Annotated in this window: 55 protein-coding genes and 2 pseudogenes (2 of these 57 only partly in view); 25 read left to right on the top strand and 32 right to left on the bottom strand. The window is 46.2% G+C overall.

What is annotated here, in order from left to right; all coding sequences use genetic code 11:
* Both J07HQW2_RS15530 and J07HQW2_RS15525 read left to right on the top strand, forming a co-directional pair.
* On the top strand, positions 1 to 895 hold the 3' portion of the coding sequence (locus tag J07HQW2_RS15530) for a DUF58 domain-containing protein (RefSeq protein ID WP_021056597.1). 422 nt of this gene lie to the left of the window's left edge; the window shows 895 of its 1317 coding nt (coding positions 423-1317); the start codon falls outside the window, past its left edge; its stop codon occupies positions 893 to 895.
* Positions 895 to 2445 (top strand): hypothetical protein, encoded by a 1551-nt coding sequence (locus tag J07HQW2_RS15525; RefSeq protein WP_021056596.1) that lies wholly within the window; start codon positions 895 to 897, stop codon positions 2443 to 2445. The genes J07HQW2_RS15530 and J07HQW2_RS15525 overlap by 1 nt, the downstream gene beginning before the upstream one ends.
* A gap of 70 nt (positions 2446 to 2515) precedes the next feature.
* On the opposite strand, the gene J07HQW2_RS15520 is transcribed toward J07HQW2_RS15525, so the two are convergent.
* The 5 genes from J07HQW2_RS15520 to J07HQW2_RS15500 all read right to left on the bottom strand — a co-directional run bounded on the left by J07HQW2_RS15520 (position 2516) and on the right by J07HQW2_RS15500 (position 6138).
* Entirely contained in the window at positions 2516 to 3490 is a 975-nt protein-coding gene (locus J07HQW2_RS15520) for an AAA family ATPase (RefSeq protein WP_021056595.1), read from the bottom strand.
* A 209-nt stretch (positions 3491 to 3699) separates the two neighbouring features.
* Positions 3700 to 4068: a DUF7475 family protein gene (locus J07HQW2_RS15515; RefSeq protein WP_021056594.1), complete on the bottom strand. Its 369-nt coding sequence runs from the start codon at positions 4066 to 4068 to the stop codon at positions 3700 to 3702.
* 129 nt (positions 4069 to 4197) lie between these two features.
* Entirely contained in the window at positions 4198 to 4596 is a 399-nt protein-coding gene (locus J07HQW2_RS15510; protein ID WP_021056593.1) for a hypothetical protein, read from the bottom strand.
* Positions 4597 to 4951: 355 nt separating this feature from the next.
* Entirely contained in the window at positions 4952 to 5482 is a 531-nt protein-coding gene (locus J07HQW2_RS15505) for a PH domain-containing protein (RefSeq protein WP_021056591.1), read from the bottom strand.
* Positions 5479 to 6138, bottom strand: a complete 660-nt coding sequence (locus tag J07HQW2_RS15500; protein ID WP_021056590.1) for a PH domain-containing protein — start codon at positions 6136 to 6138, stop codon at positions 5479 to 5481. Before J07HQW2_RS15500 ends, J07HQW2_RS15505 begins: the two co-directional genes overlap by 4 nt.
* 249 nt (positions 6139 to 6387) lie before the next feature.
* On the opposite strand from J07HQW2_RS15500, the gene J07HQW2_RS15495 reads away from it, so the two are divergent.
* Positions 6388 to 6816, top strand: coding sequence for a hypothetical protein (locus J07HQW2_RS15495; protein ID WP_021056589.1), 429 nt, complete (start codon positions 6388 to 6390; stop codon positions 6814 to 6816).
* A gap of 164 nt (positions 6817 to 6980) precedes the next feature.
* Here J07HQW2_RS15495 and J07HQW2_RS15490 read toward each other — a convergent pair whose 3' ends face one another.
* Positions 6981 to 7463 carry a pyridoxamine 5'-phosphate oxidase family protein gene (locus J07HQW2_RS15490; RefSeq protein ID WP_021056588.1) on the bottom strand — a complete coding sequence of 161 codons (483 nt, stop codon included), beginning with the start codon at positions 7461 to 7463 and terminating at the stop codon, positions 6981 to 6983.
* 926 nt (positions 7464 to 8389) lie between these two features.
* Between J07HQW2_RS15490 and J07HQW2_RS15480 the strand changes: the two genes are divergently transcribed.
* Positions 8390 to 8941, top strand: coding sequence for a GNAT family N-acetyltransferase (locus tag J07HQW2_RS15480; RefSeq protein ID WP_021056586.1), 552 nt, complete (start codon positions 8390 to 8392; stop codon positions 8939 to 8941).
* A gap of 71 nt (positions 8942 to 9012) precedes the next feature.
* Here the strand turns inward: J07HQW2_RS15480 and J07HQW2_RS15475 are convergent, their stop codons facing one another.
* From J07HQW2_RS15475 to J07HQW2_RS19215, 3 genes are all read right to left on the bottom strand, one after another.
* A complete protein-coding gene (locus J07HQW2_RS15475; RefSeq protein WP_021056585.1) occupies positions 9013 to 9282 on the bottom strand; it encodes a hypothetical protein in 270 nt (89 codons plus the stop codon).
* A 568-nt stretch (positions 9283 to 9850) separates the two neighbouring features.
* Complete coding sequence (locus J07HQW2_RS19220; RefSeq protein WP_303704343.1) at positions 9851 to 10129, bottom strand: transposase; 279 nt, start codon at positions 10127 to 10129, stop codon at positions 9851 to 9853.
* Positions 10130 to 10759: 630 nt separating this feature from the next.
* Positions 10760 to 10885, bottom strand: a complete 126-nt coding sequence (locus J07HQW2_RS19215; protein ID WP_303704246.1) for a hypothetical protein — start codon at positions 10883 to 10885, stop codon at positions 10760 to 10762.
* Between the two features lie 364 nt (positions 10886 to 11249).
* On the opposite strand from J07HQW2_RS19215, the gene J07HQW2_RS15470 reads away from it, so the two are divergent.
* Positions 11250 to 11840 carry a beta-class carbonic anhydrase gene (locus J07HQW2_RS15470; RefSeq protein WP_021056584.1) on the top strand — a complete coding sequence of 197 codons (591 nt, stop codon included), beginning with the start codon at positions 11250 to 11252 and terminating at the stop codon, positions 11838 to 11840.
* A 375-nt stretch (positions 11841 to 12215) separates the two neighbouring features.
* Positions 12216 to 12941, top strand: a complete 726-nt coding sequence (locus J07HQW2_RS15465) for a metallophosphoesterase family protein (RefSeq protein ID WP_021056583.1) — start codon at positions 12216 to 12218, stop codon at positions 12939 to 12941.
* A 239-nt stretch (positions 12942 to 13180) separates the two neighbouring features.
* Here the strand turns inward: J07HQW2_RS15465 and J07HQW2_RS15460 are convergent, their stop codons facing one another.
* A complete protein-coding gene (locus J07HQW2_RS15460) occupies positions 13181 to 14116 on the bottom strand; it encodes an HAD family hydrolase (RefSeq protein WP_021056582.1) in 936 nt (311 codons plus the stop codon).
* A 109-nt stretch (positions 14117 to 14225) separates the two neighbouring features.
* On the bottom strand, positions 14226 to 14990 hold the full coding sequence (locus tag J07HQW2_RS15455; RefSeq protein ID WP_021056581.1) for a competence/damage-inducible protein A: 765 nt from the start codon (positions 14988 to 14990) through the stop codon (positions 14226 to 14228).
* An 842-nt stretch (positions 14991 to 15832) separates the two neighbouring features.
* Here J07HQW2_RS15455 and sppA point away from each other — a divergent pair.
* The 4 genes from sppA to J07HQW2_RS15435 all read left to right on the top strand — a co-directional run bounded on the left by sppA (position 15833) and on the right by J07HQW2_RS15435 (position 20231).
* Complete coding sequence (gene sppA / locus J07HQW2_RS15450; protein ID WP_021056579.1) at positions 15833 to 16768, top strand: signal peptide peptidase SppA; 936 nt, start codon at positions 15833 to 15835, stop codon at positions 16766 to 16768.
* Between the two features lie 155 nt (positions 16769 to 16923).
* Positions 16924 to 17244, top strand: a complete 321-nt coding sequence (locus tag J07HQW2_RS15445; RefSeq protein WP_021056578.1) for a hypothetical protein — start codon at positions 16924 to 16926, stop codon at positions 17242 to 17244.
* 229 nt (positions 17245 to 17473) lie between these two features.
* Positions 17474 to 18325 carry a sulfurtransferase gene (locus tag J07HQW2_RS15440; protein ID WP_021056577.1) on the top strand — a complete coding sequence of 284 codons (852 nt, stop codon included), beginning with the start codon at positions 17474 to 17476 and terminating at the stop codon, positions 18323 to 18325.
* A gap of 133 nt (positions 18326 to 18458) precedes the next feature.
* Positions 18459 to 20231 (top strand): hypothetical protein, encoded by a 1773-nt coding sequence (locus J07HQW2_RS15435; protein ID WP_021056576.1) that lies wholly within the window; start codon positions 18459 to 18461, stop codon positions 20229 to 20231.
* A 211-nt stretch (positions 20232 to 20442) separates the two neighbouring features.
* Here the strand turns inward: J07HQW2_RS15435 and J07HQW2_RS15430 are convergent, their stop codons facing one another.
* Positions 20443 to 21348, bottom strand: a complete 906-nt coding sequence (locus J07HQW2_RS15430) for a ribonuclease Z (RefSeq protein ID WP_021056575.1) — start codon at positions 21346 to 21348, stop codon at positions 20443 to 20445.
* A gap of 732 nt (positions 21349 to 22080) precedes the next feature.
* Here J07HQW2_RS15430 and J07HQW2_RS15425 point away from each other — a divergent pair.
* From J07HQW2_RS15425 to J07HQW2_RS15410, 4 genes are all read left to right on the top strand, one after another.
* Positions 22081 to 23079, top strand: a complete 999-nt coding sequence (locus J07HQW2_RS15425) for a YeiH family protein (protein WP_303704245.1) — start codon at positions 22081 to 22083, stop codon at positions 23077 to 23079.
* Between the two features lie 417 nt (positions 23080 to 23496).
* Positions 23497 to 24669: an exodeoxyribonuclease VII large subunit gene (gene xseA / locus J07HQW2_RS15420; protein ID WP_021056572.1), complete on the top strand. Its 1173-nt coding sequence runs from the start codon at positions 23497 to 23499 to the stop codon at positions 24667 to 24669.
* 3 nt (positions 24670 to 24672) lie between these two features.
* A complete protein-coding gene (xseB, locus tag J07HQW2_RS15415) occupies positions 24673 to 24873 on the top strand; it encodes an exodeoxyribonuclease VII small subunit (RefSeq protein WP_021056571.1) in 201 nt (66 codons plus the stop codon).
* Between the two features lie 152 nt (positions 24874 to 25025).
* Positions 25026 to 27266, top strand: a complete 2241-nt coding sequence (locus J07HQW2_RS15410; protein WP_021056570.1) for an alpha-amylase family glycosyl hydrolase — start codon at positions 25026 to 25028, stop codon at positions 27264 to 27266.
* A gap of 290 nt (positions 27267 to 27556) precedes the next feature.
* On the opposite strand, the gene J07HQW2_RS15405 is transcribed toward J07HQW2_RS15410, so the two are convergent.
* A complete protein-coding gene (locus tag J07HQW2_RS15405) occupies positions 27557 to 29449 on the bottom strand; it encodes a DUF2075 domain-containing protein (protein WP_021056569.1) in 1893 nt (630 codons plus the stop codon).
* Positions 29450 to 29784: 335 nt separating this feature from the next.
* Positions 29785 to 30660: a PHP domain-containing protein gene (locus J07HQW2_RS15400; protein ID WP_021056568.1), complete on the bottom strand. Its 876-nt coding sequence runs from the start codon at positions 30658 to 30660 to the stop codon at positions 29785 to 29787.
* Between the two features lie 184 nt (positions 30661 to 30844).
* On the opposite strand from J07HQW2_RS15400, the gene J07HQW2_RS15395 reads away from it, so the two are divergent.
* Positions 30845 to 32284, top strand: a complete 1440-nt coding sequence (locus J07HQW2_RS15395) for a carotenoid oxygenase family protein (protein WP_021056567.1) — start codon at positions 30845 to 30847, stop codon at positions 32282 to 32284.
* A 217-nt stretch (positions 32285 to 32501) separates the two neighbouring features.
* Here J07HQW2_RS15395 and J07HQW2_RS15390 read toward each other — a convergent pair whose 3' ends face one another.
* The 4 genes from J07HQW2_RS15390 to J07HQW2_RS15375 all read right to left on the bottom strand — a co-directional run bounded on the left by J07HQW2_RS15390 (position 32502) and on the right by J07HQW2_RS15375 (position 37379).
* Positions 32502 to 33644, bottom strand: coding sequence for an ABC transporter permease (locus J07HQW2_RS15390; RefSeq protein WP_021056566.1), 1143 nt, complete (start codon positions 33642 to 33644; stop codon positions 32502 to 32504).
* Positions 33634 to 34353, bottom strand: coding sequence for an ABC transporter ATP-binding protein (locus tag J07HQW2_RS15385; protein WP_021056565.1), 720 nt, complete (start codon positions 34351 to 34353; stop codon positions 33634 to 33636). Before J07HQW2_RS15385 ends, J07HQW2_RS15390 begins: the two co-directional genes overlap by 11 nt.
* On the bottom strand, positions 34350 to 35894 hold the full coding sequence (locus tag J07HQW2_RS15380) for a CARDB domain-containing protein (protein ID WP_021056564.1): 1545 nt from the start codon (positions 35892 to 35894) through the stop codon (positions 34350 to 34352). Before J07HQW2_RS15380 ends, J07HQW2_RS15385 begins: the two co-directional genes overlap by 4 nt.
* A gap of 969 nt (positions 35895 to 36863) precedes the next feature.
* Positions 36864 to 37379 (bottom strand): Lrp/AsnC family transcriptional regulator, encoded by a 516-nt coding sequence (locus J07HQW2_RS15375; RefSeq protein WP_021056562.1) that lies wholly within the window; start codon positions 37377 to 37379, stop codon positions 36864 to 36866.
* Between the two features lie 265 nt (positions 37380 to 37644).
* Between J07HQW2_RS15375 and J07HQW2_RS19210 the strand changes: the two genes are divergently transcribed.
* From J07HQW2_RS19210 to J07HQW2_RS19195, 4 genes and pseudogenes are all read left to right on the top strand, one after another.
* On the top strand, positions 37645 to 37806 hold the full coding sequence (locus J07HQW2_RS19210) for a hypothetical protein (RefSeq protein WP_303704244.1): 162 nt from the start codon (positions 37645 to 37647) through the stop codon (positions 37804 to 37806).
* The gene (locus J07HQW2_RS19205) at positions 37796 to 38029 is read left to right on the top strand and encodes a hypothetical protein (RefSeq protein WP_303704243.1); all 234 of its coding nucleotides are present in this window, start codon (positions 37796 to 37798) and stop codon (positions 38027 to 38029) included. The genes J07HQW2_RS19210 and J07HQW2_RS19205 overlap by 11 nt, the downstream gene beginning before the upstream one ends.
* 142 nt (positions 38030 to 38171) lie before the next feature.
* Entirely contained in the window at positions 38172 to 38468 is a 297-nt protein-coding gene (locus J07HQW2_RS19200) for an aldehyde dehydrogenase family protein (RefSeq protein WP_021056560.1), read from the top strand.
* Positions 38437 to 38826, top strand: a pseudogene (locus J07HQW2_RS19195) (aldehyde dehydrogenase family protein). Before J07HQW2_RS19200 ends, J07HQW2_RS19195 begins: the two are co-directional and overlap by 32 nt.
* Positions 38827 to 39202: 376 nt before the next feature.
* Here the strand turns inward: J07HQW2_RS19195 and J07HQW2_RS15365 are convergent.
* Entirely contained in the window at positions 39203 to 39730 is a 528-nt protein-coding gene (locus J07HQW2_RS15365) for a 2'-5' RNA ligase family protein (RefSeq protein WP_021056558.1), read from the bottom strand.
* A gap of 306 nt (positions 39731 to 40036) precedes the next feature.
* Between J07HQW2_RS15365 and J07HQW2_RS15360 the strand changes: the two genes are divergently transcribed.
* Together J07HQW2_RS15360 and J07HQW2_RS15355 are read left to right on the top strand one after the other, a co-directional pair.
* Positions 40037 to 41356, top strand: coding sequence for a M28 family peptidase (locus tag J07HQW2_RS15360; protein WP_021056557.1), 1320 nt, complete (start codon positions 40037 to 40039; stop codon positions 41354 to 41356).
* A gap of 201 nt (positions 41357 to 41557) precedes the next feature.
* Positions 41558 to 42148, top strand: a complete 591-nt coding sequence (locus tag J07HQW2_RS15355; protein WP_303704242.1) for a DUF4397 domain-containing protein — start codon at positions 41558 to 41560, stop codon at positions 42146 to 42148.
* 989 nt (positions 42149 to 43137) lie between these two features.
* Here J07HQW2_RS15355 and uvsE read toward each other — a convergent pair.
* From uvsE to J07HQW2_RS15340, 3 genes are all read right to left on the bottom strand, one after another.
* Complete coding sequence (uvsE, locus tag J07HQW2_RS15350; RefSeq protein WP_021056554.1) at positions 43138 to 44037, bottom strand: UV DNA damage repair endonuclease UvsE; 900 nt, start codon at positions 44035 to 44037, stop codon at positions 43138 to 43140.
* A 621-nt stretch (positions 44038 to 44658) separates the two neighbouring features.
* Complete coding sequence (locus J07HQW2_RS15345) at positions 44659 to 45162, bottom strand: peroxiredoxin family protein (RefSeq protein WP_021056553.1); 504 nt, start codon at positions 45160 to 45162, stop codon at positions 44659 to 44661.
* A 30-nt stretch (positions 45163 to 45192) separates the two neighbouring features.
* Positions 45193 to 45603 (bottom strand): hypothetical protein, encoded by a 411-nt coding sequence (locus J07HQW2_RS15340; protein WP_021056552.1) that lies wholly within the window; start codon positions 45601 to 45603, stop codon positions 45193 to 45195.
* A gap of 233 nt (positions 45604 to 45836) precedes the next feature.
* Here J07HQW2_RS15340 and J07HQW2_RS15335 point away from each other — a divergent pair, with 233 nt between their 5' ends.
* Both J07HQW2_RS15335 and J07HQW2_RS15330 read left to right on the top strand, forming a co-directional pair.
* Positions 45837 to 47300, top strand: a complete 1464-nt coding sequence (locus J07HQW2_RS15335) for a radical SAM protein (RefSeq protein ID WP_303704241.1) — start codon at positions 45837 to 45839, stop codon at positions 47298 to 47300.
* The gene (locus tag J07HQW2_RS15330; protein WP_021056550.1) at positions 47293 to 48009 is read left to right on the top strand and encodes a class I SAM-dependent methyltransferase; all 717 of its coding nucleotides are present in this window, start codon (positions 47293 to 47295) and stop codon (positions 48007 to 48009) included. The genes J07HQW2_RS15335 and J07HQW2_RS15330 overlap by 8 nt, the downstream gene beginning before the upstream one ends.
* Positions 48010 to 48578: 569 nt before the next feature.
* On the opposite strand, the gene J07HQW2_RS19190 is transcribed toward J07HQW2_RS15330, so the two are convergent.
* A complete protein-coding gene (locus J07HQW2_RS19190; RefSeq protein WP_303704240.1) occupies positions 48579 to 48971 on the bottom strand; it encodes a hypothetical protein in 393 nt (130 codons plus the stop codon).
* On the opposite strand from J07HQW2_RS19190, the gene J07HQW2_RS19185 reads away from it, so the two are divergent.
* Positions 48956 to 49354: a hypothetical protein gene (locus tag J07HQW2_RS19185; RefSeq protein ID WP_021056548.1), complete on the top strand. Its 399-nt coding sequence runs from the start codon at positions 48956 to 48958 to the stop codon at positions 49352 to 49354. The genes J07HQW2_RS19190 and J07HQW2_RS19185 overlap by 16 nt on opposite strands.
* Here J07HQW2_RS19185 and tnpA read toward each other — a convergent pair.
* The 8 genes and pseudogenes from tnpA to J07HQW2_RS15290 all read right to left on the bottom strand — a co-directional run.
* Positions 49317 to 49583, bottom strand: a pseudogene (tnpA, locus tag J07HQW2_RS19180) (IS200/IS605 family transposase); the annotation flags it as partial. The gene J07HQW2_RS19185 and the pseudogene tnpA sit on opposite strands and share 38 nt — an antisense overlap.
* Positions 49584 to 49594: 11 nt before the next feature.
* Positions 49595 to 50335, bottom strand: a complete 741-nt coding sequence (locus J07HQW2_RS15320; RefSeq protein ID WP_021056547.1) for a DUF7530 family protein — start codon at positions 50333 to 50335, stop codon at positions 49595 to 49597.
* Positions 50332 to 51264, bottom strand: coding sequence for an NAD(P)H-binding protein (locus J07HQW2_RS15315; RefSeq protein WP_021056546.1), 933 nt, complete (start codon positions 51262 to 51264; stop codon positions 50332 to 50334). The genes J07HQW2_RS15320 and J07HQW2_RS15315 overlap by 4 nt, the downstream gene beginning before the upstream one ends.
* Before the next feature lie 285 nt (positions 51265 to 51549).
* Positions 51550 to 52410: a hypothetical protein gene (locus J07HQW2_RS15310; RefSeq protein ID WP_021056545.1), complete on the bottom strand. Its 861-nt coding sequence runs from the start codon at positions 52408 to 52410 to the stop codon at positions 51550 to 51552.
* A gap of 842 nt (positions 52411 to 53252) precedes the next feature.
* Positions 53253 to 53708 carry a TIGR00725 family protein gene (locus J07HQW2_RS15305; protein ID WP_021056544.1) on the bottom strand — a complete coding sequence of 152 codons (456 nt, stop codon included), beginning with the start codon at positions 53706 to 53708 and terminating at the stop codon, positions 53253 to 53255.
* 102 nt (positions 53709 to 53810) lie between these two features.
* Complete coding sequence (locus J07HQW2_RS15300; RefSeq protein ID WP_021056543.1) at positions 53811 to 54554, bottom strand: SDR family oxidoreductase; 744 nt, start codon at positions 54552 to 54554, stop codon at positions 53811 to 53813.
* 235 nt (positions 54555 to 54789) lie between these two features.
* Positions 54790 to 55206, bottom strand: a complete 417-nt coding sequence (locus J07HQW2_RS15295) for a dCTP deaminase/dUTPase family protein (RefSeq protein WP_021056542.1) — start codon at positions 55204 to 55206, stop codon at positions 54790 to 54792.
* Positions 55207 to 55259: 53 nt separating this feature from the next.
* A complete protein-coding gene (locus J07HQW2_RS15290) occupies positions 55260 to 55622 on the bottom strand; it encodes an Ig-like domain-containing protein (RefSeq protein WP_021056541.1) in 363 nt (120 codons plus the stop codon).
* A gap of 423 nt (positions 55623 to 56045) precedes the next feature.
* Here J07HQW2_RS15290 and J07HQW2_RS15285 point away from each other — a divergent pair, with 423 nt between their 5' ends.
* Positions 56046 to 56258 (top strand): hypothetical protein, encoded by a 213-nt coding sequence (locus tag J07HQW2_RS15285; protein WP_021056540.1) that lies wholly within the window; start codon positions 56046 to 56048, stop codon positions 56256 to 56258.
* Positions 56259 to 56686: 428 nt separating this feature from the next.
* Here the strand turns inward: J07HQW2_RS15285 and J07HQW2_RS15280 are convergent, their stop codons facing one another.
* On the bottom strand, positions 56687 to 57671 hold the 3' portion of the coding sequence (locus J07HQW2_RS15280) for an AMP-binding protein (protein ID WP_021056539.1). Its footprint extends 983 nt past the window's final position; 985 of the gene's 1968 nt are visible here — the last part of the coding sequence; the start codon falls outside the window, past its right edge; its stop codon occupies positions 56687 to 56689.

Below are 57671 nucleotides of genomic sequence, written 5' to 3'. Positions count from 1 at the left end.
ACAGATTCGTGCCCGAAATGCGAGCGGAACGATTGTGGCTGAGTCAACAATCACCCCACACGGACAGACCAGTTTTGAGTCTCGTGTGAGTGTTGATGATATCCCAATCGCCGATCAAACGATGAGCACTACCGGTCCGGTGGCGACGGAAACTGGAGGCTCTGGAATTGAATTCTATGCAACGCGGGAATACCAAGCAGGCGACCCAATTGGACGGATTAACTGGAATCAGTATGCAAAGACAGGGCAGCTTTCTACAATTGAGTATCATGAACAACGAGCGGCTCAAATCGCAATCATAATCGATGCCCGTGCAGCCGCTCATGTGAGTTCACAACCTTCTCTTCCAACAGGAGCAACGCTCTGTGCATACGCTGCAACACTTAGTTTAGGTGTTCTTCTCGACGATGGACATAACCTCACAGTCATGGCCCTCGGGACACCTGACCCAGTTCGGTCAGATCCACCACCAGCATATGCATCGACTGATGAGCAAAGAGCGTTTGCAGCGCGTGCGGCTATGATCTGCAATGCGGCCACAACAGGGAATGACGATGTAACGACTGATGCGGCAGCACTTGCTGTGGACGGAGGAACGGTTGACCAACATCGACTCCTCTCACGTCTTAGCGATCATGAACAGGTGTTATTCTGCACTCCTGCATTAGATGATGCAGCCGTTTCAATTACTGAATCGATCCGAGCTGACGGGCATGAGTTGACAGTTCTCTCTCCACAGATATCGAATACCGACATTGGCGGACGTATTGCTCATCTTAACCGCACTAATCGACTATTTGAGATACGCACACTCGGTGGAACAGTCGTCGATTGGAAGCGCGATGAGAAGCTCCCGATAGCGCTTTCACGAGCATTGAGGGGGATCAACGCGTAATGACAGGCGGTGAGTCAGGAGCAACCCGAGTGGCGAGTACTATCACTGCGATGTCAGTCTTTATTGCCGTGGTTCTTTTCATATATCAAATAAATGCACCAATCAGTGTGATGCTCAGCATAACTGCAGGTAGCACACTTGCAATTATAACTATTATACAAGAGCGCAATTCTACACTCTCGACAGGAGTAACCACAGTATTACTCCCACTGAGTGCAGCCCTCGGCATTACAAGCATCGGTGTGGCAGCCATCGAGAGTGGAACGCTTGAGGCACTTTTGTTTGGAGGCACCGAGCAGTCCGTAGAACAACTTACTGGCAGTCTGATCATGTATATTGGTGTTACACTTGGTGTCGGTATCGCAACATATGGGGTGATTATGACCCGTCGCGGGGGACCGAGTCAAGATGTGTTAATCGATATTTGGAAACAAACAGCAGTTATTGAGCTATTTTTGGGTGCCATAGCGACTGCAGTTCTTATATTCCAATTGAATATACTTACTGAGACATCACTCCCGGCATTGCCGCTTGGGATAATCGTTGAGTTGCTCATCAATCCGTCTTCGCTGTCTGTTGGTCTATTTATTACCGGTATTGAGGCGACAATATCAGCTGTCATCATAACTGAGACTACTCAAGCAATGCCGATAACCGAAGTCGCTTCTCGAAGGCGGCGCAAACGGCTTCAGACAATCATTGATCGGGTTCAGACAATCCTGTGGCAGCTTGCATTTGTCATCATCGGACTAACGCTTCTCAGTATTCTAGCAGTACAGATCGGCTGGTTGGCAATACTCATCAGACGGATTCCATACTTAGCACTGTTCGTTGAGTTCTTCATGTCAGCTGGACTCCGTATTTTCTTTGTTAGTACTATATGCGTCTGCAGTGGTATTATTACATTAAATTATCTTATCCAGCGATTGAGCGGGAATGTTATAGATACGGCACAGTGGATTGCGCCGGTCTCAATTGGAATTAGTGTGATTATTTTTCTCGCATTTATGACGAGCACAGGAATCCAGTCTGCCATATCGACACTACCGCTCGTTATTCAGCCACAGATAGCAGAACTTGTGCAACTAATCTCACCGGTTGGGGTAGTGGTTATCTATATTGAGATTGCACTTTCTGCACTTGCAGTCGTCCTTGTTATGAGTATTATCTCAGCAGTGATTGGATATCTCCCGTCGAATGCGACCGGCGGTGCAATTGCAGGAACAGGACTCATTGGTAGCACTCTCAGTATTGGTATTTTCGATCAAGCCCCAGCGATTGTCTTCAGTGGCGTTGCACTTGCAATTATTGCGTGGGATTCAAATCGTCATGGAGTCACAGCTCAGTCTGAACTCGGAACTGATAGTGGCACCCGCGTGACGATACTACACAGTATTAATACGACTACTATTGCAGTACTTGGAATCGGTATCGCATGGGGTCTCCAGTCAACTGTTATGCGGTTGTCTGCCTCTCGGGACGGTGCACTCACTGGGCTGGTGGTTCTCGTGCCAGCGGTACTGATACTCCTGACAATATTGCGAGGATGACTATGACTATGACTATGACTAAAAACGCTGAGAACTCCTTGTTGATCCATACTGCTATATCACCCAAAAGTTAATTTGTGCCTTGAGCAGCGGGCACCTCAACAGCATCAAGCACGGAACGAGTCACTGCTTCAGGTTTGACATCTCGAATTGTAGCTTCTGAGGTCAAAACAAGGCGATGTGTAATCACTGCTGAAGCTATTGTTTTGACATCATCTGGTGTCACATACGACCGTCCAGAAATAACAGCACGGGCACGCGCAGCTTCATAGAATCGCTGGATCCCACGTGGTGAGACGCCAACCTCAACACGATCATCGTTGCGAGTCTGACGAGCGATATCAATGAGATATTCACGAACGTTGAGACGCATTGAGATGTATTCGGGTGTCTGTCGAAGTGTTGGAACCTGTTCAGGATCGATGACAGAATCAACCTCAGGTGTTGTTATTTGTCGATTACTGCGGCGATTAATCAGTTCAAGTTCACCGTCACGACTTGGATAGCCGATTGACGCTTTGAGTATAAATCTATCTTGTTGAGCCTCAGGTAGACTAAATGTACCCTCCTGCTCAACTGGATTCTGTGTTGCAATAACGAAAAACGGCTCTGGAAGTGAGTATGTGTCACCACCGACAGTTACCTGCTGTTCATCCATCGCTTCAAGTAATGCTGATTGTGTCTTTGGTGGGGCACGGTTGATTTCATCAGCCAGAATAACGTTAGCGAAGATCGGTCCCTGTTGAAAACTGAACTCACCTGTCTGATCATTAAATACATCTGTCCCGGTAATGTCGCTTGGTAGAAGATCTGGTGTGAACTGAATTCGATTGTACTCAAGTCCTAATGCGTCTGCCAACGCGATTGCAGTGAGTGTTTTTCCAGTTCCAGGCACGTCCTCAACTAAGACGTGACCACGAGCGAGTAACCCAGCGGTAACTGTCTCTAAAAATGAGCGATCGGTAATAACTGCATTACTGACCTCATCGATGATACGTTCTATATATCTGGTTGCCTCGTCTATTGAAAATTTATTGATCGTCATGCTCGGTGGTGATTTATAATCGGACCTATTCTCGGTTTTATTTATCGCAGTATTTCCTTTCAGTCGGACACATACTCAGTGAGTGATCAAAATGCGGTGTTCTCAACAGAACGGTCAGAGTTGATCCACTAGCGCGTTACTGTGCTAAGAGCAGTGTCGATATGATCGCTCATCGACTACGTGGAATATCTAACTCGTATATGAGATGACTACTTGCGTTGTCGAAAGACCAAGACGACCAATGCGATGATCAAGAGGACTTGTACAGCTTTATCAAGATAGCCTAATGGAGTAAAGTTTCCAGATTTGATGACAAACCAAAGTGGAATCTGCACTGCTGTGTATGGAATAGCAGCTATCGTCAGTAAATGTCGTCTGGTCCCTCGAATGTAGAGTCCGATGCCACCGAGAAAGCCGAGTCCTGCAAGAAGAAGCGGTGGGATTATCGCCTGATTAACACCAGCGTATAAGTGTGTGATTGCTGTGATCGTCAACAACCCAATTACCGTCATTTCAAGTTTTGAACCTACTATCCCTGTCGATGGCTCAGACTCCGCCTGCTCAAGTGCTGATCCCATGTATATGATCAAGTGCTACCGCCGGTAAAATATTGGGATTAATGCACATTACTATTCACACTAAATGAGTTCATATTGTAATCTATTACTATCGAATCAGTTGATAACTGCGTCTTAGCTCAGGGATATCTATCGAAAGAACCGAGGGGTACTCACATGCATGCCAATAAAAATCAGATCATCTTCACTCGCCTCAGTATCAGAATTCTTCAGTTCAAGCGTTCCACTCCAGCGTGTATCGAACTCATATCGCTCATCTTCAACTGTATCAGTCCACTCAAGTCGAACCTCGTCACTGAAACATGCATGAGTACTTGCATCATATACAATGAGATTCTTGCTGTCAACAACCCAATCCGTGGTCCGGTCTGTCTGTGTGCTGAGCCCTTCAGTAATTGCGCTTCCACCGGCAAGCCGATCTGAAATGCCGAATTTGACAATTGAGTCCTCATCTGCAAAGAATTCACCAAGAGGATCACCGGCACGAAGTGCAGCATAATATGAACGGATTCTCTGTTTGAATTGCATAGTTATATTGTATGTCTACTCAATCAAAATCCTACTGTGCGATGGTCCAGAACTGTCACTCAGAGAACTCTATTATAGAACACAAGGAGAATACCCGTGTCTTCAGGCGTTGGAAGATGTCAATCAATAGCGATACACGCATACATGTACCGAAACCGAATCATAATTTCATGTTAGTACGAGAGAGCCGAAGTCACAGCGGTAGCAGCGCGGAAGCCTACGGCGCGGCTTCACCCGTGGTAGCTGACGAGGGGATTTCAGGATTGGACGGATTGATAAATCGATATTGGAGGGGCAGTCACTCCAGGCTACTCGGAATGTCACCTCTTAATTAATCTCTACCATACTGAGATAGCTATTCGACTGCAACTCGGATCTCACGGACGAGCTGTAGCACCGAACGCCACTGATCGTTTGACCCTGGGATTCTCTCACTCGTATTCCCGATCCGATTAGTGATTGTTTCACGTGCCACTTCTGGGTTATCAATTCGTCGAAATTGTAAATCGCCTCCACCAGCAACCTCAATGGTTACTGTCCCATATCCAAACAACGACCCAGTGACGGGTTGGCTGTAAGCCGTGTTCTGCACCTTCGATAACTCAATCCGTCGCACAGTTTTGTTAATTACACCACGCTTCAGCCAGATTGCTCGAGTTGTAACAATATATTCTGTCTGTTGTACCCGGCGTATCGCCCATATGATAACGCCAATGCCAAGCATACCACTTAGAACGAGTCGTATATCTACGATGACTGCCATTACAAGGGCGAAAATAACAATGCTGACACCAATTCCGATGCTATCGGCAGCTGCTGAGAATCGGGGACTTCCCTGCCAAACGATGCGCTCATCATCGAATAGAAATCGCCACTTGTCGCTCATCGATCCTCACTATCCTCATTATCCGACACCTGTTTTGCCGATGTGTGATTGCCGGCGAGGCGGATACCCTCAGTATCGCTATTAGTCTCATCATCAGTCACTGCCGAACGAATTGTCTGGAGTTCCTGAAGAATTGCATCTAGCACGTCGTCGGTATTTGATGTCGAGTCTGAATCACCCTGTCGTCGAGTATCGATCTCCCTCGCGACCAGTTCTTGTACTGACGCTGGGTTCGGGATGCTACGAAATTGGAGTTCGACGCCTGACCCACCGGCTGTACTAATATCAACAGATCCATATCCTAATGATGAGCCGAGAGCTGATTGTGAGTACGATGTATTCTGAACCTTTTCAAACCCAATCTGCTGGACGTTCATAGATATGATTCCACGTTTACTATACAGTCCACGATTCGTGATAACATAATTTGTATTCGTATACCGAAGATATGAACCAACAATGATTGGGATTCCAATGAGAATAATTGACAGCGGGATACCAATCACAAATGCAGGGATCATACTGTATTGATGTGGCGTGCTGACCCACTGGATTGATTCACCCTCTTCAAGTGTAAGCCAATCAAGATCAAGATCAGCGTCAGCGGTATCAGCCACGTTGCGCCCTGATACATCTTGAGAGACCTCTTCAGACATAGATACACATATGTGGTCAACTCAAAAAACCACCGTGCCCGATGTACATATTAGAGACAGTCATACAAATATCTCTTCATCGCTCTATTTGTATTAGACTACATTCAGATACAGAATGTAATAATCGAATTACTGCATGTACCTCTCACAATCTCAACAGAATTGGAAGAATCCAGATGATAGAAGAGGGCTGATATGGAACAGAAAATGGTAATACCGACATGTCTGAAAACAAAACAGCGTATATTGATGACGCAGGATGATGCTGAAACAAGTATCTTACAGGTGCTCGCTCATGGACGGTCTAATACTCATCACATTCATCAACAAAGTGATCTTGATGATGAGACCGTCTTAGAGACATTAGCGCAATTGTGTGCGGCTGGGCTTGTCACAGAAGTCGATCGTGGACTATACTCAATCACGCCTGTCGGATTAGATCGTCTTGATCATGATTACCCTTCTGAGGCTGGATTCACTGAAAAAACTGAGGTCATTCACGACACACCGACGATCAAAACAATACGACTTCATGGGGATCGCCAGATTGTTGAAGCACAATTCGATGATAACTCAGTCACGATGCTCGCCGATGCATTACATGAGATTCTCAGTGATACGCACGCCGACGCTGAAGTTACTGAATCGCTTAGAGAATTTCTCATTGAGAATAGTTGATTAGCTTCTGGTATGACCGTCATGGCTCACACTGGTTCAAGTAATCACAAATAGTAATGTAACCTGTACGGTTGCATATCTAAATGATATTCATATCGCTACTTACGAATATGAGGCTCAGCACCTGAGTGACCCCACTTTGCATTATGCTCCAACTAAGTTGATTATCTCTCGTCGTGACCTGCTGTGACCCTATGTGGATCCGAATCAGTACTCCCAATTACCATCTCAAACTCTGGTGGAAATTGACCATCGACAAGAAGTCTAGCCCAATCGATGATGATCTCGAAAAACACACTATCATCATTATTAAGATACTTACTCGATCCGTATTTCTCTGTATATTTTTGTTTGATAAACTCAGCAGTCTCACCATGCGCCTCTGTTGCCACTCCCTCTAATTGTAAATTATACTGTGACCCATCGACGACAAGCGCAACCCGTGGATTAACTGTCATGTTTTCATATTTTCGATACATCGACTCAGTGGTAATATACATATCAAGATTCTGATCGGAAACAAATCGAATTGTTGCCGCTTCAGGGACGCCGTCCTGTGATGCTGTTGCCAGTGTACATGTTTGAGCTTCGCTAAGGGTCTGTCGTGCTTTTGTCTTCGATGAAAGCGATGAAGATTCCTCAGTCACTACTAATTATTTAGATTAGCCCTCTGTTGAGTGTTCTGAAAACCATGATTTGCTTATCTAGTTATCTAATAGAACTGGTACTCAATGTCCAGTAGTTATTGCCGAACATTTTGACTCACAGACTAATATAGGAGATACATCCCAGCTAAGCTAACCATAGCCATGCCGACGCCTACTCTCAGTGTTTTTTGCCAACTGATCTGTGTGAAACTATAGTATAACAGTATTATCGGAATTACCGAAGTAACCGCAGTTATCGGCGGTGATACCTGATCAGAATTGAAGATAGAAGGTATCACAATATAAAAGCTGACGCCAATTAGAAATGCACCGATGCGACCCCACTGAATTTCTGACCAATTCAAACCACTACTTCGAGAGGGATTACCGACAAGTTCGCGTTTGGAGGGCATACACACTCGTTAGTATCATTAAGAAGAGATATATATGACATTTATGTTTCATATTCATCAGGCTACTGAGCGATATATCAGTATATCACTCTCGACAACTCAGAACGTGCAGATTTGAGTATCAATAATGACTGACAAGTGCCCCGATCACGTGACCAAATTCTCCACAAATATGATTCGGTCGAGCGGAACATGGCACAGCAGTCGCTTGTATGCGTGTACGTAAATGGGTGCAGACTTGCTGTGGATATCATGCAGAGCTCACTGTGATACGAAAACATACGATGTGATGACCTGGCTAATTAGTGTGTCTGATATCTGCGATTGATGACAAGGGTACAGACATAACCGGTGCAAGTACTGTTCGTCAAGATTCAATTGCTAACCCGCGGCTCAGAGCTGGTATATCGACGAGTCTAGCCGCAAATAGAGAATCGGCTCTCAGTGGTGTGCACTATGTCTTTATAAAGCCAAAACAAATATCAATATATACGCACACGCGATAGATAGTAGATGCCGAGCATACGCCCGTTCACCGACGATGATAGTAAGACGAATGAAGTTGCCTCGCTCATTACATCACACTTTGCTGATGGTTGGTCGTATGATGTCCCAGTAAATAATGAGAGTGCTGGGACATATGTTCGAGTCGCAGAGCAGAACGATACTCCGGTAGGAGTCATGGCACTCACGATATATGAATCACGAAAACAACTACAAGACGCCATGCACCTTATCGATACAGTCGAACAGATTCCGCCGGAATCCCGGTATGGGTTTATTCATGCAGGGTACGTCGATCCTGACCGGACTGGTGAAGGAATTGGCAGCTCTCTAATCGAGCGGTTACACGACATTGGTGAATCACGGGATGTAGACCACTTTATCGCTGATGCGTGGTTCCATGGCGGTCCTGACTCCCCGGCACAGTTGCTTACCACGCACGAGTATGATATCGTGCATACACACTCTATTGCCGGACATACTGATGGACCCTGTCCGAAATGTGGAACATCTTGTGTATGTGAAGCAGCACTTGCAGTGCGTCCAGTCCCTATGAGCTAAGTTATCAAATTGTCTCTATCAGGTTTCCACCGTGAGAAAGTTCGTAAATTTTCAATTTGACCCAGAGCAGTTCATTTAGACGTTATTTTTCGATCAAATGAATTTGGTGCAACTCGCCACATTACCCGCTCAATATCACCCAAACAAACAGTTTGTATGAATTCACTCTGCGTGCGATATGTTATTTTGAATCCCCAGGTGTCTTGATCGATATACTGTGTTTGATTAATCTGGAAAATCGCTTGATCGTCATGTATTGTGGATATCTTTTCGAACGCCTCTCGTGCTGGTTTATGATCACCCGCCTCAGAGATATTGAGTTTGACTCTGAGTGGTCTCATACAATACCTGACCAACACTATCGGATATATGTGCTGAGACAGAGTGACATCTAGCAGGGTATCTATGTGAACTACCCCAGCCTACTCGCTCACGGCTTGCACCGGTCGCTCCTTGAGAGTAGGAGTAGGGCTTCCTGTTTCTATGACGCGCTTTCCATCCCATCCACAACCTCGGAACTACCCGACGAGGTGAACAGAGCGAGAGCGAGCGAGCGCGAGCGCAAGCGCAGTCTCCACAGGCGTTGATTTGGACTGTCCCAGTCCTAGTCCGAGATTTTTAAAACCACGCGACAAACTGTCCAGAGAATCATTAGCATTTGCACTTCTATCCATCTCGAACCCCCAGGCAGGGCAAGAATGTTCGCGCACCTACAACGGTTTGTCTGATTCAACGCCACGCCACACCACACGACGCGCACTCTGTGGTCGTCCCCGCAGCCGCAGCTCTACTTCGACAGAGTGTGTACCTTCGCGTTTGTACTTGTATTCGAGCAGTGTGGTGAACGTATCCCACGCTGCCGAAGCCGTATGATGTTCTGGCTGTTGCCAGCCGACTCCAACATCGAGCTCACATCACATCCAAATCCTCAATAGCTACCAAATTGTACTCGGTAGAATAATACTTCGAGAGTTTGTGCAAGAACTCGTGGCGGTGGCGTTTTTGCCTGAGTTGCTGGTGGCACTCAGCGAGTCTCAGTCGTTGCTTCTCCCAGTCCCAGTTGGTCGACCCGTGCTGTTTCCGTGAGAGCGAGCGTTGTTCGCGCTTGAGGCGTTCCCGCTCTCGTTGAAGATCAACTGCAACTGAGCCGACAGCCCGTCCATCCGTGTCGTGAGTGTATGTGAGGATACCAACGTCAATTCAATTCAATTCATTCAATTCATTCCAATCCAACACAACGCAACGTCAGGATTCGCTGGTTTCTCGGGCTCTTCTTTGCCTTCGACAGCAAAGGAAGCGTACCACTCACCAGTTCGCTCTTTCTTGATAGGTACTTCTTTGACCGTGACATCCTCGGGGATCTCACGGTGAACGGTAATAGGAATATCAGCGAGTTTCGAAACTGAGAGTGACAGGACGGTCTAAGTTTTTGTTGCCGAACTCAAACTCGAAGCCAGACTGTACATACGTGAAAGTCTGAAACTCGCGTGGTGATTGCCAATTGAAACTACCAACGTTGTACCCGTTCTGTGTGAGTCCTGAGAGAGCTGTGATACTCTTTTTATGCGCATCACAGCAGCTTGCGCGACTGTTGAGTACAGGTCGGTAAGCTCGTCCCACCAGTCTGTGAGGTCAGTGAGATGGTCGTGGACCTGACGCACTCGCTGGTTAAGCGTTCCCGCTGAGTCAGGGATTTGCTCGAACTCGTTGAGTGCGTGGTTGTACAGTTGCCTGCAGGTATCGCGGCGAGAGTCCAGCGTCTCTCGCTGGGCTTCGGTTGGGTGCAGTGGAGTCGATACCTGTAGGCATAATGCATTATTATTGATTTCTCTCCTCAATTAGTTCGTCGAGTTTCTCCTGGACGAACGAAGAGAGGTTCAGGTGGTTCTCCTGAATCCACTCTTCTTGATCTTCGCGGATAGAGATTGTTTTACGCTTTGCCACGTCATACTTTACGTAAATTATGAATTTAACCGCTGTGATTCGCGTTGGTCTGTGGGGTGGGGTGGGGTGGGGCTGCAACAGAACGGTGTCTGGTAGATGATGACGGCGCTGTATCCCCTCCCCCTTCCACGCCCTACTGCGCTCCTCGCTTTGCTTCGCTGTGTTGCCCCCTGAGGACGGGGTAGGGGCTTACCGCATATGAACTGGTAAAAAATAATACCCATTCAGCATATTCATCAAATCTATCTTCGGATTCACATCGATACTATCAGTGTAATGGCTAGTTTCAAACCGGCGTAATAGACTCCGGTCAAAAAGCGTGGAAAGCGCAGTTATAAGCACTGTTCGAGTCAATATGAAATTGATGTCTGATAGTCAGCAGGTACATGAACAAGTTGATGAATCAGTTGAAAACCGCGAAATGTGGGCTCGGCGTCGTCGAGAGGGGATTCCGACAAATGAGAATCTTCTCGTTATCACCTGTATCGATGAACGCATTCCGGTTGAAGAAACTCTTGGGATCGAACTTGGTGATGCACAGATCTTCCGTAACGCTGGAGGCAAAGTTACTGACGATGTGATTCGTTCAGCTGCGCTAACGACGAACTTCTTTGATACTGACGAAATTATTCTTATCAATCATACCGACTGTGGAATGATGAGCGCGCCAGATGAGGCAGTTCGTGAAGGATTTGAAGCCGAAGCTGGTGATCTTGATCAAATTGATCTCAATCCATCACTACCAGCGCTGAATATTGGCGACGCTGACATAATGGACTGGGTAAATATGACCGATGATATTGATGAGGCTTGTGCAACGCAGGTTGAGCATCTACGTGAGTCTGATCTCATTCCTGATTCGGTTACTATCACAGGATATGTGTATGAAGTTGAGTCTGAGGAGTTGCGTCGTCCCGGTAATCGCGTAGGTGAAGTGATCAGCGAACGACAATAGTATCGACAGATAGATCGGTATTTCATCTTTTGATTAAGCGAATACAATCACACTAACAGTTCCGCGAGTTAGCTAATTTGTCGCCATTATCACGTGAATATATATTATTTCCAATGGATACTCTCAGTTTTGCCTTGTACTGGAGTGGAGTTTCAGTCATTTATATCAAAACGACATATCCTCGATTGCTGTTTGACACCCAATATAGCAGGCAATTGTACTCGGGTATTGCCACCTGAGAAAGACGAGAGCGCTCGCGGACATTGTATATGTATTGCTCTATAGATATATTAGCAAATAACATCTGAGTCCGGACGAAATGATCTATATACGGAATTTGCATATTCAAATGAATCACATATCAATGGGGACTCAATGAGCACTATTGGGATTATCGCGGATATTCATTTGCGGGAAGCATATCATGATGAGATCATTGAACGGCTCTATAAAATCAAGGATGAGCATATGAATGACAGCCAGATATCTCATACATTTATTCTTGGAGATTTATTACAGGAGTCGACAGAGCAAGTTGATCGAGAACACCTGCTTGAACTCAAATCAATATTTGATGACTGGGTGTCACCGGTAACGTATTTGCTCGGGAATCATGATGTTGCCACACACTCAAAGGGTGAACTCGGTGAGGTTCTCGATCAGGATAGATTCCATGGCATAATTTGGGTTGATAATCAAGCATTCGTCTATCTTGACTCCATTAAAGAGAATATCGGGGCTCGAGGAATAATTGGCTCTGACCAGCGTAGTTGGCTTAAGAACGCTTTGCCGCCGGATGCCATTGTATTATCGCATCATCCACTTGGGCAGTTTTCGATTGATGATAACGTTTGGTTTGGAAACTATCCAGAGCGGGCATATCCATGGGATCGCAAAGAGACACTTGACATTCTCCAAGGGACAGCCAAGCTTAGTGTGAGCGGTCATATTCATCAACCAGGACGCACGAAGCTCCATGGATTATCACACGTATCGATTAATGCTATGAGCAAAGAGACACCGAAAAAGCCTGTCAGTGGTAATTATGCGATTATCGACACTGAAAATCCATTGGAACTGATGGCTGGTCGCGCAGAATGAGCTGGTTGTACGCGTTCTGAACTACGTCAACAGCTGGATATTCTTCTGAGAGTTTGGAGAGACGAGAATATGCTAAGATGGGATCTCACTACCAGCTAAGGCGCTGTGTTTGAATTAGAAAATAAAGTAATGCTGATACTAACCTACTCAACTAATATATGAGATTGACTGTGTACTCCTAAACGACCACGGGTCGGGTGACCCGTGGAACTCTCGCTGCAATCTTTAGATATCAGTGATTACGGTGGAATTGCTCTCCGTAAGACCATGCCGAGTGAAACGTCTCTCGGAACATAGACGTTATCTGAACCATCTATCGGGTTAGCATTTGACTTAGAAGCAGTTACATACGGTTCCTGAAGATGCTCATCGATTCGACCCTGTCCAGAGACAGCGATGAATTGATCAGCAGTTGATTGCATCTCGAGATCTCGAACAGTATCTCCTGCTGCGATAACGCGATCCCAATTATAGCGCTTGTTGAGTACTTTAATCATTTTAGACTTATTTATTGACTGAAACTCCCCAGTGAATCGATTCCTCTGATCGGTTTCGAACTTTGTCGCCACGACTGTCTCAACAGGGGCTGCAATCGCTTCGCTGGCGAACATTTCGGCTATCAGAGTTGGCATATCCGTAATCAGTACAAGTTCACTTGATGATAGTGATGTCGTAATATCCTCTAACGCGGTGGCTGTTGTGTCATCGATGAGTGTACACCGGCTGATCGCGTTTTCGACTGCTGTTCGGACGTCGGCTCGGTGATGTGTGGTGATTGCTTTTGCGTATTTATCGAGTAATGAAATTCGCATTTCATTATAATTACCTGTCGACGGTGAGTTGAGTGAATATTCCGAAGTAATCACACTATTGAGTCGTGCCTGGAGCTCCCGGAGGGTGTCGAGTAATGAGAGGGCTAACTTATTATTTCCAGTACGCTGGAGGATATCTACCACTCGAAGTGTCATTTGCCATCGTTTCTCTGTCCAGATGTTTCCGTAGTAGCCCCCCACGAGTCCAACGGCTCGTCGAAGCATACGGCGGTCAGTTGGTGACCAGTGACTGGACTGAACGAATGGCAGGTAGCTGATTGACTCAATAAATACAGATCCATCACGATAAAGTGTGCCATCAATATCAAGACAAAGTGCCGTCTTCTGAGGCGATTCAGACATTCTTAGATCTCAATAGACGGTGAGCAACACTCATTATCAGACAAAACATGAGCATATGTTATTTCTTTGAGTGTCAGATAATATACGCGAGTTAACAGTTATCGCTGAATCAATTTTGCTGATCATATTCGATATCTTCAGCCCAGTCTCGTTCGACTGGTGTATCACTGGCATCAATCTGATCTTGAAGCCATGTTGTTGCACCTGTGAGTGTCTCCTCATCAGTGGCGGTCACTTTGATTCGATTATGACCAGCATCTCTGTCCGGATAACAGCCTATCGACACATCAAACTCTGAACCAGCTGTTTTCAGCGCAGATACAATATTCGCTTCTGGCTTGATCGTATAGAGGAAGCTTGAAACTGCCTCACCATTAAATTCTTCCGCGACTTTATTAAACATCGCCTCCAGTTCACTTGGAATTCCTGGCAAGACATAGGCGTTCTCAACAACACAACCAGGAGCCAATCCTTCGGTATTTAACAGTGGACGTGCATCTTCAGGAATAGTTGCCTCGGCATCAATGTCTACATCTAAATTCGGCACTGTATCGCTGAGAGTTTCGAGTGTTTCTATGATATCAATTCGAGCCTGCTCACTGACTACAAGATCTCGATTGAATGCATCGGCAACGGCACTGATAGTTACATCATCAGGGGTATTGCCAATACCACCAGTGATAATCACTGCATCGAAACTGTCACAATACTCACATACTCGTGATTTGATAAGTGAGTGCTCATCAGGCACAGTAAGTATCCGTCTGACCGCAACACCACGTTCTGTGAGACGCTCTGCAAGCCATGTTGCGTTCGTATTGGTCGTATCACCTGCAAGCAACTCATCACCAATGGTCAGGAGGGCGACTCTCATTTATATATTTTATATACTAATAGCGTAATACCAGTTTCGTCTACAGAGACAACAGGTCAAATGTCTCAGATGGTGAACTCCAAGATTAATATCTCACCAGCGAGTAATGTGGTCGTTCGTTAAGAGATAGACACAACAAGAAACCGTAGTATACCCATTTACAGATTGAGGGGACGACACGTGAATAATACTACTTATGATTAATTAATCGTTAGAATCAGTGAGTTGCTATTTAATTAACGTGAACTCAAATAAATTTAAAAAACTGTATTTACGAGCGTTTTATCAGCAATAAGTGCTTTAATGTATAGTTTTTGTATTGATATCTATTTCATTTGCCGTTAGATTTATTCTCATCTAATGTATATCTTGATTATACTCATGGGACTTCGTGAGTTATGGTATTTCTTGCCAATCGGCGAGACTGACCAAACGTCTATCACAGAAACCCACATTGAGTGTCGTAATTGTGGTACAAATCTTGAGCCAGATCTCAGTACATGTCCTGACTGTGGGGGCAACCCTGCAGTATACGAGATATCATAGCGTGTCTCTTAACGAGCATGTGTAATTATTTTCGATCTGATTAGTAACTTCTGTATGTTGCGAATTTGAATTTTTGTATTTGTGAGCTGTGATGCCCGGAGTTTGTTGTAACTGAAGAGATTCTGACGTAGTATATCTATTGTACGATTATGAGGATTTTCAGCAGGGGGGAGATGAGCAGCCTCTCACTAGTCGACAGTTAATCCACATTTAATCAGCAGACATGGAGCAGTATCAAATAGATTGAATAGTAAATTCGCGGATTTATACCCATGGATAGGCTATCTAAATAGGACATGAAATTCGATGTAGACGGCAGTAGACCGGCTCTGTTAGCCGCCGGGGTAACGGGAGCCGTAGCGACCCTTGCTGGAAAAGAAATTATCGGACAACTCACAGGTGGTCGTTTCGGTGACGCTGAGGAATATAATGTGGCAAAGGTCATAGTCTCGGGACCAATTCAGCGTGACCGCGGTGGACCATCACCACTGTCAGCATCAGGAGCATCGGCTGCTGATGATATTGTCGAACGTATTGAAGATGCAGATGATGATGATGCAATTGAGGCACTACTTCTTGAACTCAACACACCTGGTGGAGAGGTGCTTCCAAGTGACGATATTCGTCGGGCGGCGATTGATTTTGATGGTCCGACAATTGCGTATGCAACTGATACATGTGCCTCAGGCGGATACTGGATCGCAAGTGGATGCGATGAGTTGTGGGCGAGAGATGTCAGCCTTATTGGCTCAATTGGTGTTGTTGGGTCACGACCTAACGCGGCTGGATTAGCCGATAAACTTGGCATTTCATATGAACAATTTACTGCTGGAGAATACAAGGACGCCGGCGTTCCGCTCCGCGAGATTGAGCAGGGCGAGCGAGAGTACCTCCAGAGTATTGTTGATGGGTATTATGACCAGTTCATTGAGACCGTAAGTGAGGGTCGAGATATGGACTCAGATCAAATTCGTGATACAGAGGCTCGCATCTATCTCGGAAGTGATGCGCTTGAAATCGGACTTATCGATGAACTCGGGACTGAGGATGATGTCAAAGATCGGATTGAGGATCTAATTGATATTGAACCTGAGATTCAAGAATTTAAACCAAATCGGAGTCTCGCTCAGCGATTGAGCATTGGTACGGAGCGTATTGCGTTCGCTGCTGGAAGCGGGGTTGCAAGTGTGTTCACGAATGATGGCGGCGATATTGACGTCGAATTAAAATAGTGTAATACAGAAATAGAGTATAGTTCGGTCAATTCGATCAGCAGTCTGCTTCCCTAAGACTCGAGAATGTTCACATGGGGTAAATTTCATCTATCACTGTTACACCAACTGTCCGCTAGTCTCATTTTTGTTCTGACCACATTATCAGTATCAGCATGAGCATGAATTCGAAGACGTTCTACTGTATCGTTGACTTCGATAGCTCACAAACGGACCAACCCGAGGGAATTATACGAAGTGCTATTCAGCGAGTAATCGATCGTAGTGATGCAACGGTCAATTCAATTGACGTTGAGAAATCTGACATGGTTAATGAATACACTGAACAGATCACAACGCAGGCAACAGTCCGATTGAGTATGAGTGGATTACAGGTAGGTGCCGACACCGACAGCAACACTAAACGGTGGATTGAAACTCGATTGAACGCCGCAGTACCGACAGGTGTTCATGGGATTCGAATCATTGAGCGGTGAATCCAGATACGTGGGTACTCTGGTATCGGTTTTGAGTCTTGATGTGATATTTACCGATTTGGTATTGGACTTGATCTGAGACGATGTCTATTGATTATCTGTGTGATGGTCTCGGTAGGGTGAACCACCTCGGAGTCAAGCCCCGTGGCATTCGCCGTGTCTGCTCGTAAATGCGCTAGTGAGAATCTACGATATGAACATTAATTTGTCCACGAATTGCATTCAGAATATGTTTACTGATTCTGTACCAACGCTTGTTGACCCGGACTGGCTCGAAGATCGACTTGATGTCCCTGATGTGCAGATTCTTGATTGTACGGTCTATCTACAGCCTGGAGGTGTTAAATCCGGGTATGATGACTGGAGTGACGCACACATTCCAGGGAGTCAATTTGCCGATCTTATTGAGGACCTCTCAGAGACAGATAATCCAGAGTACCCATTTCAGTTACCAACATCAGATGCGTTTGCCTCTGCAGTAAGTGAGTTAGGTGTTAGCAATGATTCCCGGATTGTTCTTTACGACACCGTCAATGAAGGGAATAATAATGAATGGGCGGCCCGCCTATGGTGGATGTTCCGTGTGTTTGGACATGATCAGGTTGGTGTTCTCAATGGCGGTTGGCCTCGATGGACGGCTGAAAATCGACCGGTATCCTCATCGGTAAAAACGCCACAATCAACGGACTTCACCGCTGAATATCGCCCAGAGCTCGTCGCGAATAAGGAAGATGTTCGCAGTAAGACCGAGGATTCCGGTACATGTGTGATTAATGCGCTTAAATCAGATGATCACGCTGCTGAACGGATTCCAAATAGTGTCAACGTGCCTGCACTCGGCGATGATGGTGTGCTTGACACTGACGGCACATACGCGTCTGATGATGCGTTAGAAGAGCAGTTCTCAGAGGTCGGTGCCACAGAGGCTGACGATGTTATCACTTATTGTGGTGCCGGTATCGCAGCAAGCAGCGAGGCATTGGCATTACATCAGGCTGGCATCACCGATGTCGCTGTGTACGATGGTTCGCTCAGTGAGTGGACAGCAGACTCAGAGCTTCCTGTCGAGCGAGACGAATAATCATAAGGTATCACGACCCGCAGACTATGATCTAACATCTGCTGAACTGAGCTTATTTTATTTTATGATGCAGTCAGCAGGTGGTGTTCGCCGATGAAGGTATGTGGGTCACACTCTAATAGCTAGTACTGAAATGGCTCACCAATCAAGCCCTGCCGAGCAAGCAGCGGCATTGGTTACTAATCCAGATATATACGATTCTCTTGCAAATGGATATGAAACGGAGATTGAATTTTACTCTACGCTTCGAAGTAATGCACAAAAATCACTCGAAACGTTTGATGAGTATGTTCGGCTTCGGAGTGTATTCTTAACTCAAGGACCGACCGGAGCAGTCCGTTCCCGAATTGAGGACCGACTTGATCGGAGTCTCAAGAATATGGTATTGGGAAAGAGCCCTCGTGGTCGTGCCTATGCCGTCGATACTCTCGCCGAACTTGAGGGACGTCGACAGGCGTTTCAGCGATTAAATGTCGAGGTTCCTACATTAATGACGGTCGTCAAAACAACTATCGAACACCTATATGACGATGTCTCGTCATCAACAGACGTTCGCAAAACCTGTGAATCACTGCTGAAAGCGACACCAGCAAATCAGCGAGATGCGATTGAATATCTTGCACGGGTTCGACTGACAGAGCAGTTACTCGTCTCTGATGACCCACAAGCCAACATCAACACCACTGTGCTGCAGTATCTTGAAAACGTATCGCCCCCGAGAGTAGAACCAGAAATGACAGCCGCAGAGTATCATAAAGCCGCTGAAGAACGGTCGCCTACCGACCCTGACAAGCAGCGTCTCTATGAGGCTGCATTACATGCTGACCCATCATCCGCACGAGTGAGTGATTATCTGTACTTTACAGCCTCAAATCTCGTTGAGGAGTATCGGCATGGGGGAGATGATATCACGCGAGCTGAACTCATCGTCGCACGGAGGCAACTACAGGCGGTTGACCGCATACACCCAGCGACGTGGGATCGAAAAAAACAGGCATATGCTGAGTCATATCGACATATAGCAGATGCTATTGAGGCGGGCGGAGGTCGGTGGCTCTCAACACATGCTTCCAATCTTCCGCCTGAGTGGTGGAGTGTCGCTGAGGCATATGTCAGAGCAGCACAGGCAATCGACGCTATTGACATGGTACGAGCGATCAAGTACCTGAGCAAATCAATCCGGCACGCTGCACATGCAATAGATGACTGGGAAACTCGAACATATTTACACCGGACAGCATGGGCAACCTTCGATCAGTTTGACCCTGCAGCTGTCGCCGAGAATCCTGAGCAATCACGAAGTGCTGACGAAATTGAGACTGCAATCACCGGCACGCGCTCAGTCCACCAATGTAGAGAGTTTGAGGCGTCCGCACACGTTGCATTTGAAACGGGCAATTATGAGAAAGTCCACACTGCCAGTAACCGTGCACGATCTGCTGCGGAGCAGTCCCCACAGGAGTATATGCATCTCCGAAAGCTAGAGGCGATTGAGACGGTTGCGACCGCTCGTCAGGCTGAGCAACGCGGTGAATATGAAACCGCGCTCGATCAGTATCAGCAGTTTGATTCTGAGGAATCTCAGCTTCAATCAGGAGTCAACTGTCATGCACACCTTTGTGAAATTAAACAGGCGGTAGATGATGGGCGTCATGACGAAGCACTTCGTATCGCACATGAAGAATTCAGCTCAGAATCGATCATTGTCATTGCGGCTGAAGCTAGTTGTGGTGTCCTTCGAAGCGACCTAGATGATAGGTCTGACTTTGCGATAACAGATCAGTTTTTATCGATCGATTCGGACGCTGTTTCCGCTCTGTCATCCATCCTTCGTCTGTTGCAGGCTGGCGGGACAGCAACTCAGTTATTGCAGTATCAAACGGCTGCGTGTCTCCAGAATCTTTGAGTTTTGGGCGAACTACCCTACTCGCTCACGGCTTCCGCCGATCGCTCCTTGACTTGAGGACGGCGGCTTAGCGCCTACAAACTGCTAAAAAGAGATAATCAACATGACATCGTGAGTAAGCCAAATTGGGATTGTTATCTATCTGACCGTGTATCTATTATCTATAAGCAATCATCAAACGATTTAACACTCGATTTGATTCCAAAACGAATTACGTTATTTGTGTAACGTCTCCATCTCTGACGACAGCAATCTCTCCATCAAATTCGTTGTTTGCTTGTGATTTGAGCTTCTGTTCCTCACCCTCGTGTCTCGGTGAAATATGCGTGAGCCAGATCTTTTGACTACCAGATTTGGATGCGACCTGAGCTGCTTCTGAAGCGGTCGAATGACCAGTTGAACGAGCTCTCTCTGCTAGCGCCTCGGTAAACATTGCACTATAGATTAATAATGAAGCGTCTGAGGCTGCATCGATGATAGCATCAGATGGTCTGGTGTCTCCGGTGTACACTATTTTCCGTCCAGGCTTTGGTTCTGACAACACATCCTCAGGTTCAACGGTATCTCCATCATCCGTCTCAATAGCATGACCATTCTGTAATTTTCCATATTTTGGACCGGGATTAATCCCGAGTTCTTGAGCTTTCTTAACAAGAAACTCTCGCTTGGGTGTCTCTTGTACAGAAAGTCCATGTGAGTGCTCTGTGTAAGGAGTATTGAATGGTTGAATAGTATAGTTGTCTGTTTGAATTGCTGGGTCACTCTCATCATACCCATGAATCTTGACTGGATAACTTGGCCACTCGTATGCGCCTGTGATCATATCATTTGTTCGTTGTTTTCGCTGTTCTGGAACATAGATATCAAGCGGTCTCTCTCGTTCATCCATCTCAAGCGCCTGTATAAGCCCAGGTAGTCCAAGCGTGTGATCTGCATGAAAGTGACTAATGAAAACAGCATCAACGTTTGGTGATGAATCGTATTTCATCAAACGCTGTTGGGACCCTTCTCCACAGTCAAATAGGATCTTATCGCCGAATAAATTCAAATAGATACAACTCGTCCCGTATTGTGAGGTAGGAAGACCACCGCTTGTCCCGATGGCAGTAACCTGCATATCTCAACATAGACATGCATATGGCTAAATCACGTGCATTACATGTTATCTACCAACCCAGAATGATAGACAGATTGTGTGATGCGGATTAGGTTTTCATCATCAGTATGCATATCTTAATGTAATACTGAGTGAACAGATAGTTAGATAGTCTATACAGTCATAGACATGTTATATCGTCTTCATTTAAGCAGTGAGCAAGGTGAGTGAACATATCATTTATAACATATTCTACATTATGATACTATCAAATTTGGACAGCTGTATTATCTAAATTTGAGGGCGATACCCCTTCCTCAAGGAAGTCGCCTTTGACGGCTGAGTAGGTCGGGGTAGTTCACTGAGTTCTTCCCATGGCTTGAATCAACTCAAAATAAATACGTGGAAACAGCACTACGCTCTCTGTTCCATCATACGAAGTGTAGTAATACTCATACTAAGGGTGCTGTACGGAATTCGGAAAATAAGCACAACCAGCATATGTTGGGTCAAGTAGTAAAAAACTCATCCTAGATCGCATGAATGATCGATAGCCAAAGCGTGCGGAATGTACCGAGATATGGAATCGCGAGTATGGCTCAATTAAATGCAAGTGATATATTAGTCCCGATAGAGAAGCACTCATACTTACTTGAGAATATCATTATCACCGATGACACGGATTATGCCAGAGATAGTAGGCAATCATTTTTACTCTCACTGTCTGCAGATTTTCATCAACGGTGACATGTAATGAGTATATCCACTCGATCGATGGTGGACATAGCACCTGGGCTCATATTCTTATTATGTTTTGGTGTCACAGCGAAGGTAATTGGATCGCAGACCCAATGGGGGACACCGTTAATTTTTGCTATACTGTTCGGTGCCATTATTTCGAATAGCTACGGAATTCCGGAATCACTGAAGCCAGGTGTGGATTCATATAAACTCCTCCTTGAAGTGGGAATTATCTTGCTAGGAGCAAGCATTTCAGTACAAGATATGATGAACGGCGGGGCATCGATTGTTATATTGGTCGTTGCCACTGTCGGCGCCGGTGTTCTTCTTGTTGAATTCTTCGCTCGATATGTGTTTGGTCTCTCCGGTCATGTTCCAGCATTGCTTGCAGGGGGATCAAGCATCTGTGGTGTCTCCGCGGTTCTTGCCGTTGCTGGGACCACAAATGCCCCAAAAAACGACATCGCATACGCGACAGCAACAATTCTTATGTTTGATGTCATAACATTAGCCGCGTTTCCAATCGCTGGAAATCTACTCAACATGTCCTCAGTGTCGTTTGGCGTTTGGTCTGGTCTCAGCATGTTTAGCACAGGCCCAGTTACAGCCGCTGGATTCGCGTTCAGCCACACTGCTGGTAAGTGGGCAACGCTGACGAAACTCACACGAAACTCTCTCATGGGACCCCTGATAGTCCTCTATTCCTTTCGATATTCAATTGATGATGATCAGTCTATATCGCTATACACATTCTATGATAACTTTCCGAAGTTCCTTATCGGGTTCTTCATTGTTGCAGCCATTGCCAATATGCCAAGCACGTCAACTGAAATTGTAAATACTATGACAGCAACTTCAGATTGGTTTTTCATCTTCTCATTTGTCGGGTTAGGTTGTGAAATACAACTACAGAAGCTTCGACAAACTGGGATCCGACCATTTTTGACCGTATTGGTGTATCTCCTCACTATCAGCGTAATTACTCTGTTTGCCGTCCAGTCAGTATTCTGAAATGGTGGACACTGAGATAATGATTTGTGAGTTTTATGTTTCGTTTCTGATTGAGTGTTTATGATCCATAGTTTGCGAGCTCTGGGTAATTCTTGTATCCGATATATGACTCTGTATTGCGTATGAAATATCATTTTTGCTGTTTGTATGTATTAATACAAATATATAATACTACGCGTGAATCTTTATTACAGTATTTAACAAATACTAACCTGATTTAATTGATATGCGCGAATATCCTTGCTCTATTTGCATTCAGTTCTATTTTTTGCTATTCAGATCATAAGAGACATCTATATTTACGTCCAGTCATATCACACATAGATGCCTCTGAGTAGTATTGATATCGGCATCATACTTACTCGGTGACGCTGTCATGATACAGATATTTCTGAGTGAGAGTTCAATAAAGAGTATATGGGTACTGAGCCGGGGAGTGGTGATATTGATATCATAACGGACCACGCCTCACTGGAGACGGAACTCGATAGTGAAGATATTGCGTTTGTGAATAATATAAATACAGAAATTGCAGATCTCATAGAGGGCACTCCAGCGGTTAATCATGAGTATATTCTGGGAGATATTTCGGATTATAGTGTCTCTTCAAACGGTCATGGTCACTTTGATCTAGTTCATGAGGGTTCATCGCTTCATTGTGTAATCTTCCGCTCTCGGCTAGACGGTATTAGCAAAGATATTGAGGAGGGAACATTAGCCGCAGTTAGTGGCGATATTTCGTATTATGAGAATGAGGGCAGCGTTTCAGTTCTTGTTCGAGATATAATTGCAGTCGGACAAGGGATATACCAGCAGACGTATCAAGAAAACAAACAGACACTCGCGGAAAGTGGTTATCTTGATGACGCAGCCAAGCAGCCACTTCCGGATCTTCCCACCCAAATTGGGATTGCAACTAGTGGTGATAGTGACGCTCGTCAAGATGCGGTGACAAGTATCCATGACTACTATCCAGATATTGATATTACTATCCAAGATACGAGTGTTCAAGGAAATAATGCATTAGTATCATTGATTGAGGCAATCAATCATCTTGATGATGACCCACAAATTGAATTGATCATCTTGACTCGTGGTGGTGGCGCAGAAAAACATCTCCGTGTATTCAATGAGATACCATTGTGTCGTGTGATCCACGAGACGACAACGCCCATCGTGGTCGGTGTTGGACATGAAAACGACCGAACACTTGCTGAGGCAGTCGCAGATAAACGTGTCATGACACCGACTGAGGTTGGCAACGTTATTCCAGAAAAAAATGAGTTATTAGAAGAAATTGAACGACTCTCGACTGATCTCGATCGTGCATACAATGATGCTGTTGAAGAGGTAATTCAACAACGCTATGACCGTCTAGATAGCGCTTACGAGCGTCAGGTTAGTGATGAACTCAGATCATTGTCCAGCCGACTTGATTCCGCATATGATGCAGTTAAACAACAAAAAGAACATGAGCGTGAGAAAGCTGAAGTCATCAAGCCGTATAAGCGCACAATCAAAAGACAGCGTCTTGTCATAACAATATTAATTATAGCACTTGCTACAGTAATGGTAGTTTTATTCATTTAACATATGACCGACAATCAAGCACACGGAGACGATGATTCAATCACAGCAAGAATTGAGCGTCTAGAGACTATTATTGCCAGACTCGAGGATGATGATGTCTCATTAGAGCAGGCACAGCAGCTACACAACGAAGGGGAACGTCTCCTCAGAGATCTTGAAGATGAGTTTGACCTCGGAGAGAGTGAAGTAATCGAACGAGTATAGATCATGATCGAGACACGTTGACCTCCTCCCGTGCTTGCACTATGCATCAGGATATTGGATTATGTACATAAACTGAGATATACATGATCGCTGGTGAGCATAAAGCCCGATTCCCAAAGCGTCAACATTACTCTCAACTTAGCCAGTAAGTAATGTCGGATCAAACGCTGCATCGTGGTCACCACCCTGGACCCCCTCGTTTTCTTTCTCTCGGTGATTGCATTGTTGATCCCATCTTTGTTGATACAGAACACGGATTTGACCGGGATAATCTTGCTCCGACGATATCAGGACAGCCACAGCAAGATCCTGCAAACTACGATGCAGATGCATTCAGTTGGCGTGTGGTGAATCAGCCACCACAGAGTTCAGCCACAATTGCGCATGCACTGAGTCCATACGACCATCGAGAACGCTATGATCATGGATTACACAATACCGCTGAGTTCAATCCAGATAAGCCGGGAACATATACGATTGAACTAGAAGCCCCTGATGGGGTTCATGAACTAACAATTCGCGTATTCGATAATCCGGATGGAGATAATGAACCATCTGGTATAGCCGACGATGACGCTCACGCTCTTCCACAAATTAGTCTTGATGGCTATTATGACTCCGAGACAGAATCCTTCGTGATTGAGTCACACCCAACACTTGCAGCAAATAGCGATGCATATCAATCAGACCTCACTGTTGAGTTTCTCCCACACGATGCAAGTGAGCTTGACGCTGAGGATATTATTGTCAGTGAGACAAAAGCGCGGATTCCAATTACGGCATTAACTACACCAACAAGTGTGTATGCTGCTCCGTTTGACGGTCAATGTGTTGGTGTGCGTGATCAAATACTACTTGACCCTGAGACGGAGACAGTTTCACACCCAAATCGTCCACCTCATTGGCTTGATACAGCTGTAATATATGAGATCTTTACTCGGTCATTTGCAGGGGCTCCCGGTCAAACTACATTTGAGACGCTGAGTAAACGAGTCTCATATCTTGACTCGTTAGATATCGATGTGGTATGGTTAACGCCAATTGTTCCTGCATGGAGTCCAACCGTGGAGCATGCCCCAGGTGGACCACATGGGTATAGCGCGAGCAATTATTTTGATGTAGCCGATGATTTGGGTACGTTAGCAGAATTTGAAACATTCGTTGAGCGTTGTCATGAACACGATATTCGGGTATGTTTCGATCTCGTCATTAATCACTGTGGATGGCCACACACGTTCTTTCAAGACACTATTTCGGAGTTGAATTCTGATTCGGATGCGAATAACGTCAGCGATTTCCCGGGGATTGTATCCTGGAACACTGACTCAAAGTATTTTGATTGGTTTGATCGTCAGCAAGGACCAACAGAGAGTGATGTCGCTCCCGCGCAGACAAGTTTCTTTGATGTGAGATATCAGCCAAATTTTAATTACGGTAATGTTGCACTGCGAGAGCACCTCCTCGCTGTAATCAATTTCTGGGCTAAACGGGTTGATGGCTTTCGTTGTGATATTGCATGGGGAGTACCGCACAGCTTCTGGGTTGAGGTTCGCGAGCGCGTTCGGGCACAGAATACTGAATTTTTCCTTCTTGATGAAGCAATCCCTCGAAAAGCTAGCTTTGCTGCCTCAGAGTTTGACTGTCATTTCGATACATCGGGATTTATGCGATCCGCGCATGCAGTCGCCCAAACAAAACGTCCGCCGACAGATCTCTTAGATGATATCGCAGCTCGTCGGAATGATGGGTTTCCGCAGCACACCCACTTACTCAATGCGACAGAAAATCACGATGAAGCTCGATTGACGCATCAGAGTATGCTCGGTCAGCGAACTGCTGCAGAAAAGGTCCAACGAGCAGCAGCGGCAGCGGCATTTACACTTCCTGGGATCCCCATGCTGTACTACGGACAAGAGCGATTGATCACCAAGCACGGTCAGCGTCGAAAATCTGCATATCCAGACGATCCAACTCAAAGCGATGATATCAAGTCTGATCCATATAAGCGAGCGTTTATGAATTGGTCGACGCTCCCAACAGAGCATTTCAGTTTTTATCAACGCCTCATCACGCTGTATCACGAGTCAGTTGTGTTTGGAACGAGTGCAGAACTCACCCGAGTCACTCACCAGAGTGAGCGGTCTGAAGATGTGCTCGTGTTTGCTCGAGATGCAGGCATAGATAAGCCGAAACGGCTCATTATCATTAATTTCGCCGAAGAGCCTCGACAAGTGGAGCTTCGGGCAGTGATTGATACAATAGATCAATTCAGTGGTGAAGACATAGCTGTAGATACAACTCCATCTGAGGGTACTGTCACTATTGAAGTTGAAACGTTGGCGGTGCTCAAAACCTCATCAGCACTCGGACAGTGCGTCCCACCACAGTCTTGACATCCTCCCGCGCCTGCAGATGCGGGTATTCTCCTTGTCTTCGATAAGCCAGTTATATATTATATCAATAATACAATATTTTCGGCTTCAGGGTTCTCGTGAATATATCAGACCCAATGTGAGATATGTGCTACCGCCATGGCTTCAGCTTTATATTAGAAGACATGTAGCAACACTGTTCACCGTGTTTTGGGGATGCAAAACATCAACCCATCTCCTTTTGAAATTATTCAACGACAGGGATCAGAGTCTAGTGATGACTGGGTCGGAGTATCCGACTTCGGATAACGTTAGCTCGTGTGGGAACTACTGAGGGTTTCGACCCGCGTTTTAAGATATGACTGGAGTTCATCATCACAGCAGTAAATGTAACACCCTTCCATTCCGCGGGTCAGCAGTGTCCGATACGTATTTTTAATGAGTTCTTCGGCAGTCTCAGCCGCCTTCTCAGGATGCTCTCTAAACATTTTCTTGATTCCAAATAATGATCTATCAGTGCTTGCTCGCTCCTCATGATCTACGATAATATTTCCGTCACGATATTTCAAATCGTCACCAATAATCACACCAACGTAATCAAACTCAAGACCCTGACAGGTATGAATACATCCAACTTGCTCAATCGATCCCTCAGCAATCGCCCACGGCTCGTTTGAATCAAGATTCCAGCTCCGCTCATAATCGTTGATTTTGATATCAGTAACAGCGGGATCAGCACGACCACCTTTTGTCCATTCCCAACAATAGCCTGCAACAACTCGCGACAGGTTACTTTGTTTATTCTTTTGCTCAATTACGTTATGTAGAGTCTGTGGAGAATCAAAAACTCGTATATCAAAGTCAAGATCAAACCCATCTGCGTTGGCTGTCTGTCGAATCTGTAGTACGTCGTCTACCCAAGCAATGTATCCTTTTGACCCATTACATCGAAATTGTGATTTGAGAGTCATCTCCTCAATTTCAGCATCCAAATTATTCGCATGATGCCGGATTTCTTGTTTCGAACCGATGTCGTCGATATGGACACGCTGGCTTTCATCGATGAAGAAAACACTAAATTTGGCAGCGTTGATAATCTCCATGATCTGGTTTTCACCTCGACCGAAGAACGTTGATTCCTCATTCAGCCGGTGAGCCTCATCAGCAATCAATGCAGGAATCGTGTTCGACTCTGTTTCAACAAAACTGCCCGCACCTGTGAATAAATGTTTGATTTCTTTGACGAGTTTATCTCCGCGAAGTTTTTGCTCATAGACCTCTCGTGGCGCTCGATTTTTTGAAACATACTGTGCAATCATGTTTTCTTGAATTAATTCAGCAAGGATGTTGACCGCAACAACTGTCTTGCCTGTTCCCGGACCACCCTCGACGAGTAAGACACGCTTTTGCCCATCACGTTGTGACTGTACTGCTAGTTTGACCGCTTTCTCAAAGACGACTTTTTGCGAATCGATTAATGTGAATTCGTCTTGACTCTCGAGCATCTCTAATAATGAGCTTTGTAATGACTTTGCCGGTCTAATTTTCCCGGTACTCATCTCATAGAGATTCTTTCGGTTGTCCCCAACGTCGATCTGGGACTCAAGAAACGCACGCAGTTGCTTTGTGTCCTCGCGAATGTAGAGCGGTGCCTGCTCAACATGTGGCTGGTATGTATCGTTATCAAGTATTTCTCGATATTCTGACTCAAAATTATGAAGATACGCTAGTGGATACAAATTGATGGGTTTTTCCCGAACATTGACGTTGAAATCTCTCAATAACTGAGCGTATGAGTCTGCTTGGTAACTTGGATGTGTCGTCTCATGTATACCGCCTCCGAGTGGAGTCTTCACGATGCCGTCTTTGTCTGTGACTGTCTGAGTGCTATGACCGCCCCATTGTTTGAGTTCGATGATTATTACATTCGCATTGTCTGCCTTATCATATCCTGAAAGGAGAAAATCAACTCGGCGAGAGGTAAGGGGGATTTTAAATTCGATTGCTACTCCTGCATTATCTGGCACCGAACTGTTAATCAAAACAGTGTGCATGTACTGTAGTGAATTCTTCCAGGACCGAATTTCATTAGCGGCGCCCATTCCGACCCCCTGTGACTGATATCCTTGTTTAATCTCTGAGATTAACTCTCCTGCGAGGATGTCGTCCAAGAATTCAGATTTTGTACTTTCATACACAAACATTGACAGCTCGTGTCAACAGATAGAATCGCTGTGGTTATAATCAGTCCCCTGTCTCGCTCAGTATCTCTCTTCAACAGGCAGATAAAACGAGCGATAACTTAGAGGAGTCAATATCTAAGAGTCTGAGTTCTGAATACTCTCGGCTCAATTATTATATATTCGACATGTATAAGATATCAAGCCGCACTATCGTGACGGTGAACAACCCGGGGTCAAGCCCCGAGGCACTCTCCCTCTAAGTCTGTAGATTATGATATTTTTCCAAGAGGAGTAGGTAATATTCTTGCTATACGCTATGTGTCAGCAGTCCCGCTGATATCATCTATTGACGAATACTAATACGGACTGATAGCGGTATCTGCTCGTTGATAGAGACGTTGAAATTCTGGTCGAGATACTCGGACATCTCCAATAGTTGTTATTGAGTTCTTCGATCCATGACAATCTGAACCGCCAGTTTGTAACAATCCAATATCGCTTGCTAACGCCGCTGCTCTTGGAGCGCTAAATCCAGATTCACCATACTCATACATCACCTCTATTGCGTCTAATCCTGCCGTTTGGAGTCTCTGGATCAATGAGGCAAGTGAGTCAACTGTGCGATCTGATTCAGGAGGTTGAAAATATCCGGGGTGGGCAAGCGATGCAACGCCACCTGCATCGTGAATCGCGCTGATAACTTCTTCACACTCAACTAACTGCAGTGGCTCATGTGTTTTGACGCCAGATTTGAGATATTGCTGAAATGCTGCATCATGTGATTCAACAATGTCCTCACGTTTCAGTTGCTCAGCTAAATGTGGGCGTGTTAATACACCATCAACACGATTGATGAGCGTCTCATAAGTAGTTTCCAATCCAGCATGAGTACGGAGTGCGCGCACAATTGCCTGATTACGATCAATCCGGTGCTGTTGAACGCGTTCGAGGACATCTCGGAGTTCTGTAGATGTCGGATTTAAAAAGAGACCGAGAATTTCGACTTCATGCCCCGCAACACCGGCTCGAATCTCAGCACCACTGATGATAGCGCAATGGTCTGTTTTCATAATCGGCTCTGAGAACGCTGGATGGAGACAATCATGATCGGTTACAGCAAATACAGGGAGGTTAGCTTCCTTAGCATGGACGCACCGCTCAGAAAGTGTATCCATCCCATCAGATGCAGTTGTATGGACATGTAGATCTGCAAATCCGTGTTCGTTTAGCATCTCTAGATCCAAATACGAGCACGCGTCTGATAACCTCGCTCATGTGATACAGCATATCAACGCGATGACTCATCTACTCGTCGGCTCACCCTTGATCTGCAGTTTATGATTAATCGCAACTACGCGTGCTAATGTCTTGAGTGCCTGTCGAAAGACAATTTCGTTTGAAGTAATTATATTGTGTATGTCGACTCACCCCGGGTTCCGCTCTCTTCAATCAGAGGTCAATAATAAACAGTTAGAAGCTCAAGGGACGGTTCCCACGTGGCTTGAGGGGACATTGATCCGGAATGGACCAGGGCTGTTTGATATTGATGGAACACGCGTTAGCCACTGGTTTGATGGATTGGCGATGTTACGGCGATATAGTTTTTCTGACGGTAATATCGAGTATAGTAACCGATTCCTTCGAAGTGATGCATATGCAGATGCGGCAGACGGTCGACTCACTGGTCAATTTGGAACTGATACACGAGGATGGCGACGATTAATTGAACCACTCCGTTCAGGGCTTCCAACGCCGACAGATAACGCAAATGTGCACGTTGCACGTATCGATAAAGAATATGTCGCACTGACTGAGGCACCACGTCGAGTATCATTTGATCTTGACACATTGCAAACACAAAGTGACTTTGAGTTTACTGATGATATGACCGAGCACCTCACTGCGGCGCATCTTGTCGATGATCAGGACCGGCGTGAACATATCGGATTCGCCACACAGTTCGGTCGTGTGCCGCAGTATCATATCTATAAAATCCCATATGATAGTCGACAGCGAGAGCGCATTACATCAATTGATGCGCGTGGACCAGCGTACATGCATGATTGTAGTGTCACGGACGATCATGTCGTGCTTGTTGAAGTTCCACTTGTCATTTCCGCGTTACAGGCGCTCAATCCATTCTCCGAGGGGATCCAAGATTTACTTAATTGGGAACCAGATCGTGGAATGAGAGTATTGGTAATCGAACGAGACAGTGGTGAGCTTATCGCAGACCCAGTTGTGGACTCAGCGTTCGTCTTTCATCATATCAACGCCTATCTTGACGGCGATACAGTCGTGTTAGACTTGGTTGAATATGCAGATAATCGTGTTCTTGATGCGATGCAGATGCAACAATTAGATACATTTAGCTCAAATCCAGCTCCGGATGGGGTTCCTGTCCGATATCGAATTAAGACAACGGATGAATCCGTTGAACGCTTACCGCTCAGCGAAGTTGGTATGGAGTTACCACGTGTTGCACAGGCTGATGTCAGTGGACGTCATCGCTACACCTATGCACAATTGACAGATCAGGATGGTGGAAATGGATTGGTCAAACTCGATTGCGATACTGGAGAGACACGCAAATGGTGGGAATCATCTGTATATCTTGAAGAGCCACTCCCGATTCGAAACCCAAATGCAGATACTGATGACGATGGTGTTGTGATTGCGCCAGCACTCAACGTTGAACAGGATCAAACAACTCTGATGATATTCGATGCATCAACACTCGAAATACAAGCACAGGCTCCACTGCCACATCCGGAGCCGTTTGGCTTTCATGGTCGCTTTTTCTCGTCATCGCAGCCTACACAGACTATGCAGACTGAGAGTCATATTCGAAATTAACCAAATCTGCTTGGCAGATATCATGAGTTGCAGCTCAGATAGATATTCTCATATCAATTTACTACATACAGTGCTACACTAACAGATGGAAACATCTCGTGAGATGATTCGGTTTGAATTTGAATAAGGTACATTTTCAATTCTCATCGCTTAGTTTTGAACCCTAGACACTGTAGACGAACTGATGAGAATATGGGATTGACGCAGTTATGTAGACTCACCCACGAAGCGATTCAACCGGCGGCTCCCAGGCTGCTTTGTACGCTGGATACAGTCCTCCGATAAGGGCAACAATCACGCCGAACCCAAACCCTACGAAAACAATAATCGCATTTGTTGGGACAAATATCGCTGAAATCGGAAGTTGTGTGTTCATTCCAACCGCGATTACCGTGATTACTCCGCCGCACGCCCCGACAAATCCACCGGCGACACCCAACAGCGTTGACTCGATAACGAGTGTTCGAAGCACTTGCTGGCGGTGAATCCCTACCGCACGTAAGACACCAATCTCGCCGCGGCGTTCCGAGACCGTCATTAGCATGATATTAAATATGGAAACACCCGCAACGACCAACGAAACACTTGCTATTGCAAGTAAGAACCCATTTAACAAACCGAAGAACTCCTGGATCTGCGTAAGAACGCTTTGTAGTGAGAATACTGAGACCCGACTTTCTCGTCCATTGAGTCTCGATCGAACTTCAGTTGCAATCGTATTCGCATCCTCCCCTGAGTTTGCCTTAACCACTACTTGTGAGTATCCACTGGTGGAGAACGCACCTGGCGGGAGAATAATTGCAGAGTTTCCCTGAATAGGTGAAATACCGGTTTCAGTTTCGAGGATCGCAATCACACGATATGAGCTCGGTCCCACCTGCACCTGCGACCCTTGCTGGACATCAATCGAATTTGCTACTTCTGCCCCAACAATCGCCCCTTGTCGGTGAAACTCTGGAATGGAGTCATCAGCATTAAATAATGTTTTGGGTGTCGTTGTTCCATATACCTGAGTGGCAGTCTGAGCCCCACCATTGCTTGCCGTTGCACCAGTCGTCTGGAGTGGAATCACCGTCCCCCGACCGGTGGAGGCACGCTCAATGGCTTGAATATCACGGCTGTTTAGCGCCTCATTTGGCGATTCTTCAGACGGACTGACAATTACTTGATTACCCAACCCACCCAGTTCGGCAGTAGCCGCGACTTGTAATGCAGTCCCCAATGTCCCAAGAGTGACAACCGCAAACACACCAATGACGATCCCAAGTGCTGCGAGCGCTGCTCGAGCCCGTTGGCGAGAGAGATTCTGTCCAGCCAAGACAGCTGCTGGTAATCGCTCTTCAAGCAGTTTACGAAGCATCTGTTAATATACCATCAACCAATTCGACCGTCCGATCGGTGTATTCACGAACGAGATCATCATGCGTAACGGCAACAACACTAACCCCTTCATCAGCGATCGTCCTAATTTCCTCAAGCACTGATGCACCAGTCTCTGAATCTAGATTCCCTGTTGGTTCATCTGCAAGTAAAACATCTGGGTCATTGATTAGCGACCGAGCAATAGCCACTCGTTGTTTCTGCCCACCAGAGAGCTCATCAGGCGTGTGATGAAGGCGATCGCCGAGACCAACTCGGGTAAGCAAATTCTCCGCACGTTCTGTGGCATCGTCCTGAAGAAACGCTGTAGGTAGTCGAACATTTCCGACAGCACTGAGAGTCGGGATTAGATGGAAATCTTGGAATACAAATCCAATTGTCTCACGCCGAGCAGTTGTTTTCTCTGCAGGTGATAATCCTGTTGCAGGCTCGTCATGAATAAGAATACTACCTTCAGTTGGCTCATCAAGGAGACCTAATAGATTCAACATCGTTGATTTACCTGATCCCGATGGACCAATTACAGCAACAACTTCGCCGGGATTGACAGAGAAATCGACCGTATCGAGTGCTGTTACTCGATTCATGCCGCTGGCATAAGACTTTGTTACGTGCTGTAATTTAATTGGAATTGACTGTGCATCCCCTGTATTTCCTGCAGTTTCGGTATTAATGATGCTTTCACTCATTGTCGACGCCTGATGATGAACACAGCACTAATTGCAACCACTGCTCCAGCGAGAACGACACTGAGTATTACACCCACTCCACTTCCACCTGGGGTCGTTCCGGTTCCGTTTATTTCGTCATCTGGAGGAAGCGAGACCATGGTTGTCTCAACAATACGGTCGGCACCGACAGTATAGGTGATTCGAACCGGCACTTCTGTTGCGTTTTGAACGTCAGCTGAGGCGGTTAACTCAATGGGTGCAAATTCACTGCTACCGAGTGTCCCAACAAAGTAGCTTTGTCTCGGATACTCAGGTGTGACGTACTCACTGCCCGTTACTCTTACAACCACACCAGAGACCTCGCTGCCGCCAGTGTTGCCAAGATTACCACGTAAATCGACCGACCCATCTGAATCAACCGAGAGGTTCACACCAGTAAGGTCAACTGCACCGGAAGCCCGTTGATTAAAGTCCGCAGCCACAGTGTGTCGTTCACCAGCAAGGTCATATGCTGCAGCGAATCGCAACTGCCCGATCTGCTGGGCTTGTGCTGTGTTGACGGTAATAGTTGATGCAGTTCCTGGTAATAATGTTTCATCAACAATTACACGTCCAATCTCCTCAACGACCGTCCCATTAGCCGTTTGTGGGATAACAACAACAGAGTCAACTGGAGCATTTCCAAAGTTCGACACAGTTACTGCGACCTCGCCCTGTTGGTTATTGTCTTGTTGTGATCCTCCGCCCTGGAGATCACTCTGTCCACCAATAATCCCGCCAATTCCACCTGCAACTCCGCCTGCATCGTTCTGATCACTTTCTGTAGATTGACTAACACGTATGCCGACGTCATTCGCTAATGGCTTCGCACGAATCAGTCGCGTTGTATCTACAGTTTGAATTGTTCCTGCGGGGGTTAAATATGAAATATCGGCACGCAACTGCTGCTGTCCGGATTGTTGTGGTTGAACTGAAAAATTCAATGTTGCTGTTGCCCCAGCAGGTAATACTGGGACTTCACGGACACGACGGTCACCCACCTCAGGTGATCTAATATCCACCGATAAATTCCGTAAAGCAGCGTTTGTTGGGTTCGATACTGTTGCTTGCACGGGTGAATCTGCTCCTGTGACAGCATTCGGTGCGTCGAATGTGACTTGTGGGACACCTTGCTCGACGATAACAGAAATTGGTCGTGTGACCGTCTCCTCATCATCATCAGCGTCAGTAACACTTGCTCTGATTCGAAGATTGTGCTCACCTGGTGTGTCGAATGTCGTCGTGATCGGGACCGTTAGTGTCTCACCAGCCGAGAGCGAGCCAAGGTTGGTGGTGCTAGCCACTGTATCACCATCTGAACTGCTAAGTTCAACACGATCAACTGTTACCGCAGAGGTACTTCCACCTGACAACCGAACCGTTGCAGTAACAGTCGTCGGGGCTCCTGCTGTTGGTGTTGCAGGCGTCACCGTCGCATCAGACACTGAAACTCGCGCAGCAGGGACCCCGGCTACGACACCACTGGCAAATACTGCCATGACAAGCAGGACAATTGTCATCAGTATTGCCATCCTCGGGCGTCGGCTAGATTGTTTCATCTATCCATTATTGGATATGGACGCTGAATACGTTGTTGGATAGCAACTTAGATTCCAGTCGCTTGACAGTATTGCGGTTTGAGATTATAGAGTCGAATCAAATATGCTGGTATTTCCTAAATTATTGTTGAAGCTAACAGAGTTGTACTGTGGTAACCGCACAAACGGCAATCATATGTGATGCCACTATCCCCTATATTGTGAAGCCAAAGCCATACAATGTGGAGACAATAATTTCTGTTGCACTCAATACACGAAACATCTTTTACCGTCTTCGCTGTAGTGTAAATTATGAGGAAAACAATATTCGCGACACTAATTGTAGCTATTACTCTCATAGCATTGAGCGGCACTGCCGCTGCTGCAACAGGCAGTGCAGATCCTCTATCGGCACTTGAGGGTCTCATTAGTGCGCTTGAAGAGGTCTTGACAACCCTAGAGGCTCTAAGCATATAGGATAATATAGTAAAGTAACTTCCAGTCAGTTGTTCAGCGTACACAGTCTCCGGGAGTTCAGTTATTTTGGGTATTGAAGTTATTATAGTGAAGTACCCCGGAGACAAGCCTCAATTCCTCACCGTTTTGGGGTCAACACAACACCACACCTACAGGCGACTTTCAGTCCTCCCAATCTTTTCGTTTTTGCGTGAGGGCTCGCATTCCCAGGCATAAGCTATCGCAGCCAGCAGTGACTGAGAGTATTAATTCGTCTATGAGGCTCTCTGTATCGGTAATCTCGGTTGGATCAAATCACGCTGCCGCGTCCATGTCCCTGATGTGCACTCTTTCAAGCTTTCAGTCTTGTTGGCGTTTGATTGCTGAGTTGCCACAAGATCATGCCGTATAGTAAGAATAAAAATTATATACAATTTCTTACTGAAAATTTATTTCTGTATTTTGTTCTTTATAAGAGTATATTCACGAATTAAACTAAGAGTCAAGAATGAGTTCGCGACCCACTTGGGTGAGATTACCGCTGACATTTTGATTGTCATGAAATTCTTCCATGACGAACTTTGAGGATGTTTCGTTAATGCCGTCTATTGCAACAATTCTCTCGATAAGATCGTTTAGCTGATCGCGCGTTTGCACGCGACTGATCGCAACAAAGTCGATATCACCCATCGTGTAGTATACTTCTCCAACCCCTGAAACAGTCATGAGCTTTTTTCCAATATCTTCCGAGTAGCCTTCCTCATGTGAGACCGAAACATCAGTAATTGCAACCATCTCCAAGCCAAGTGCAAGTGGGTCAACGTCAGCAGTCACCCCGCGGATTATGCCATTTTCTTTAAGCTTCTTCACGCGGTAGTGCACCGCCGATTTTGAGAGGTCAAGTTTTTGCGCTACGGTCTCTAGGCTCACGTCGAAATCCGCTTCGATCATCTCTAATATTTCGAGATCTGTCCCATCTAGATTATCGAACGTTTTCGTTCTATCTATCATATTATGTATATACTGTTCGGGAAAATAAGTGGTGCTACCAACTTTGTACCGTGTGATTATTACCAACACCGGTATTTGATTTCTGCTGTTCTGACAGTCTATACGCACGTCATAAAGTATGAATATTGTTTGGATATATACGTATATTAGTGTATACCGTTCCAGTACATCGATCAGATATAAAATAATATTGAGAACAGTTATCTGATAATAATATAAGAGTATGCATGTAATATCCCTCAATACAATACTACCTTGAAACAGCGTGAGTAATTATGTAGACGGTCACTGGCGTGAGCCGGGCGGTGAAGACGGGCAAGATATCATCAATCCTGCAACTGGAGGGGTAATATCGCATGTTGGATTTAGCTCAAAGACTGACATTGATGAACATGTGCGAGCTGGACAAGAAGCGTTTGATACGTGATAGCCAACGCCGGTCGAAGAACAAATTCAGCTTTTTTAGATTAGAACAGTTACTTGAGACGCATCAAAAAGAGCTAGCGGAAGTACTTGTCCGCGAGCATGAGAAAACGCTTGCAGAAGCGAACGATGAGCTGCGGCGGGGTATTGAGAATGTGGAAGTAGCATGTTGGGATCCCGTCGATGATACAGGAAGGTCACCTACCAGATGCTGCCCCCGGTATTGATGAGACGACCGTGCGGAAGCCACTCGAGGTCTTCACAGCGATCACTTCGTTCAATTTTCCTGGGATGATTCCTCTATGATCTCTTCTGTGTGTAGTCGCGATAGTAAATCCCTTCATTTTGAAGCCAAGTGAGCAGGATCCTGTGGTTGCGGAACAACTCTTCGAATTTATCGACCGTGCAGATTTTCCAGACGGTGTTATCCAACTTCTTCATGGGAGCGCTGATACGGTGAATGCGTTGGTTGAACATGACGATATCGTTGGAGCATCATTTGTCGGCAGCACTCCGGTCGCCAAAGCGGTATGTGAGCGCGGAGCTACACACGGCAAACGCGTACAGGCACAGGGTGGGGCAAAGAATCATATCATAATCACTGAGTCAGCAGGTCTTAATTTCGCCGCTCATAATGCTCTCATTAGGGTTCTCATGTGGCGGTGAGCGATGTATAGCGAATGATATCGTCGTCGTTGAACAGTCTGTATACGACGAGTTCACAGAGCACGTGCTTGAGAGCGCTCGCAAGCAGACTGTAGGTAATGGGATGGACGAGACAGAGACAACCGACATTGGTGCAGTTATTGCTTCGGAACACGAGTCACGCGTTTGAGAGTTGATTGCGACTGGCGTTGACGAAGACGCTGAGTTACTTTTTGATAATCGTGATATCAACATCAATGAGCATGAAGATGGTAGTTTCCTTGATCCAACAGTTTTCGGTGATATTGGTCCAGATATGACCATTGCACGTAAGGAGATCTTCGGACCAGTTCTCGGGCTCTTGCATGGTGGATCATGACGAGGCGATCAAAACGCTCAATCGGAATGAATTCGGAAACGCAGCAAGCCTATCCACAAGTAGTGGGGCAAACGCGTGAGCGGTTCGGATGTCGGGAATCTCGGGGTAAACGCCGGAACTGCAACATCAATAGCGTTGTCTCATTTTGACGGTCGGAAAAAATCTTTCTTCGGTGATTTAGATACTCAGGGCGAGAATATCATTCGTTTCTATACTAATAAGACCGTATATATTGAGCGCTGGTCGAACGCCTGAACCCCCTCTTCATTTATTGGCTTCTCGACCGTAGTGGTTACACTAACGTGATACTAAATCTGTCATAATTGTCCGCGTTAGTGATGCTAACCTGACGTTGATATTAAGAGGGCATGTCCTCTCACCGCCCTGTGCATAAATCGCAACTTTGGATGATATTCCAGTCTGGGACGTCCCCTTCTGTATCAATGAGCACAATCTCATCAGCATAAATATTGTTCTGAAATGATGGAATATCGATTGAATTAGTTATTTTTAATCGCTCTGTTACACTCATCTCGCTATATATGAGACTCAGATGTGGAACATACATGCCTTGATCAATCTTGCAGATATCTCTCATCGTTCGGTGCGCAGAGAGGATATCTGTTGTTGGTTCAACTAATAAAAACACACACTGATGTTTCGTTGTTGAGCACTGTGCTTTTGTGAATATCACTTGGATTGGATTATATTCCTCGGCGAGATCTTCTATGCCGTTTTGTATCGTTGCGATGTCAGTGTCAATTCCACCGAGGACGGTAATGTGTGGCTCGAACTTCGGGGCGTCCGCATACACCTGTGCGTACTCACTGATGACATTCGACAAATGCTGATACGCATCCGTGTCGCGGTCAGGAAGAAGCCATATTGAGTACTCATCTGACACGAATGGCTATTCTCAATCAGTCGTATTAGTTTTGTGGAATCAACCCGATGATACGAAAATACGGCATCCCACTTTGAGTCTATCAAGGTACATAACTAATCATAGTGCACCCAATGATGTAGATGATCTTCGATTTAGCTATTTTATTGCTTTTTTGACTTCGATGTATGGTATTCCGATATATCGATATTTCTTCTCTCAAATATAGCTATAACTTAGCATCTATATATTTATATGCATATTTAATTAAACATCTCATATCTATTCATACAAAGACCATTTAATCGGCACTGCTAATAACTATCTATGACTGATTGGATTGGTGAGACATTCACGAGCAATGTCGGGTGGAAGCATCTTGAGAGACTTGTCGATACTGACATTCGGATGGCTGGTAGCGATGGAGAACGCCGTGCTGCTGAGTCGACACGTGATGCGCTCGCAGCTGTTGGCGCAAGAGATGCACATCTTGATAATTTTGAAATACAGGGGTGGGCGCGTGGGTCAGCTATGATACACGCTGGAGATACGACACAGGACTGTATTTCTCTTCCCCGCAGTCCAAACGGACGGATAACTGGCAAGTTAGTTGATATTGACCATGGACTTCCGTCTAATTTCAATCATGACCTCGATGGCGCGGTCGTCCTTGCCGCCAGTGATATTCCAGACTGGCACGATCGCTACGTTCATCGTCGGGAAAAATACTATCGAGCGGTTGAAGCTGGGGCTGCAGCGTTTATTTATCGAAATCATGTCAACGGATGCTTGCCTCCGACTGGTAGCGTTGGAACTGAGGAGGCTCCGATCGGGGAAATTCCAGCGGTCGGTGTCTCAAAAGAGGTCGGTCAGCGACTTTCTCGGCGGTTTTCAGGCAATGACGTTACTGTTAGCACTAATGTAGACGTTCATCAGGCAACAAGTCAAAATATCCATGCAGACCTTGGTCCAGAGACTGACACTGCCGTTCTGTTAACAAGCCATGTTGATGCCCATGACATCGGAGAGGGAGCAGCTGATAATGCGGCTGGGACTGCAGTAGTACTTGAAGTTGCACGCGCACTCGCACAGCGTGAATCTGATCTTGATACTCGTATTCATGTTATTGTTTATGGAGCTGAGGAGGTCGGACTTGTCGGGTCACAGTACGACGCTGATTTTCGCAATCATGATAATATCAAAGCAATTGTCAATAATGATGGGGTTGTTCGGAATCGAACATTAGTTTGTCATGCCCACGGGTTTGATGATCTTATCGAGGCTGCTAATCGTGTTGCTTCTCGCATGGATCACCCGCTTGAGGTACCACCTGAATTGAATCCACACAGCGACCATTGGCCATACGTCACATGGGGTGTCCCGGGATATCATGTTCGAGCAAATACAGGTGATGTTGGTCGCGGCTGGGGTCATACTCATGCCGATACGCTTGACAAACTATCTGTCCGTGATCTCCGTGAGCAGGCGATTTTATTGACCGAACTGGTTGTAGAGCTTGCTAGTGATGATACAACGGTTACTCAGCGTTCGCCATCAGCAATTGCGGACCAGTTGGAACGTGAAAACCGTGCTGAGGGGATGCAGGTTATCGGTGACTGGCCGTATACAAATGTGGCGGATCATTAATTCTGGTTGTCCATGCAGATTGTCTGGTGGATCCCACCTGTAGAGATAACTGATGCAGTACACTGATCATATCTACTCCTCCAGATTTCTCCACGTTCACATGAAGAGAAGTCGCAACTGAGCTGGCGACCATCTCAGATAAATTATATATAAAATTGTATGATTAAATATATACTGATCGAGTATAAATATATTATTGTAATGTCAGATACGGCTTCTGTGCGTGTTGGACACTGTTGCCCAAATGCCCCAAACGTCGATGTACATGTAGATGGCGATATCGCTTTTGAAGACGTCCCATTCAAACAAATTAGCGAGTACGCGGAATTATCTGCTGAAAGTCACGACATCTCCGTTACACCGCACGGTGATGATGAGTCTGTTCTTGATTTGACGGTAGAACTCGAGGCCGATAATGCATACTCAGCGTTTGCGACTGGGATGCTCGATGGTGTCGAGTGCACTGTATTTGCTGATGACCCTGGTGATATCGCAGACGACCAGACTCATGTCCGGTTTATTCACACTTCACCAGATGCCCCAGCAGTCAATGTACAAGTTGCTGACGGCGGACCAACGTTGTGCGAAGATATTAGCTTCCGTGACGAGAGTGGATATGTTGCTGTGGACGCTGGCACGTATGATCTTGAGGTAGTCGTGGCAGATAGCGGTGATGTCGCACTATCGCTACCTGAGGTTGAGGTTACTGGTGGAACCGCTGTTTCAGCAATCGCCGTTGGTCAAGTTGATGATGGTTCACTTGATGCCGTCCTTGCAGACGACACGCAGTAATTATTGATTGGATTTTCTTTTTGAATAGCGTTGATAAAATCGGCATTATTAATCGCAGCGCGGTTCGAAATTATCTATTGGTCAAATGACCGATTTTGTTTCTCTGTATCACATCGCTGGATCCTACTTTTACGCCCTCAGATGTCTATCACAACCGAAATTAACACTGGAGGATCAACCGTTGTTCAGGATATGGTATTGTAATGAGGAACACGACTGTCACATGCAATTACTTGCCAATGCGCGTTGACTCCGCTTAATGATCTTTTTCTGCACTGCTCGCTCGACGCTGATGTGAGTCGCTACGTGGCAACGAGACATAGCCGCCTGAATTTCACATCAAACATGTCTTGTCATATACAAGAATTCGATTTATCTTGAACCAGCAAAATAAAGACAATTCTGAAATTGATGATTACGCTCTAATCCCAACTCAAACGCTTCACGAGGTCATACATTATTATCGGTAAGTCATCTCATCATAATTTTGCGTCTGCCAGCTCCCATCGTGTCTGGATAATACACTCAGTCGATCTCCCCGTTTTATTTAACAGAAAATAATGTAAAATAGAAATAAACTTGCGCGGACAAGTAAGCTCGTTAATATGCAATTTAAGCTATCAGTCTCTGCGGTTTTCCTAGAAACTAGTTCTATAGATCTCGTTCACAGCCAATAGAAATGAGTTCTGTCTCACATGATTTGCACTCTCCTCGATCGTTTGCGCGTGCGCCGCAGTCAGGACACTCATACATCTCGCACTGCTCAACATCAATGCTCGGTCGCATAGAGGTAAATAGGAGATATAACGTAATATACCTTCGGTAACAGTTATATTCGAGCAATATATGCACCCACTGCTAGCGATGACATTCGTATCTGTATCCCAAGGATCTGGTTTTAATTATGAAGATCAAATAAATTGCTCACACTAAGAGAACGCTGATATGAGCTATTATAGTTCAACGCTTGAGGCTCCTTTTTGATAATATCAGGTTGCTGTTTGAATCTGGCTCACAGCAAGCTCTTTACCATTACATTCAATCATCACATCAGCCTGGGTTTGGAGCCACGATGGCACGCGGTCAACGTATGAAGCATGAGTCTGCGGTCGATCTGCCTCTTCCTCATGTAGGACCGCCGGCTCAGAGTAATGTGTCACCGGACGGTTCTCCCATGTATCCGCAGCCAACGCGAACGCTTCACGATATGTGGTCCCGTCTGAAGAAAACGTGTGGTGATGATAATCGAATGTGACAGGACAATCAGTAATGCTAGAAATCTTATCGACAAGTTCTGTCACAGACCAGAGATTTGGACTATCGTCGTTTTCAATCACAAGCCGGTCAGCGACACTTGATGAGACTGTTTCCATAAACTCGACAAAACGGTCTGCTGTACTCTCTTTGTCACCGTAATGACCTCCAATATGTATATTGATTGGATATTCATTTGTTTGTGGAAGGTTCATCAAATCAAGCCACGACCCGTGATTTTCAAGACTTTTTCGAGCTTTTTCGCGAGTACTTTCTGTCGTGGAAGCTGGCTTTACAAAGTAATCTGGGTGGAATGAAAGCCGCATATTATGCTCCTGAATAAACTCACCACATTGTACTGCAAGCTCTCGAATTGTATCGATATTTGGGAGTGATTGAAGCTTATATTGAGAGTTCCACGGAACAAATGACTGTGATGTGCATCGATAGAATCCGATACCGTGCTCATGATTCCATTTGAGAATAGTTAGAAGATCACGAAAGTTTTGCTCAGCAAGTTCACCAGCGTAGGGGAGTCCTTTGTCATTCCAAGTTTTCTTTTGCATCCCTCGATTGCATCTCACCGGTGATTGTTGATCCCGTAGTGTGTTGTTGCGACCGGCGTATCCAAGCATGAATAAAATGAGATGGACGATTGGCTTGGGTGTATCGAACTATGGCTATATTGAGTTCCCTGTTTGAGGCACAGGACGCATCCAGTGGATCAATCATAAGATGAACTCATGACCACATACAGTGATTATGCTAATATTGATCATAATTTCCACTTCGGCATCCTGCTGACCGACACAATACATTACAGCGACAAAATGGGACGGGTGAGATAGGGTAGTCGAGGTAACGAGGCTGACGGCATAACTGCCACCCTATCTCAACTGACTTACTGGCATTCACCGAGAGGATTTACTGCGTGGTTTCACTCAACTGTGGGAACTGCTCTCGAGTTGGATCAGCCAGCATGTACACTATATGAAGATAATAGAGCCCCTCGTTGGGCGTGAGTGTGATAGTGTCTTAAGACAAACATTTATCTGATACATTCTAGTGCCGGTGGTGACCGTCAGGACTCATCATCATTTAATATCGCATCCTTCGATTTAGTTAGTCACCAACCAGTTATTGACGCGAATTGTCAGATAAAACTCAGATATGAATGAGCATCATACATTATAGCATCTGATGTAATATCGCTGATATCAGTGCATTACTAGTAGTATGTTGTTGGATTTTAACGATCAGCTGTGGGGTGCTGACTGAAGGGTTTCTAGCTCACTGAGGAGAGTCTCAATATCAGGTCGATCGAATGTAGAGCTTCCTTTATACGTATAAGCGATCTCTGCTGGTGAAGGACGACGATCTAAGATTACAACTGCTGGCATCCGACCAAAGAAGTCGCTGAATCTTCCCAATATCCCAAATCGGACGGGCTGATCATAGACGTCTCCAGTTTCAGCTGCTGGGTCAGCCAACAATGGATACGGCAGGTCATATTTTGACTGCCATTCTGAAACACGCTCGACAGGCTCAGGCACGATCGAAACAACCTCTGCATCTCGACTGTGGAAGTCATCTATACGTTCAGCGATTGTCTGTACCTGTTTCCGACAGTTCGTACAATAATGATCTCGTTGAAAAAAGAGCACGACGAAGTCGATTTCCTCAGACAATGCAGATACTGAAAATGGATCTGGTCCAGTGGCTACGTTGGGTAATGAAAAGTTGGTTAATTGTGTTGACATGGTGAAAATACTCTCTCATGACTATTCATATCACCGATTTACTGACTCTTTGATTGCCTCGACGATTTCTTCGGTTGCTGGAATCTGGTGTCCTTGTGAGAGACGGGTTTCATCGACAACGATAATGGGTGGATGATAGCCACCGTACCGAAATGCGGAAAGAAAGTGTGTCCACCACGAGACAACTGAAACATGAACGTTGGCATCAACCTGCTCAGCCGCAGCATCTGCGGCTCGCACAAATAAATTGCACTCTCGACAGAAGCCTTCAGGAATTTTGAGCTTTCCGTGATATCCGGTCACGATATATAATTTAATTTCGATATCAGACTCGGATTTAGATGTAGATGATCGCCATGGTAATAATGAGGCTACTGGAGGTGATGTCTCATCAACTGGGGGATCAGTCGAACCTTCGTTATCAGATATGAGACGATTCATGATTTTTATTGGACTATCTCAGTAAATGACCATGGATTGGGTGACCCGTGGAACTCTCGCTGAAACCTTTAGATTCGACTGACTCTTGGGCGGATTCCAAACGAACAGATGATATCAATTTTGGACGGAGCATGTATGAATAAATACGTTGGAGATACATTTTATTTCGTCGCAGATGCGTGTATGCTTCACACAGGAGCAACGTATATAATCCTCCTCCCATGCGAATTGATATGAGCCAGGCTAAGCGGGAGCTAGAATCGACCACAAGCCTCTGTCCAGATTGTCTTAAGCGTATCCCGGGTGAATATGTCACCGATGATATCTCAGTGTATCTTCACCGTGAGTGTCCAGAGCACGGTGAGACCACACGGAAAGTTTGGGACTCACTTGATCACTGGGAGTGGGCAAAGCAGTTTCAGCCTGATGCCGATTTTAATCCGGACGGAGATTTCACCGTCGACAATGACCACGCCTGTCTAGCAGTTATTGAGGTGACCTCTGACTGCAATCTCTCATGCTCATTCTGTTTTGCAAGCTCGGGGCCCGGTGGGACACATCGATCGTTTGAGACGATTGAACAGTTATTACAAACAATCTTAGACAGTGGTGGTCCTCGTCCGATTCAGCTTTCCGGCGGCGAGCCGACTGTTCGCGATGATCTCCCAGATATCGTCGAACAGGCAACTCAGATGGGATTCGAACACATCCAGGTCAATACAAATGGAATCAAACTCGTCGAGCAGGAAGGGTATGCTCGTCGCCTCTCTGATGCTGGGGTTACTGCGATTTATTTACAATTTGATGGACTTCAATCAGAGACATATGAAGCAATCCGAGAGGTTGATTTAGCCGATCTCAAGCGCGAGGCAGTCGAAAATTGCCGAGAAGCTGGACTTTCTGTTGTGTTGGTACCGACGATTGTCCCTGGCACTAATGATCATGAGATGGGAGATATTGTTCGATATGCGCTGGAGAATCGCGATGTTGTTGAGTCTGTTAATTTCCAACCGGTAGCTCACTTTGGTCGGTATGAGACGAATAATGGTCGATTTTCATTAGATACGGCTGCTGAGCGTCTCTCGGAAGGGTTTGAATCGATTGATGCACAAGATCTCATGCCTGTTCCGTGTTGTTCGGCGTACTGTCAGTCAGCCACTGGGTTACTTCCCAGTGAACAGGGTCCTGTTCCAGTAACGAAATTCCTTTCAGCAGATCTATTTACCAATGTATCCGGTCTAGTTGATGAAAGTGACTGGATGGAATTGATTGCGAAGACCCCAGCTGGTGGTGAAGCTGCCTGTAAAACGGCTAGTTGTTGTGGAGGGGATTCGCTTTCACTCCCAGCAGGTGCTGATGAAATGCTCGATCGCGTGCTTCCAATATCACTGACTGGATTTATGGACGCTGATGCTGCCGATGCCGGTCGGTTAGATAATTGTTGTATTTCTGTACCGACCGAAGATGGTGAGTTAGTTCCATTCTGTGGATATAATATGACGACCGATGACGGTCGATACGCGCTCCGAAATCGGAATGACTGGGGAGGTAGACCAGGAGTTAATGAGCCATTACCCACCGATGACGATGCTGCTCATTCTGCTGAAGCGACCAGGGAAGATGTCGATGTCGATCCCAATATTGCTCTCGAGCAAAATGCAAATACCACTGATCAATCAACCCCATCCAATGACTAAGATGCAGGGAATGTTTGAGACTGCGCTTGCGAACCCATGGGATACACTTCGAAGTATCCTTGATGAGCCACTTCACCCAGGTGGTCGTGAGGCAACCGAGAATCTGTTGGATCGTGCTGCAGTAACTGCAGGAACACAGGTCGCTGACATTGGTTGTGGAGCCGGTGGGTCGCTCTCTGCAGCACGTGATCGGGGGGCTGATGTTGTAGGGATTGATCATGCGCCAGATGGGAAGGATGTCGTCCAAGGTGATATGCGCCACCTCCCATTTGCAGATGATAGCATTGAGGTTGTGCTCGCAGAATGTGTGATGTGTCTCACCGAACAACGTGAAACCGCAATCAGGGAAACAGCTCGAATTGTCGAACCAGATGGATATCTAGCGCTTTCAGACGTTACTGTCGAGGGACAATTACCCAATTTGCCAGCGCCAATTACCAATGGACTCTGTTTGGAGACCAGTCAAAGTCGACAGAAAACAATCGAGACAATCGAAGCAACCGGATATGATGTAATAGATGTTCAGGACCATCGTGATGATATTTTGACGATGCAAGAGAAATTACAAAATAGCGTTGATTATGAACAAATACTCGGATTGCTTGGTGAGCGAGGGCAGCGATTACTTGATGGAATTCACGAAGCAGAAGCCGCTGTTACAGACAATCGCATCGGCTACATTTCAGTAGTTGCCCAGCGATCCGATTGAGTGTCAATACCCTCCTGCAGATACTCACGACAGCATTTGATACGAGGTTAACAACGCATCGTGACTTCTCCCACGACTAAACTCGTGGGCTTCCCTCACTGAACTGAGGGTTATGCCCATGTCGTCTGGGGAGTTCGCAGGGTCCATCTCACCGGTAAGGTCCCGTGAGTACGGCCTGCGTTTCGGGCTGAGCCACAACAGTCCCCACCCCCACCGTCGAGAGCGGACTCTCAATGTTCTTCCCGACGGCTCGTTTGCCGATATTCGTCGCACTATTCTTCTCGCCGTTGTCGTTCAGTCCACAGTCGTGACACTCGACACGCCCCTGCCCTGCACCTCACGACTCGTGTTCTGCGACCCACACCCACACCGCCAGCACGTCCGAGACGTCTCGTACTCTTTCGCTGGAACACACTCTCACTCTCGCCCGTCGAGGTGGGCCTTGTATGTGAGGATTTCGCCATCTTCGCATACGGCATCTTGTGGGTCTTGTCGGTCACGCACCGACCTTTGTCGTTGTCGAAGCGCAACCCTGTCGTATCACCGAGGACGATGATTGCGTTGCGTCCTCACGCGCGAGCGACGAGTTCGTTCGCCACTTGGTGTAGTTCGTGTTCGACTGTTCTGGATTCCTTGTTACCGAGTCGTTCGATGACCTGCGCTCCCGAATGCACCTTCGCCTTCCCGATGGCTTTGGGGAGTTGCTTGTAGTGTTCTCGGACGCGGCGGACTTCCCCGCCGTGGAACTTGGTGTCGCGGTCGGAGAGGGATGTGCTGACGGCTATCCATTTCGCACCCATATCGACGGCGAGAACGTCGTCGTACTCGTCTGCGACGACCACAGACCGTTTGCAGACGAGGTGAACGACCACTCGCCGTCCCGGCAGACGAGTTCGGAGTCGCAGATGTACTCGTCGGTGAGCAGGTTCGTGTCTTTCTCGGGGACATGGACGGGTACCCATATGCTACCCCCACGTTCCTTTTCGGGGTTGTAGACGGGGAGTTTGAACCACCACGACGAGAGAACCGTGTCCTCGTCTTCGTCGTGTTCGATGGTCATACAGTCGTTGCGGAGGACGACGGGTTGCTCGGTATCCGCTCGCGGGTTCTTGTTCGACCGAACTTTGCCCGCCTGTTGTTTGGTGGCAGAGTAGAGATTCGCGTCGTCGTCACCCTGAACGGCATCTTGGAACGCACCATACTCGCGTTCGACGAGGTAGGCTTTCCGCTCGGTGAACGAGTGGAGTATAGTTTGACCCGTACTGTAGTGGTGACTTCTCGCTGCATCGTTATCGTTATCTGTATCGTCATCGTCCGGTCTGTGCTTGGATGTACTCTTCGATAGTCTGACTCGATATCTCATCCGCTGAAGAGACGAAGTACGAGCGCGTCCACAGCGAGGGGAGACCGAAGTCGAACTCGTCACGGAGGTTCCACGAGGTGTAGCCCTTGAGTTGTTGGATGATTTTGTTCAGGGCGAGTGTCGGGTTGCCCGTGATAAACAGGTGTACGTGGTCGGGCTGGATTGACAGTCGAAGAATGTCGAGATCGAGTTCGTCGGCTTTCTCCTCGATTTCGTGTAATATCAGGGAGAGTTAGGAGTCATTAATATCGCCGCTGCTCCAGAGACAGCGACAACAGCAATAACATGAGCAATTAAGACATTTTGAAGCACCGACCCTGATTCCAGAACAGGGACAATCGATAATTGAAGCAGACCAAAGAGTGCCGTTTCAGAATCTGCGCGACGGAGTAATCGAGCCGTTTCTGGGTCAAGATTAAATTCACGTGGACCGGCTCCAGAAAACCGATACCGACCCGCTCGCCAGAGCCCAAGCAAACTCGCCCACCAATTCGTCCCAATGCGATATGAAATATCCCAACCGACGAGTAAAAGAACGTACATGACAACAACTGGTGGATTCGGACCGAGAAGTGAGTGCAATATTGACTGTGCGCTTTGTCGGGGCTCAAATACGAATAGATGAGTAACGAGCGCCACATATACTAATACGCCGAGCACAGTTTCGACCTTTGATCCGAACAACAATCGTTTATAAATTGTTGGTACCGACCGTGACCGGACAAGCCGACTAATTCGAAGCATTTCGACACTACCTAATGTTGCAAGTAAAACTGCAGCACTTCCGACAATCGCAATAGTCGCGTTATCGTCCAATGCTGCAAAGACAAGCACCGCTGTCTCGAAAAAGACAAGCTGGATTCCGATTGCAAGGGTGTTCGGGATCTCGATACCAGGCAGTGCGCTGATAATACTTTCATAAACCCATGTCTCACCGAAGTCCATGCTATTTGCAGTTGTCATGGCTTCGCTTTCGAGGTCATAGGGGTTTCAGTTGGTCTCAACACCTCATCAACAGCTGTCTCAAAGCTAACTGGCTCAACATCAAGCGTTGTAGCTGGCTTCGGGTCTGAAATAACAGCGGGTGTTGAAAGACTCTCAACAAGTGGCGATATCGTCTGATAGGAAACATCTGTAACTGCAGCAAGACCAAGTGCTGCCGCAGGGAGTGGCATCCCAGGGACGACATGGACAGTGAACCGTGTTTCGAGCGCGTCAGCGACCACCCTGAGTAAGTCGGCATACGGTCGGGCGTGCGGTGCCCCGACCTCAATCACCTCAGCCGTAGTTCCGTTGTTGATGATAGTGGTGAGATATTGCACGACGTCGGCTATAGCAATCGGTTGGCATGGTGTGTTTATAGCCGGTGGAACCGGTGCGATTGGAGCTCGAGCGGCACATTGTCGCATCAATTGGAAACTGAGGCTATTCGCCCCGATAACGACACCCGCTCGAACTGTTGTCAGCCGATAATCATACCGATCAGCACCGAGAACAGATTCAACTGCCCTCCGAGAGTGTAAGTGATCGTCCCCATTTCCATCAACATCCCCAAGACCGCCAAGGTATACAACTCGATCAATATCGGCTGCCGATGCAGCACGAGCGAAAGCTGTCGCAGCTCGACGGTCTCGGTCAACATAGTTTGGACCAGAACCGAGTGAGTGAACGAGATAAACAGCAGTATCAGCGTTGTGACAACATTCATCTACGCCTGCAGGCGTAAGTAAATCGCCCTCGATGACCTGAACGTCTGGGTCCGAGACAAGTGATGCAGAGCGAGGCGCTGAGGCATCGCGAACAAGGGCTGTGATCGTATGTCCAGCGCTGAGGAGCCTTGGAACTAATCGACTGCCAACACAACCAGTCGCACCAGCAACGGCAATACGCATCAATACGCCTCGCCAGTAGAGGCTCCGTAGATCAGTGTATTGATACGTGAGATAATATCATAAATGACCATGTATAATATTCTCGTGCAGCCATAAGTGTGTTATGCGACACCAAAGCACACGCTACTAATGAATATTGTAATCTTAGAATCAGTAAAATATTTTACTCGTTTATTGTTTTTGATGGTATTCACCCCATCTGTAAACGGATGGGTTTTCTGCCACACTAGCTATAATATATTGCCATTAATCTGAGAAAGGATTGACCGTTCCAGATTAGCACACTCAGATTACAGCAACCAACCCGACAAAAGTCATAACGCCAGCCGCTGCATATCCCAATCGATACTGATTAAAATCAGCAATAATATCGTTTTTACGCTGATTAGAGATAATCATCAACTCGTCATTCTGTCGCTGTTTCAGAGTTATGTCACCTGGTTTAGGCGGATGAGTCACATCGCCGGTTACGGTCGCCTCACAAAGAAGATATATCTCCTGTCCCGGAGTAATCGTCTCCTCAAAGTACCGACGTTTACTTTTTGTTTGAATATCTGTCTCACCGAGTTTAATCGTTGATTCGGATCGTTCCGGGATATCCGGGTCAGCTGTCTCAAATGCAGAAATCCGTGGTGGTAACTCACAATCAGATGACACAGAGTGCTCAACAGTGAATTCATCAAATACGCAGTATACGTCGTTAACCGAGATGCCGACCGACAGCATCCGATCAATATCGAATCCACGCCAGCTGATTTCCCAGGAGTCAGAATCATACTCAGTGCTGATATGATTTTCAATATCGACTTGAGTTTGACCCGTCCCATCATCGAGTCTAAACGGCTTTGCATAGATACCTGAGACCCGGGTCTCCCACCCATCATCATATTCATCGATTTCCCAGACTGAAAGAACACATTCCTGATCTCCAATCGGTGAATCAAATGTCTCTCCACCGGTCACCTCGGCTTGAACCTCAACAACTCCTTCCTCAGATAGCTGTCCAATATCGGTAGTCGTTGTCTCTGTAATAACTGATTGACGGCGATGAAGTCGCCGGCTATACCACCCAGTGACCGCCGCCGCAATCAATAATATCATACCCACAAGTGGTGAATTAACTGAAATGAAAATCGTGGTTAGCATATCTTGATCGTTTATCTAGCAGACAAAATCTACACACGGAATTGAGTTTTGTTATCAAAACAATAAGTCTGTAACTAACAACGCCTCAGAATATATCGGTCATATTACTGCAAGGTCAGCGCAGCGCGATGGATATCATCAGGGCAATATGTTCGAGCAGAGAGGCACATAATAAACTACCCCGACCTACTCACTCACGGCTCGGTGCCGTTCATTCCTCGAGGACGGGGTCTTGCCCTTGTTACTCCGATAAATTATCTTTTGATTACTCTTGAATAGCTGAGGTATTAATCATTAATTAACTTCAAAATCTAATTTAATTTGAGCTATTTGTATGTGTAATTGCTATTATTGATAATCAGATAAATATTCCATAATTAGCTTATCGGGGATATTACTGCATCCCCGAGAAGGGTGACAGTGGTATCTGTCGTGACCTTGCCATTTGAGGTTCTATCCTCATTGCATTGTAACCAATGCATGCAACAGTATGACCCACACAGGTTAATTTCCTTCTCATAGTTGAGTGACGTTACTCCGCATCGTCCGCAATGTATCTGTCAGCCTACGTAAGTCACATTTCGGATGTCCTCTGAGAGTTCACCCCTGATATACTAATTTTTACATCGTCGTATGCACCAAGAAATACAACTTTATGATGATTACTCGAGTTATGCTTCTATCGATATCATCATAACTCAGGACGAGATTGCTACTTCATCCAAATCAGTCCAGCCGGAGAATCAGAATCCGTGACCACGTATCCTACAGGCGGAGCTGAGAGAGGCGACATTTGCTCTATCAACAACGGGTAACAGCATCTCTTTTATTATCTACGTAATTTATGAGTCGACGCTATCCTCAAGATGCGCAATCGCCTCCGCAGGTGCATCAACATGCTCAATCCCATAAACGCCATCAACTCGATGTGTATCAAGACCAGCCACAGGCTTACTAAAAGTGAGTGCATGTCCTATCTCTGAAAGTGTTCCGGGACCACCATCGACAGCAACAACACCGTCACCATTCATGACAATGACTGGGTTCCGCGAATCATTGATCCCTGTTGCAATCGCTGTTTCAACATGTTCATTTGCTTCTTGTGGGTCTTTACCTGGGATGATACCAATTGTGTGGGCTCCTTCGCTTTGTGCGCCCTTACAAGCCGCTTCCATCACACCAGTTAATCCGCCACAAACGAGTTCATGCCCCCGCTCACCAATTACTTCACCAAGACGTTCTGCTGTTGCATACTCGTCATCTGTGACCGTACTTCCACCAATGATACTCACACGCATATTTTATAATAGATTCCGATGATGCTGATAGTTTTGATTCGTTAATTGATTCCCGTCTTTGGATAGAATAACACAGTATGTCACAGCAGAGAATAGCGTATATTAAAATCGATCAAAAATGTCCTGTCGGTTGAGATCGAGTTCGGTTACCGCTGCAGGCGCGTCTTGTTGAGCAGCGAATAAAATCGAATCGGCAACGTCAGTCACGTCAAGAGTCGTTTCTGCATCAAGCGCCTCATTGTTGGAGCGTTTACGGAATTGTGAACCGAAATTTGTCGTAACCCCAGATGGATTGATGAGCGTTGTTGCAACCCCCTCGGGTCCGATTCGGCCAGCCACACTAGCCGCGAATCCCCGAAGCCACCATTTTGAGGCAGCGTATATTGGTGTTGAGGTACTTGGATATTTACCCTTGAAACTCCCAATAAAGACTATTGACCCGTTACTTTCTCGCAAATGAGGAACTACTGAACGGGTTGTATAGAATGCCCCGTGGACGTTCGTTTCAGTTACCTGTTTGAACTGCTCGATAGGTAACTCTGAGAGCGCAGTATCTACTGATTCGCCGGTTCCAGCGTTCACGATACAAATATCGAGTTGATTGAATCGCTCGATAGTAGCGTCAACAAGCGCATCTACTGCAGTATGATCGGTGACATCTGTAGGGACCGCCAGCGCAGTGCTGCCCATCGCCTCACACTCGTCTGCTACCTCTTTGAGCGCTTCCTCACTACGAGCAGCAAGGACGACTGTCGCCCCAGCACTCGCAAAATGTCGTGCAGTCGCCGCTCCAATACCTGAACTTGCACCCGTAATGAGCACGATCTTTTCATCGAATGAATCCATATTGCTTACACAGAAATTTCTCAGACAATAGCTTAAAATAGATTGTTTCCGCCCCTGAGTATGCGTATATCGGTTAGTTTTCTATAGATAAGCAAGGCGAGTGCCTCGGAGTCGGGGTCAGAGGTTTGATACTGATGTGATGTGACCCCGAGATGGTTCACATCATCATGATGATTTGATGAGTGAAGATCGGTTGAGATACTCCGTCAATGTCGAGACTGCAGATCAAATAGAATTATTCTACTGGTAAAATAACAGAAACTCGTGCATTCTCTTTTATCTGAATCCCTCCCACCGAGACAGACAGTGGAATCATTGGGAGCGACTCGACACGTATCGACGGATGACTAGCTCCTTGTTCAAGAATTTCTGTCCGTGGTTGAAGCTGCGCTTCCGTTGACAGCGACTCATTGTACTCAATCAGATATATCCCTTCATCAAGATGCCACCACTGGTAACTATCACCCTCGTTGTGAAGCTGTGTTGAGTGCGTTTGTAAGTCTGCAGGCTTCATCTCACCACCGCCAAAATCGAGTTGTCCAGGCTGCTGTATTGTATATATCTCACTCACGGTGATATCAACTCCACCATCGTCACGCGTCTGTGTCGGTTCATGCACAAGCTCATCCACTGTTTCAATGAGTGAATTCATACTATTCGTTACATGAGGTGAACAACATAAACCCGGCGTCGGGAGATATTATATTAAATAAAATCATCAACGACTCGCACAGAGCCGTTGCCGGTCTCAATGAGCGCCGTCTTGTCCATGCCTGTCTCAATATCACATCTAGTCATATCAACTGATCCAGTTTCAATTTGCGCCGTGATTGTATAGTTCGCAGCATCACAGCGCATCTCGGTGGTAATTGCCCGTGAGGGATCAACCTGCAGTGTTCGTTCAAATGCACAGTTCCCCGCGGTATCATGAAGTTGTATATGAACCGAATGGGTCTCGGAGGAATCGTAATTCCGAACAACGAGTGTCGGTTGGCTTTGTTGCACATTATCCGCCGCGTCACGACCGAATTGAAGATCGGAATTAATTCTTGCTCTCTGCGTTGGCATAGATTGTATACATCACCTGTTGTGTATATAGCCACAGAATGTATTTCAGAGTAAGAAACACAGAGATGAGTATCTCTAGCTAGGCAATCATCGGAATTGAGTGATATGACTGAAAACCACACATACTCAAACAGAGTAGTAAAGTAATTATTCACAAAAAACCTATCATATTACTTTTACTATGATGGGTGAATAAGAGAAACACGGCACAATTGATTCATCACGCGTCATCTTCAGTTATTGTCGAGTTTATAGAATAGATTTGGGATTTCCACGAGTAAATATAGACAATTACTCGTCTCGTCTCGTCTCCTCTCAGTGGGTATCTTAATTCACGAGTTCAAAATGAAAACAATCTTGCTGAGTACACTCCAGATATCGTGACTGGAAGATTTTATTTTTCCTCGTCAACATATATTGAATATGCCAGATACGGAGACAACAAATCGAGTCCTTGAGGTGCTGAAATCGGCTAACGAACCGCTATCAGCGTCAACAATTCAACATCACATCGCCACGCAAAGTCGCGATATGACGACAGGAGCTATCAGAGATGTTTGTAAAGAACAGATTGAAATGGACACGATTGAGGCGACTGACGATATACCGCCGACATATCGACTCATCGATAAATAGCTGATTGTCACGAACAATTTCACCTGACGGTAAGAATTCACCCTAGCCGACATCTCAATAATGCTTTAATTGAATGTGATTCGACCTTACGATTCGTGGGAAGGAAATTGTAGTTCATCGGTGATGTTTGATACTTCTTGAGGAATTCAACATATCACGCAAGTTGCGCCTAGGCAGTGATACTTTTATTTCGTATTGATAGACATATCCTAAGAGATAGAATTTCGTCATGGTATTATCGTTCGAATTGAGTGCAATGTACCCGCTTTCATAAGCTGAGTTGCTTCGTACAATATGACTCAATGCAAGCTGAAAGAAGATACTCAACAGATTAGATTGGGCTTGAATGAGTGACGCGAAATGAAAACATCTCAATTAGATACAGTAGATGCTCTCACACAGACAGTTGAATTAACATAATCTAGTGTTTACCGAGCGTTTTCAATTTGTGTAAGCGCTTCAGGATTTTCGATACTACTCATGTCGCCGAGATTTCCACCTGTATAGGTTGTCTTCACTGCCCGACGAATAATTTTACCCGACTGTGTTTTTGGAAACGCATCAACAAACAATACCTCACTAGGTCGGAATGGTTTGCCTTGCTCTCTGCCAACCAATTCACGGACCTCATCCCGAAGCATATCAGTCTCTTTAGCATCGTCTTCCGTGATCAAATATAATACGACTGCCGTTCCGGTAGTATCGTCAGGGGCACCTACCACTGCCGCCTGATTGATTTTGTCGTGCTCCATTGCCGCGCTCTCGATTTCTGCGGGTCCAATCTTTCTCCCTGCAACATTTAAAACATCGTCAGCACGACCATGCAAGAACCAAAAGCCGTCTTCATCTTGTTGCGCCCAGTCGCCGTGGTTCCACATTGGTGGGCTCTCGAATGCCGACCAATACTCATTGAGATATCGCTCATCACCACCCCATAGAGACTTCGTCATGGCAGGATTGGAGTCACGAGCAACGAGGTAACCGCGTTCGTTCGTTTCTGCAACCGATGCTCCCGTTTCGTCGATGATGTCAATATCCATGCCGAGCCCTGGTCCACCAAGTGTGCACGGTTTTAATGACTGGGTTGGCATCGGCATCAGAAAACAGCCGAATATTTCTGTCCCGCCGGAAATATTGATAATCGGTGTATTACCATTCCCGACATGATCATACAACCAAAGCCACGACTCAGTATCCCATGGTTCGCCAGTTGAACCTAGCAATCGAAGCGACGAAAGGTCATGTCCTTCTACCCATTCATCACCCTGCTTGCGGAGTGCACGGATTGCTGTCGGGGAGATGCCAAATTGGGTGACTCCATGGCGGTCAATCAATTTCCAGAATCGATCTGGCTGCGGGTGGTCCGGAGCCCCCTCATACATAACCATCGTGCCGCCGAAGGTGTGAGTGCCA

Origin of the sequence: Haloquadratum walsbyi J07HQW2 (genome assembly GCF_000415985.1) — an archaeon.
GTDB lineage: Archaea > Halobacteriota > Halobacteria > Halobacteriales > Haloferacaceae > Haloquadratum > Haloquadratum walsbyi_B.
This window is presented reverse-complemented; position numbering and strand designations above follow the sequence as displayed.

Bases quoted from the DNA above. Each gene is read 5' to 3' on its own strand.
- J07HQW2_RS15525 (WP_021056596.1), top strand. From the start codon at position 895: ATGACAGGCGGTGAGTCAGGAGCAACCCGAGTGGCGAGTACTATCACT.
- J07HQW2_RS15520 (WP_021056595.1), bottom strand. From the start codon at position 3,490: ATGACGATCAATAAATTTTCAATAGACGAGGCAACCAGATATATAGAA.
- J07HQW2_RS15515 (WP_021056594.1), bottom strand. From the start codon at position 4,068: ATGGGATCAGCACTTGAGCAGGCGGAGTCTGAGCCATCGACAGGGATA.
- J07HQW2_RS15510 (WP_021056593.1), bottom strand. From the start codon at position 4,596: ATGCAATTCAAACAGAGAATCCGTTCATATTATGCTGCACTTCGTGCC.
- J07HQW2_RS15505 (WP_021056591.1), bottom strand. From the start codon at position 5,482: ATGAGCGACAAGTGGCGATTTCTATTCGATGATGAGCGCATCGTTTGG.
- J07HQW2_RS15500 (WP_021056590.1), bottom strand. From the start codon at position 6,138: ATGTCTGAAGAGGTCTCTCAAGATGTATCAGGGCGCAACGTGGCTGAT.
- J07HQW2_RS15495 (WP_021056589.1), top strand. From the start codon at position 6,388: ATGACGCAGGATGATGCTGAAACAAGTATCTTACAGGTGCTCGCTCAT.
- J07HQW2_RS15480 (WP_021056586.1), top strand. From the start codon at position 8,390: ATGCCGAGCATACGCCCGTTCACCGACGATGATAGTAAGACGAATGAA.
- J07HQW2_RS15475 (WP_021056585.1), bottom strand. From the start codon at position 9,282: ATGAGACCACTCAGAGTCAAACTCAATATCTCTGAGGCGGGTGATCAT.
- J07HQW2_RS15470 (WP_021056584.1), top strand. From the start codon at position 11,250: ATGTCTGATAGTCAGCAGGTACATGAACAAGTTGATGAATCAGTTGAA.
- J07HQW2_RS15465 (WP_021056583.1), top strand. From the start codon at position 12,216: ATGAGCACTATTGGGATTATCGCGGATATTCATTTGCGGGAAGCATAT.
- J07HQW2_RS15460 (WP_021056582.1), bottom strand. From the start codon at position 14,116: ATGTCTGAATCGCCTCAGAAGACGGCACTTTGTCTTGATATTGATGGC.
- J07HQW2_RS15455 (WP_021056581.1), bottom strand. From the start codon at position 14,990: ATGAGAGTCGCCCTCCTGACCATTGGTGATGAGTTGCTTGCAGGTGAT.
- sppA (WP_021056579.1), top strand. From the start codon at position 15,833: ATGAAATTCGATGTAGACGGCAGTAGACCGGCTCTGTTAGCCGCCGGG.
- J07HQW2_RS15445 (WP_021056578.1), top strand. From the start codon at position 16,924: ATGAGCATGAATTCGAAGACGTTCTACTGTATCGTTGACTTCGATAGC.
- J07HQW2_RS15440 (WP_021056577.1), top strand. From the start codon at position 17,474: ATGTTTACTGATTCTGTACCAACGCTTGTTGACCCGGACTGGCTCGAA.
- J07HQW2_RS15435 (WP_021056576.1), top strand. From the start codon at position 18,459: ATGGCTCACCAATCAAGCCCTGCCGAGCAAGCAGCGGCATTGGTTACT.
- J07HQW2_RS15430 (WP_021056575.1), bottom strand. From the start codon at position 21,348: ATGCAGGTTACTGCCATCGGGACAAGCGGTGGTCTTCCTACCTCACAA.
- J07HQW2_RS15425 (WP_303704245.1), top strand. From the start codon at position 22,081: ATGAGTATATCCACTCGATCGATGGTGGACATAGCACCTGGGCTCATA.
- xseA (WP_021056572.1), top strand. From the start codon at position 23,497: ATGGGTACTGAGCCGGGGAGTGGTGATATTGATATCATAACGGACCAC.
- xseB (WP_021056571.1), top strand. From the start codon at position 24,673: ATGACCGACAATCAAGCACACGGAGACGATGATTCAATCACAGCAAGA.
- J07HQW2_RS15410 (WP_021056570.1), top strand. From the start codon at position 25,026: ATGTCGGATCAAACGCTGCATCGTGGTCACCACCCTGGACCCCCTCGT.
- J07HQW2_RS15405 (WP_021056569.1), bottom strand. From the start codon at position 29,449: ATGTTTGTGTATGAAAGTACAAAATCTGAATTCTTGGACGACATCCTC.
- J07HQW2_RS15400 (WP_021056568.1), bottom strand. From the start codon at position 30,660: ATGCTAAACGAACACGGATTTGCAGATCTACATGTCCATACAACTGCA.
- J07HQW2_RS15395 (WP_021056567.1), top strand. From the start codon at position 30,845: ATGTCGACTCACCCCGGGTTCCGCTCTCTTCAATCAGAGGTCAATAAT.
- J07HQW2_RS15390 (WP_021056566.1), bottom strand. From the start codon at position 33,644: ATGCTTCGTAAACTGCTTGAAGAGCGATTACCAGCAGCTGTCTTGGCT.
- J07HQW2_RS15385 (WP_021056565.1), bottom strand. From the start codon at position 34,353: ATGAGTGAAAGCATCATTAATACCGAAACTGCAGGAAATACAGGGGAT.
- J07HQW2_RS15380 (WP_021056564.1), bottom strand. From the start codon at position 35,894: ATGACAATTGTCCTGCTTGTCATGGCAGTATTTGCCAGTGGTGTCGTA.
- J07HQW2_RS15375 (WP_021056562.1), bottom strand. From the start codon at position 37,379: ATGATAGATAGAACGAAAACGTTCGATAATCTAGATGGGACAGATCTC.
- J07HQW2_RS15360 (WP_021056557.1), top strand. From the start codon at position 40,037: ATGACTGATTGGATTGGTGAGACATTCACGAGCAATGTCGGGTGGAAG.
- J07HQW2_RS15355 (WP_303704242.1), top strand. From the start codon at position 41,558: ATGTCAGATACGGCTTCTGTGCGTGTTGGACACTGTTGCCCAAATGCC.
- uvsE (WP_021056554.1), bottom strand. From the start codon at position 44,037: ATGCTTGGATACGCCGGTCGCAACAACACACTACGGGATCAACAATCA.
- J07HQW2_RS15345 (WP_021056553.1), bottom strand. From the start codon at position 45,162: ATGTCAACACAATTAACCAACTTTTCATTACCCAACGTAGCCACTGGA.
- J07HQW2_RS15340 (WP_021056552.1), bottom strand. From the start codon at position 45,603: ATGAATCGTCTCATATCTGATAACGAAGGTTCGACTGATCCCCCAGTT.
- J07HQW2_RS15335 (WP_303704241.1), top strand. From the start codon at position 45,837: ATGAGCCAGGCTAAGCGGGAGCTAGAATCGACCACAAGCCTCTGTCCA.
- J07HQW2_RS15330 (WP_021056550.1), top strand. From the start codon at position 47,293: ATGACTAAGATGCAGGGAATGTTTGAGACTGCGCTTGCGAACCCATGG.
- J07HQW2_RS19185 (WP_021056548.1), top strand. From the start codon at position 48,956: ATGGACGGGTACCCATATGCTACCCCCACGTTCCTTTTCGGGGTTGTA.
- J07HQW2_RS19190 (WP_303704240.1), bottom strand. From the start codon at position 48,971: ATGGGTACCCGTCCATGTCCCCGAGAAAGACACGAACCTGCTCACCGA.
- J07HQW2_RS15320 (WP_021056547.1), bottom strand. From the start codon at position 50,335: ATGACAACTGCAAATAGCATGGACTTCGGTGAGACATGGGTTTATGAA.
- J07HQW2_RS15315 (WP_021056546.1), bottom strand. From the start codon at position 51,264: ATGCGTATTGCCGTTGCTGGTGCGACTGGTTGTGTTGGCAGTCGATTA.
- J07HQW2_RS15310 (WP_021056545.1), bottom strand. From the start codon at position 52,410: ATGCTAACCACGATTTTCATTTCAGTTAATTCACCACTTGTGGGTATG.
- J07HQW2_RS15305 (WP_021056544.1), bottom strand. From the start codon at position 53,708: ATGCGTGTGAGTATCATTGGTGGAAGTACGGTCACAGATGACGAGTAT.
- J07HQW2_RS15300 (WP_021056543.1), bottom strand. From the start codon at position 54,554: ATGGATTCATTCGATGAAAAGATCGTGCTCATTACGGGTGCAAGTTCA.
- J07HQW2_RS15295 (WP_021056542.1), bottom strand. From the start codon at position 55,206: ATGAATTCACTCATTGAAACAGTGGATGAGCTTGTGCATGAACCGACA.
- J07HQW2_RS15290 (WP_021056541.1), bottom strand. From the start codon at position 55,622: ATGCCAACGCAGAGAGCAAGAATTAATTCCGATCTTCAATTCGGTCGT.
- J07HQW2_RS15285 (WP_021056540.1), top strand. From the start codon at position 56,046: ATGCCAGATACGGAGACAACAAATCGAGTCCTTGAGGTGCTGAAATCG.